General features: G+C 70.6%; 49 protein-coding genes, 3 tRNA genes, 1 pseudogene and 1 riboswitch (1 of these 54 only partly in view). Of the genes and pseudogenes, 32 read left to right on the top strand and 21 right to left on the bottom strand.

Translation table 11 applies throughout. The annotated features are described in order from the left end of the window. Window positions 1–131: the 5' end (the start) of an HAD family hydrolase gene (locus Q2K20_RS11215; protein WP_067719844.1), read on the bottom strand. Its footprint begins 547 nt before the window's first position; 131 of the gene's 678 nt are visible here — the first part of the coding sequence; its start codon is at window positions 129–131; its stop codon lies beyond the left edge, outside the window. Between the two features lie 133 nt (window positions 132–264). Between Q2K20_RS11215 and Q2K20_RS11210 the strand changes: the two genes are divergently transcribed. Beyond that, window positions 265–1,254: a TIGR03557 family F420-dependent LLM class oxidoreductase gene (locus Q2K20_RS11210; RefSeq protein WP_120286347.1), complete on the top strand. Its 990-nt coding sequence runs from the start codon at window positions 265–267 to the stop codon at window positions 1,252–1,254. A gap of 78 nt (window positions 1,255–1,332) precedes the next feature. Here the strand turns inward: Q2K20_RS11210 and Q2K20_RS11205 are convergent, their stop codons facing one another. Further along, on the bottom strand, window positions 1,333–1,962 hold the full coding sequence (locus Q2K20_RS11205; RefSeq protein WP_119192386.1) for a cysteine hydrolase family protein: 630 nt from the start codon (window positions 1,960–1,962) through the stop codon (window positions 1,333–1,335). Window positions 1,963–2,080: 118 nt separating this feature from the next. Here Q2K20_RS11205 and Q2K20_RS11200 point away from each other — a divergent pair, with 118 nt between their 5' ends. Then, window positions 2,081–3,034: a GlxA family transcriptional regulator gene (locus Q2K20_RS11200; RefSeq protein WP_269529083.1), complete on the top strand. Its 954-nt coding sequence runs from the start codon at window positions 2,081–2,083 to the stop codon at window positions 3,032–3,034. Window positions 3,035–3,154: 120 nt separating this feature from the next. Here the strand turns inward: Q2K20_RS11200 and Q2K20_RS11195 are convergent, their stop codons facing one another. The 4 genes from Q2K20_RS11195 to Q2K20_RS11180 all read right to left on the bottom strand — a co-directional run bounded on the left by Q2K20_RS11195 (window position 3,155) and on the right by Q2K20_RS11180 (window position 6,129). Next, window positions 3,155–4,225 carry an ABC transporter substrate-binding protein gene (locus tag Q2K20_RS11195; protein ID WP_269529084.1) on the bottom strand — a complete coding sequence of 357 codons (1,071 nt, stop codon included), beginning with the start codon at window positions 4,223–4,225 and terminating at the stop codon, window positions 3,155–3,157. Then, window positions 4,222–5,001 (bottom strand): ABC transporter permease, encoded by a 780-nt coding sequence (locus Q2K20_RS11190; protein ID WP_269503108.1) that lies wholly within the window; start codon window positions 4,999–5,001, stop codon window positions 4,222–4,224. The genes Q2K20_RS11195 and Q2K20_RS11190 overlap by 4 nt, the downstream gene beginning before the upstream one ends. Next, on the bottom strand, window positions 4,998–5,810 hold the full coding sequence (locus Q2K20_RS11185) for an ABC transporter ATP-binding protein (RefSeq protein ID WP_235027820.1): 813 nt from the start codon (window positions 5,808–5,810) through the stop codon (window positions 4,998–5,000). The genes Q2K20_RS11190 and Q2K20_RS11185 overlap by 4 nt, the downstream gene beginning before the upstream one ends. A gap of 9 nt (window positions 5,811–5,819) precedes the next feature. Continuing rightward, window positions 5,820–5,917, bottom strand: a riboswitch (TPP riboswitch). Between the two features lie 139 nt (window positions 5,918–6,056). Next, a tRNA-Arg gene (locus Q2K20_RS11180) sits at window positions 6,057–6,129 on the bottom strand. Between the two features lie 108 nt (window positions 6,130–6,237). On the opposite strand from Q2K20_RS11180, the gene Q2K20_RS11175 reads away from it, so the two are divergent. The 8 genes from Q2K20_RS11175 (at window position 6,238) to Q2K20_RS11140 (ending at window position 14,099) form a co-directional block, all read left to right on the top strand. Continuing rightward, on the top strand, window positions 6,238–8,268 hold the full coding sequence (locus Q2K20_RS11175; RefSeq protein WP_269529085.1) for a cytochrome c oxidase assembly protein: 2,031 nt from the start codon (window positions 6,238–6,240) through the stop codon (window positions 8,266–8,268). A gap of 169 nt (window positions 8,269–8,437) precedes the next feature. Continuing rightward, the gene (locus Q2K20_RS11170) at window positions 8,438–8,977 is read left to right on the top strand and encodes a single-stranded DNA-binding protein (protein WP_269529086.1); all 540 of its coding nucleotides are present in this window, start codon (window positions 8,438–8,440) and stop codon (window positions 8,975–8,977) included. A 125-nt stretch (window positions 8,978–9,102) separates the two neighbouring features. After that, complete coding sequence (gene ettA, locus Q2K20_RS11165; RefSeq protein ID WP_067719805.1) at window positions 9,103–10,776, top strand: energy-dependent translational throttle protein EttA; 1,674 nt, start codon at window positions 9,103–9,105, stop codon at window positions 10,774–10,776. A 6-nt stretch (window positions 10,777–10,782) separates the two neighbouring features. Beyond that, window positions 10,783–11,268 (top strand): acyl-CoA thioesterase, encoded by a 486-nt coding sequence (locus Q2K20_RS11160; protein WP_083249678.1) that lies wholly within the window; start codon window positions 10,783–10,785, stop codon window positions 11,266–11,268. Next, the gene (locus Q2K20_RS11155; RefSeq protein ID WP_159148477.1) at window positions 11,265–11,723 is read left to right on the top strand and encodes an acyl-CoA thioesterase; all 459 of its coding nucleotides are present in this window, start codon (window positions 11,265–11,267) and stop codon (window positions 11,721–11,723) included. The genes Q2K20_RS11160 and Q2K20_RS11155 overlap by 4 nt, the downstream gene beginning before the upstream one ends. Further along, window positions 11,720–12,205, top strand: a complete 486-nt coding sequence (locus Q2K20_RS11150) for an acyl-CoA thioesterase (RefSeq protein ID WP_317176800.1) — start codon at window positions 11,720–11,722, stop codon at window positions 12,203–12,205. The genes Q2K20_RS11155 and Q2K20_RS11150 overlap by 4 nt, the downstream gene beginning before the upstream one ends. Then, window positions 12,202–12,885, top strand: a complete 684-nt coding sequence (locus Q2K20_RS11145; protein ID WP_269529088.1) for a hypothetical protein — start codon at window positions 12,202–12,204, stop codon at window positions 12,883–12,885. Before Q2K20_RS11150 ends, Q2K20_RS11145 begins: the two co-directional genes overlap by 4 nt. Next, window positions 12,882–14,099, top strand: coding sequence for a site-specific DNA-methyltransferase (locus Q2K20_RS11140; protein ID WP_269529089.1), 1,218 nt, complete (start codon window positions 12,882–12,884; stop codon window positions 14,097–14,099). The genes Q2K20_RS11145 and Q2K20_RS11140 overlap by 4 nt, the downstream gene beginning before the upstream one ends. Here Q2K20_RS11140 and Q2K20_RS11135 read toward each other — a convergent pair. The 3 genes from Q2K20_RS11135 to Q2K20_RS11125 are packed head-to-tail and all read right to left on the bottom strand — an operon-like array spanning window position 14,096 to window position 16,835. Continuing rightward, window positions 14,096–14,839: an SDR family NAD(P)-dependent oxidoreductase gene (locus Q2K20_RS11135; protein WP_159148576.1), complete on the bottom strand. Its 744-nt coding sequence runs from the start codon at window positions 14,837–14,839 to the stop codon at window positions 14,096–14,098. The genes Q2K20_RS11140 and Q2K20_RS11135 overlap by 4 nt on opposite strands. Before the next feature lie 11 nt (window positions 14,840–14,850). After that, on the bottom strand, window positions 14,851–16,404 hold the full coding sequence (locus Q2K20_RS11130) for an alpha-amylase family glycosyl hydrolase (RefSeq protein WP_269529113.1): 1,554 nt from the start codon (window positions 16,402–16,404) through the stop codon (window positions 14,851–14,853). A 35-nt stretch (window positions 16,405–16,439) separates the two neighbouring features. Continuing rightward, entirely contained in the window at window positions 16,440–16,835 is a 396-nt protein-coding gene (locus tag Q2K20_RS11125) for a globin (RefSeq protein ID WP_082924117.1), read from the bottom strand. Between the two features lie 283 nt (window positions 16,836–17,118). Here Q2K20_RS11125 and Q2K20_RS11120 point away from each other — a divergent pair, with 283 nt between their 5' ends. Beyond that, window positions 17,119–17,730, top strand: coding sequence for an HNH endonuclease (locus tag Q2K20_RS11120; RefSeq protein WP_069390061.1), 612 nt, complete (start codon window positions 17,119–17,121; stop codon window positions 17,728–17,730). A gap of 33 nt (window positions 17,731–17,763) precedes the next feature. On the opposite strand, the gene pepN is transcribed toward Q2K20_RS11120, so the two are convergent. Beyond that, on the bottom strand, window positions 17,764–20,382 hold the full coding sequence (gene pepN / locus Q2K20_RS11115; protein WP_269529090.1) for an aminopeptidase N: 2,619 nt from the start codon (window positions 20,380–20,382) through the stop codon (window positions 17,764–17,766). A gap of 113 nt (window positions 20,383–20,495) precedes the next feature. Between pepN and Q2K20_RS11110 the strand changes: the two genes are divergently transcribed. The 4 genes from Q2K20_RS11110 (at window position 20,496) to Q2K20_RS11095 (ending at window position 23,678) form a co-directional block, all read left to right on the top strand. After that, window positions 20,496–21,122, top strand: coding sequence for a DsbA family protein (locus Q2K20_RS11110; RefSeq protein WP_269529091.1), 627 nt, complete (start codon window positions 20,496–20,498; stop codon window positions 21,120–21,122). Between the two features lie 44 nt (window positions 21,123–21,166). Next, window positions 21,167–21,640 carry a ribose-5-phosphate isomerase gene (locus tag Q2K20_RS11105; protein WP_269529092.1) on the top strand — a complete coding sequence of 158 codons (474 nt, stop codon included), beginning with the start codon at window positions 21,167–21,169 and terminating at the stop codon, window positions 21,638–21,640. A gap of 6 nt (window positions 21,641–21,646) precedes the next feature. Continuing rightward, window positions 21,647–22,474 carry an Fpg/Nei family DNA glycosylase gene (locus tag Q2K20_RS11100; protein ID WP_067719779.1) on the top strand — a complete coding sequence of 276 codons (828 nt, stop codon included), beginning with the start codon at window positions 21,647–21,649 and terminating at the stop codon, window positions 22,472–22,474. 151 nt (window positions 22,475–22,625) lie between these two features. Then, complete coding sequence (locus Q2K20_RS11095; RefSeq protein WP_082924104.1) at window positions 22,626–23,678, top strand: alpha/beta fold hydrolase; 1,053 nt, start codon at window positions 22,626–22,628, stop codon at window positions 23,676–23,678. On the opposite strand, the gene Q2K20_RS11090 is transcribed toward Q2K20_RS11095, so the two are convergent. Next, window positions 23,647–23,720 (bottom strand) — tRNA-Gly (locus Q2K20_RS11090). The two genes, Q2K20_RS11095 and Q2K20_RS11090, sit on opposite strands and share 32 nt — an antisense overlap. A gap of 200 nt (window positions 23,721–23,920) precedes the next feature. Here Q2K20_RS11090 and Q2K20_RS11085 point away from each other — a divergent pair. The 5 genes from Q2K20_RS11085 (at window position 23,921) to clpX (ending at window position 28,439) form a co-directional block, all read left to right on the top strand. Next, a tRNA-Pro gene (locus tag Q2K20_RS11085) sits at window positions 23,921–23,997 on the top strand. A gap of 50 nt (window positions 23,998–24,047) precedes the next feature. Next, window positions 24,048–25,460 (top strand): trigger factor, encoded by a 1,413-nt coding sequence (tig, locus tag Q2K20_RS11080; protein ID WP_159148571.1) that lies wholly within the window; start codon window positions 24,048–24,050, stop codon window positions 25,458–25,460. A 209-nt stretch (window positions 25,461–25,669) separates the two neighbouring features. Next, complete coding sequence (locus Q2K20_RS11075) at window positions 25,670–26,332, top strand: ATP-dependent Clp protease proteolytic subunit (RefSeq protein ID WP_096905796.1); 663 nt, start codon at window positions 25,670–25,672, stop codon at window positions 26,330–26,332. A gap of 68 nt (window positions 26,333–26,400) precedes the next feature. Beyond that, entirely contained in the window at window positions 26,401–27,024 is a 624-nt protein-coding gene (locus tag Q2K20_RS11070) for an ATP-dependent Clp protease proteolytic subunit (RefSeq protein ID WP_119192402.1), read from the top strand. 146 nt (window positions 27,025–27,170) lie between these two features. Further along, window positions 27,171–28,439 (top strand): ATP-dependent Clp protease ATP-binding subunit ClpX, encoded by a 1,269-nt coding sequence (gene clpX / locus Q2K20_RS11065; RefSeq protein WP_096905794.1) that lies wholly within the window; start codon window positions 27,171–27,173, stop codon window positions 28,437–28,439. A gap of 161 nt (window positions 28,440–28,600) precedes the next feature. Here the strand turns inward: clpX and Q2K20_RS11060 are convergent. The 7 genes and pseudogenes from Q2K20_RS11060 to benA all read right to left on the bottom strand — a co-directional run. Next, a pseudogene (locus Q2K20_RS11060) lies at window positions 28,601–29,626 on the bottom strand (benzoate/H(+) symporter BenE family transporter); the annotation flags it as partial. A 182-nt stretch (window positions 29,627–29,808) separates the two neighbouring features. After that, a complete protein-coding gene (locus Q2K20_RS11055; RefSeq protein WP_317176799.1) occupies window positions 29,809–32,688 on the bottom strand; it encodes a helix-turn-helix transcriptional regulator in 2,880 nt (959 codons plus the stop codon). A 4-nt stretch (window positions 32,689–32,692) separates the two neighbouring features. After that, window positions 32,693–34,138 carry an aromatic acid/H+ symport family MFS transporter gene (locus tag Q2K20_RS11050; protein ID WP_317176943.1) on the bottom strand — a complete coding sequence of 482 codons (1,446 nt, stop codon included), beginning with the start codon at window positions 34,136–34,138 and terminating at the stop codon, window positions 32,693–32,695. 144 nt (window positions 34,139–34,282) lie between these two features. Then, complete coding sequence (locus Q2K20_RS11045; RefSeq protein ID WP_159148058.1) at window positions 34,283–35,116, bottom strand: 1,6-dihydroxycyclohexa-2,4-diene-1-carboxylate dehydrogenase; 834 nt, start codon at window positions 35,114–35,116, stop codon at window positions 34,283–34,285. Continuing rightward, a complete protein-coding gene (benC, locus tag Q2K20_RS11040; RefSeq protein WP_317176798.1) occupies window positions 35,113–37,107 on the bottom strand; it encodes a benzoate 1,2-dioxygenase electron transfer component BenC in 1,995 nt (664 codons plus the stop codon). Before benC ends, Q2K20_RS11045 begins: the two co-directional genes overlap by 4 nt. A 91-nt stretch (window positions 37,108–37,198) precedes the next feature. Further along, window positions 37,199–37,708: a benzoate 1,2-dioxygenase small subunit gene (benB, locus tag Q2K20_RS11035; protein ID WP_182640344.1), complete on the bottom strand. Its 510-nt coding sequence runs from the start codon at window positions 37,706–37,708 to the stop codon at window positions 37,199–37,201. A 52-nt stretch (window positions 37,709–37,760) separates the two neighbouring features. Next, on the bottom strand, window positions 37,761–39,194 hold the full coding sequence (benA, locus tag Q2K20_RS11030; RefSeq protein ID WP_317176797.1) for a benzoate 1,2-dioxygenase large subunit: 1,434 nt from the start codon (window positions 39,192–39,194) through the stop codon (window positions 37,761–37,763). A gap of 329 nt (window positions 39,195–39,523) precedes the next feature. Here benA and catA point away from each other — a divergent pair, with 329 nt between their 5' ends. From catA to Q2K20_RS11010, 4 genes are all read left to right on the top strand, one after another. Beyond that, entirely contained in the window at window positions 39,524–40,390 is an 867-nt protein-coding gene (gene catA, locus Q2K20_RS11025) for a catechol 1,2-dioxygenase (RefSeq protein ID WP_120286326.1), read from the top strand. A gap of 103 nt (window positions 40,391–40,493) precedes the next feature. Next, entirely contained in the window at window positions 40,494–41,615 is a 1,122-nt protein-coding gene (locus tag Q2K20_RS11020; RefSeq protein ID WP_317176796.1) for a muconate/chloromuconate family cycloisomerase, read from the top strand. Between the two features lie 32 nt (window positions 41,616–41,647). Continuing rightward, entirely contained in the window at window positions 41,648–41,929 is a 282-nt protein-coding gene (catC, locus tag Q2K20_RS11015; protein WP_182634121.1) for a muconolactone Delta-isomerase, read from the top strand. A 250-nt stretch (window positions 41,930–42,179) separates the two neighbouring features. Continuing rightward, on the top strand, window positions 42,180–43,271 hold the full coding sequence (locus Q2K20_RS11010; protein WP_317176942.1) for an IS110 family transposase: 1,092 nt from the start codon (window positions 42,180–42,182) through the stop codon (window positions 43,269–43,271). Between the two features lie 103 nt (window positions 43,272–43,374). Here the strand turns inward: Q2K20_RS11010 and Q2K20_RS11005 are convergent, their stop codons facing one another. From Q2K20_RS11005 to pcaD, 3 genes are read right to left on the bottom strand one after another with little or no spacing between them, the layout of a single operon-like run. Beyond that, complete coding sequence (locus Q2K20_RS11005; protein WP_317176795.1) at window positions 43,375–44,586, bottom strand: acetyl-CoA C-acetyltransferase; 1,212 nt, start codon at window positions 44,584–44,586, stop codon at window positions 43,375–43,377. A gap of 19 nt (window positions 44,587–44,605) precedes the next feature. Further along, entirely contained in the window at window positions 44,606–45,394 is a 789-nt protein-coding gene (locus tag Q2K20_RS11000) for an IclR family transcriptional regulator (RefSeq protein ID WP_317176941.1), read from the bottom strand. A gap of 35 nt (window positions 45,395–45,429) precedes the next feature. After that, on the bottom strand, window positions 45,430–46,221 hold the full coding sequence (gene pcaD / locus Q2K20_RS10995; RefSeq protein ID WP_268099475.1) for a 3-oxoadipate enol-lactonase: 792 nt from the start codon (window positions 46,219–46,221) through the stop codon (window positions 45,430–45,432). 110 nt (window positions 46,222–46,331) lie between these two features. Between pcaD and Q2K20_RS10990 the strand changes: the two genes are divergently transcribed. The 8 genes from Q2K20_RS10990 to Q2K20_RS10955 form a co-directional block, all read left to right on the top strand. Then, window positions 46,332–47,084 (top strand): CoA transferase subunit A, encoded by a 753-nt coding sequence (locus tag Q2K20_RS10990; protein WP_268099477.1) that lies wholly within the window; start codon window positions 46,332–46,334, stop codon window positions 47,082–47,084. 3 nt (window positions 47,085–47,087) lie between these two features. Beyond that, complete coding sequence (locus tag Q2K20_RS10985; protein WP_132062044.1) at window positions 47,088–47,717, top strand: 3-oxoacid CoA-transferase subunit B; 630 nt, start codon at window positions 47,088–47,090, stop codon at window positions 47,715–47,717. A gap of 114 nt (window positions 47,718–47,831) precedes the next feature. Beyond that, window positions 47,832–48,839 (top strand): malate dehydrogenase, encoded by a 1,008-nt coding sequence (locus Q2K20_RS10980; protein ID WP_067719743.1) that lies wholly within the window; start codon window positions 47,832–47,834, stop codon window positions 48,837–48,839. 64 nt (window positions 48,840–48,903) lie between these two features. Continuing rightward, on the top strand, window positions 48,904–51,615 hold the full coding sequence (locus Q2K20_RS10975) for a valine--tRNA ligase (RefSeq protein WP_317176794.1): 2,712 nt from the start codon (window positions 48,904–48,906) through the stop codon (window positions 51,613–51,615). Then, entirely contained in the window at window positions 51,612–53,210 is a 1,599-nt protein-coding gene (gene folC / locus Q2K20_RS10970) for a bifunctional tetrahydrofolate synthase/dihydrofolate synthase (RefSeq protein ID WP_182640345.1), read from the top strand. Before Q2K20_RS10975 ends, folC begins: the two co-directional genes overlap by 4 nt. Then, window positions 53,207–53,620, top strand: a complete 414-nt coding sequence (locus tag Q2K20_RS10965; RefSeq protein ID WP_119193196.1) for a DUF4233 domain-containing protein — start codon at window positions 53,207–53,209, stop codon at window positions 53,618–53,620. The genes folC and Q2K20_RS10965 overlap by 4 nt, the downstream gene beginning before the upstream one ends. Window positions 53,621–53,667: 47 nt before the next feature. After that, on the top strand, window positions 53,668–54,078 hold the full coding sequence (ndk, locus tag Q2K20_RS10960) for a nucleoside-diphosphate kinase (protein WP_067719736.1): 411 nt from the start codon (window positions 53,668–53,670) through the stop codon (window positions 54,076–54,078). Between the two features lie 328 nt (window positions 54,079–54,406). After that, a partial coding sequence (locus tag Q2K20_RS10955) for an Rne/Rng family ribonuclease (protein WP_317176793.1) occupies window positions 54,407–57,671 on the top strand: 3,265 nt, incomplete at its 3' end.

The following is a 57,671-nucleotide window of genomic DNA, read 5'->3' as shown; positions in this document are numbered from 1 at the left end:
CGGTGGACGTCCACGAACGGCACCGGCGCACCGGCCTCGGCGAGAGCGCGGACCCAGGTCCAGACATGCACGTAGGTCGAATCCACGAGAGTGCCGTCGACGTCGAGGAGAAGAGCGCGCTGGGTAGTCATGTGTTCGACGGTGCCGCGCCCCGGGCCGGGCGGCAACCGCTTGGGGGTGTGGGGAGCCAGGCACGTGCGGCGGCGTCGATCCGACGCGGGGACCGGTGGCATCGCGGGCCGGCCGCGCGCACGATCGATAGGCATGACGCGATTCGGATACACCCTCATGACCGAACAGTCCGGCCCCAAGGAGCTCGTGCGCTACGCGGCCAAAGCCGAGCAGGCGGGATTCGACTTCGAGGTGGCCTCGGACCACTACTTCCCGTGGCTGTCCTCGCAGGGCCACGCGCCGTACGTGTGGAGCGTGCTCGGCGCGGTGGCGCACGTGACCGAGCGGGTTGACCTGTGCACGTACGTGACCTGCCCGATCCTGCGCTACCACCCGGCGGTCGTCGCGCAGAAGGCCGCCACCGTGCAGATCATGTCCGACGGCCGGTTCATGCTGGGCATCGGCGCGGGGGAGAACCTCAACGAGCACGTGGTGGGGCAGCGCTGGCCCTCGCTCGACGAGCGACACGAGATGGCGGTGGAGGCGCTGGAGATCATCCGCGAGCTGTTCGACGGCGGTCTTGTCACCTACTCCGGCGAGCACTTCCGCGTGGACTCCGCCCGCCTGTGGGACCTGCCCGACAAGCGGGTGCCGATCGGGGTGGCCGCCGGCGGCGAGAAGGCCGTGGCCCGGCTCGGACCGCTCGGCGACCACCTGATCGCCACCGAGCCCGAACCCGCCCACATCGAGGGGTGGAACGCGCTCGAGGGGCAGCGCCGGATCGGTGACGGCGCGCGGGCGATCGCCCAGATCCCGATCAGCTGGGACCCCGACTCGGAGTCCGCCGCCGTCGAGCGGGCGCACGACCAGTTCCGCTGGTTCGCCGGCGGCTGGGCCGCCAACGCCGACCTGCCCACCACCGCCGGATTCGCCGCGGCCACCAAGTTCGTGCGTCCCGAAGACGTGGCCGAGCAGCTGGCGTGCGGGCCCGACCTGGACGCGATCGTCGAGAAGGTCCGGCCCTTCTGGGAGGCCGGCTACACCGACGTCGCGCTGATCCAGATCGGGGACTCGACGTTGGACCGGTTCCTCGAGGAGGCGGCCGAGCCGCTGCTGGCGCGGCTGCGGGAGGCCGCGGGCTGATCGCGGGGCCACGCAGTGACTGTTCGGCCGGCCGGGGCGAGTACCTCGGTCGGCCGGGCCCTTCGCGACGTCCCGCGGTCAGTGCTCGGCGCGGCCCTGCATGGCGGAACTGCCCAGATCGCTGCCGGTGAGCTCGGCCCCCGACGAGACGGACTCGACCCAGGCGTCGGTCGTGGCGACCGCGGCGAGATTCGAGTTGAGCACTGCCATCAGCGTCTCGTGGACCTGCTGTGCCGGGACCGACCCGGCGGAGTTGGAGATGTGGATCGCACCGGTGGCGTCGGAGAGGACCTCCACGGCGATGCCCAGCGGTTCCGCGGTCACGGCGGTGCCGAGAATGCAGTTGTTGGTCATGTAGCCGACGAGCGTCACCCGGTCGACGCCCTGCTCCCGAAGCCAGTCGACCAGCCCGGTGCCGTCGAAGACGCTGGCATAACTCTTGGTCACGCGCTTCCACTGCGGCTGGAGGCGGCTCTCGAGGTCCGCGTGCAGGGACCACCCGGCGCTGCCGTTCGCGAACACCGGAGCGCCCTCCGGCAGGTCGTGCTGGACCACCACGACGGGCATGCCGGCCTCGCTCGCCGCGTCGACCGCACGGACGATCTGGGCGAGCGACTCGTCACGGGGTGGGTACTGGATCTCGAGCGGACCGTCGAAGTACTCCTGCTGGACGTCGACGACGATCAACGCGCGATTCTGCGAACTCATGTGGATCCTCCGGATAGGCGGTACGGCCGGGGACTCGGCCGTCACCCCGATCCTCGCGGACCGACCGCGCTACCGTGAGTGGCACAAAGGAACACTTTCGATGGAAATGGGCCAACCTGTGCGTATCGCCGTTCACGTCTTCGACGGCATCACGATGTTCCACCTCGCGGCGCCCCTCCTCGTCTTCGGCGAGGTGACCCGGCTCGGCCTCGCGGACGGGTGGCAGGTCGACACCTGGAGCACGGACGGCCGAGACGTCCACACCGCCGAGGGGATCGTGCTCGGCGACCTCGACGGGCCCGGGACGGCGGAGCAGGCCGACATACTGGTCTTCCCCTCATGGTCTCCGGAACTCCCCGACCGGGATCCGTGCCTGTTATCGATCGTGCGTCGCGCCCATTCCCGGGGCAGCCTGGTGGCGGGGTTGTGCCTCGGTGCCTATCCCGTGGTCGCGAGCGGAGTGCTGGACGGTCGTACCGTCGTCACCCATTGGGAGGGTGCGGCGGAGCTCGCCCTGCGGTACCCGGCGGTCGACGTCCGCTCGTCCGACCTGTACATCGACCACGGGGATGTGATCACCTCCGCGGGGACGGCCGCCTCGCTCGACGCGTGCGTCCACATCGTCCGATCCCGGCTCGGTGCCGCGAAAGCCGCCGTGCTGGCCCGCCGGATCGTGGTGGCGCCGCACCGCGAGGGTGACCAGGCGCAGTACGTGGAACTGCCGGTGCCCGACGGGGGAGACGACGGGGAGATCAGGGAGACGATCGACTGGGCCCTGGCCAATCTCGACCGGCCACTCTCGGTGGACGACCTCGCCGGACACGCCTGCATGAGCAGACGCAGCTTCGCCCGGAAGTTCCGCGCGACAACCGGCACGAGCCCCGGGCGATGGGTGCTGTCGCGTCGGCTCGACCACGCGCGGACGCTGCTCGAGACCACGACCCGCTCGATCGAGGACATCGCCCGCGACTGCGGGTTCGGCAGCGCGGTGACGTTCCGGCAGAACTTCGACAGGAAGTACTCGACGACACCGTCGTCCTACCGTGCCCGGTTCGGGGAGGCGCAGGAGTGAGTCCGACCAGGCCCGTCGCCCCGGACCATGCGGACGCGTCCCGACCGGGAGGGGCGACGCCTTCCCGGTGCCGGAACGCGGCCGCAGACGTCATGGCCACAATCTGCGTGACCAGAAAATCTAGCCGCCGGACAGGGGCAGGTAGTCGTTGGTCATGGCAGCGGCGCCGTCGACCTCGGTCTCCAGCAGTCCGTTGTCATGCATCCACGACGCGTAGGCCGCCCAGTCCCGGGCTGTCTGCCGCCCGAAATCCTCCTCGGGTAGAAGCGCCAGCGTGGCGTCGATCATCTTCTCCAGCATGTCGGGCTCGTAGGAGCCCTCGGTCACCGGGGTGAGGGACTCGAGGGCAATCCGGCGGTCCGCCAACGCGGCCTGCTGCCCGGCCTCGGTTCCGGTGAGGAAGTCGCCCACGCGCTCGGCATAGTCGGCGTCGCCGGCGAGCCGGTTCGGGTTCGCGATGATCACCAGTTCCGCGTAGTCGGGCACCCCGAGTTCGGTGACCGGCATGATCTCGAAATCGCCCCGGGCGCGGAGTTCCACGCCTTCGATGTTGCGGAACGCCCCGAAGATCGCGTCCACCTGGTCGGTGAGCAGCGACTGGTTGAGACTCTGCTGGACATTGGGGGTGGAAATCGAGTCAGGATCGATTCCGGCCTCACGGGCGATGAAGTCGAGGGTCGGTTCCTGGGAGGCCAGCCCCGACAACCCCACGGTCTTGCCCTCCAGATCGGCTGCGGAGGTGATGCCCGACTCCGTCCTGGCGATCAGGGAGGTCAAGGACGTCGGGATCAGTGCCGCGACCGAGATCACGTCGAGTCCCTGTTCGACGGCGATGAGCGTGTCGGGCTCGTAGGAGATGGCCAGGTCGACCCGCCCCAGGGACACCTCCCGGGCGGCGTCGGCCGTGTTGGACGGCGTCGTGAACGTCACGTCCACGCCGGCGTCGGCGTAGGTGCCGGTGTGCTGCGCGGTGTACAGGGCCACATGGTCGGGATTGGGGCTCCAGTCGAGCAGAACACTGACCGGGGCGTTGTCGGTGGCTCCCGACTCGGCGGCTCCGGGCGCGGCGGTGTCCGGGGATGTCTGACATCCGGTCAGCGCGACCGCGGCAGCGGCCGCGATCGCGAGCATGCGGGCGCCGGGTCGCGTGAGGGCCCGGCGTCGGATCCTGCTGGGTCGTGGTTCCGTCATGATGGGTTCCTTTCCCCGGTGGGAGTGTTCCACGGGCAGATCAGGCGTTCGAGGATGGTCACAGTGGCGAGCAGGATGCTGGACATGATCGTCAGCACCGCCACCTGGGCAAAGACGAAGTCGGTTTGTAGCCGGGGGATCGCCTGGAGCATGAGGTAGCCCAGGCCGTTGGTCGAGCCGGTGTACTCGGCGAAGACGGCGGCCACCGGCGCGAAGGTGACCGAGACTCGCAGCCCGGCGAAGCCGCGAGGCGCGGCGAAGGGCAGACGCACCCGCCAGAAGAGCGACCACCTGGTGGCGTGCAGGCTCCGCAGGGTGTCGATCATCCGGGCGTCGACCGAGCGGATTCCGGAGAGGAGATTGAGGGCGACCGGGAAGAAGCACAGCAGGGCCACCACGATGACCTTCGGCGCCATGCCGTAGCCGAGGGAGATCGTCAACAGTGGGCCTATCACGATGACCGGGATGGCCTGAGAGGCGACCAGCAGGGGGGTCATGGCCTGACCGATGGCGGGCACGAATGCGCTGACGATCACCACGGCCACGGCGACGAACACCCCGAGTACCACTCCGGTGATCGTCTCGGTGGCGGTCAGCAGCGTGGCGGAACCGAGCCGGTCGGGCCAGGTGGTCACGAGCGAGTCGAACACGGCGAGGGGTGCGGGAATGACGTACTCGGGCACGAGCTCGAGCGTGGTGACCGTGATCCACGCGGCGAGGACCAGCAGGAGCGTGACGCAGGCAGGGCCGGCGGACCGGACGAATCGCACGGTCATCGGTTGGTTCCGCCCTCGGCGAGGTGCGATTCCCGGGCCAGTGCCTGGAGCACTTCCCGGCGAGCTGCAGCGAAGTCCTCGTCGCCGAGGAGGACCTCTCGGGGGCGGTCGTCGCCGAACCATCCCGGCCAGGTGCGGACCACACGCGCCGGGGCGTCGGCCTCGTCTCGTGCCAACAGGACCACGCGTTCGGCGAGGAGCAGCGCCTCATCGACGTCGTGCGTGACCATGACGAGGGTGGCCGAGGTGTGGGTGATGGTGTCGCGGAGCCACTGCTGGACCTCCGCACGGGTAATCGCGTCGAGCGCCCCGAGCGGCTCGTCGGCCAGCAGCACGGGTTTGCGCGCCAGCAGAGCCCGCGCGAGAGCGGCGCGCTGGCGCATGCCCGCGCTGAGAGCTGAGGGACGGGCATCGGACCAGGCGCCCAGTCCCACGCGGTCCAGCATGCGCTGGGCCTCGGATCGGGCCACGCGCCGGCGCACTCGTTGGTTGCGGAGACTGATCGCGACGTTATCGAGCAGGGACAGCCAGGGCAACAGGCTGTCGCCCTGGGGCATCAACGCGCAGGACTCCAGGCGTCGTGCGGGCCGGCGTTCATCGAGGACGGCGGCGGTCCCGGTGGTCGGTTCGACGAGGCCGGCGATCACCGACAGCAGCGTCGACTTACCGCATCCGCTGCGTCCGACAACGGCGATGTGCTCGCCTACCGGAACGGACAGGTTGAGGTCTGCGAGAACCGGACGGAGCGCGCCCGGATAGGTGTGTCCCAATCCATCCAACGCCACTGCCGTGGTTCCTGGGCGGCTCACGAAAGCGCATGCCAGCGCATCTGACATCCCTCCGCTCGTGTGAACGAGTTCAGGTTCAGCGGGTGTGATCTCAGCCCCGTTCGGTAGGGGCACCCCGTGTCATCGATGCTGATCTTGCGGATCAGCTCGAAGTCCGAACGTACCATCGGCACATCTCGGGATCTGATGTGCGTCCATGGCTGGAGCGAGGAGCGGGCGGGCCGCCGTCAGTGGCGTGCGGACTGCCGGCCCGTGTCGGCGTGAGTGCGCCCCCGAGAGGATTCGAACCCCTGACCAGCCGGGTAGAAACCGGATGCTCTATCCACTGAGCTACGGAGGCCTGCGACGCGCGCGTGGGGCGTCGCCGGGAGAATGGTAGCCGATCCGGGGGGTGGGTCCGACAGTGGCGAATCGGCCCGGGGGCGCCGCGGTTCCTACGATGGTGGTCATGACGTCGTCGAAGACCGCCCCCGCCACCGCCGGGCGGTTCGGAACCCGCAACATCGTCGCCCTGGTACTGCTCCTGGCGGCGGTGGCGGCCGGGGTGGTGATCCCACTGTCGGCCATGTCCGCCGAGGTGGCGCTCGAGCTGGTGGGCGTGCCCGATCCGGGTCCGCTCACCACGGCCGGCCTCCCGGCCCTGCGGTCGATCGGCGAGCTCCTCGCCGCCGTCGCGGTGGGGGCTGCGCTGTTCGCGGCGTTCTTCACCCCGCCGCAGAAGGACAAGACCCTCGACGTCGACGGTTACCGCATGCAGCAGGTCTCGTCGTGGGCGAACATCGTCTGGGCGATCGCCGCGGCGCTGCTCATCCCGCTGACCCTGTCGGACGTCTCCGGACGCACCTTCCTCCAGTCGCTCCCGCCTGACCAGTGGTTGGTCGCGATCAACCAGATCGACATCGCGTCCTCGTGGCGCTGGGCGGCGATCATCGCGTTGGTCGCCGGGATCGGGCAGCGGCTCACGCTGAGCTGGCGGTGGTCGGTCATCTGGCTGGCCGTCTCCGTGCTCTCGCTGCTTCCGGTGGCGGCCACGGGCCACGCGTCCGGCAGCACCGCCCACGACCTGGCCACCAACTCGCTGATGATCCACCTGTTCGGCGCCGCGTTCTACGTCGGTGGGCTCGTCGCGCTGATCATCCACACGTGGCGCGGCGGCTCGCGCGTCGCCCTGGCCCTGCGCCGCTACTCGGTGGTGGCGACGGTCGCGATCGTCGCGCTCGGGTTCACAGGCGTGATCAACGCGCTCGTCCGCCTGCACCCGGGTGACCTTCTCACCTCCACCTACGGATTGCTGGTCGTGTCCAAGGCGTTGGCGCTGTGCCTGTTGGCTCTGTTCGGTCTGGCGATCCGCCGCCGGATCATCGCCAAGATCGAGTCGACCGGGGCCAACGCGCCGGTCGACCGGCCCACGCTGCTGCGGATCATCGTGGTGGAGGCCGTCGTCATGGCCGGCACCCTGGGGCTGTCGGTCTCGCTCGGCCGCACCCCGCCGCCGGCGCCGCTGTACGTGCCCACGAGGCAGGAGGCGCTACTGGGCTTCGAGCTGCCCGGGCCCTTCGCGTTCGGAACGGTCTTCGGCACCTGGCGCTTCGACCTGGTGCTGGGTCTGGCCGCGGTGGTCCTGCTCGGCCTGTACCTCTGGGGCCTGGTGCGGCTGCGCCGCCGTGGGGATGCCTGGCCGCTGAGCCGCACCGCGTTCTGGGTGGCGGGCTGCGTGATCCTGTTCCTCACCACCAGTTCCGGCATGGGGATGTACATGATGGCCGACTTCGCCAGCCACATGGTGGGCCACATGCTCATCTCGATGCTGGTGCCGGTCCTCCTGGCGCTCGGTGGCCCGTTCACGCTGGCCCTGCGCGCGCTCCCGGCCGCCGGTCGCGGCAACCCTCCCGGGCCCCGCGAGTGGCTGGTGGAGTTCATCAACAACCCGCTCTCGCACTTCCTCACCCACCCGATCGTGGCGTCGGTGCAGTTCGTGGCCGGTTTCTACCTCATCTACTTCGGCGGGTTCTATCAGACGTTGGCCTCGGAGCACCTGGGCCACATGTTCATGAACGTGCACTTCCTCATCAGCGGCTACCTGTTCTACTGGGTGATCATCGGCGTGGACGCCGCGCCGCGGCACTTCTCGCCGATGTACAAGCTCATGGTCCTGCTGAGTTCGCTGCCGTTCCACGCGTTCTTCGGCATCCTGCTCATGAACACCAAGACCGTGCTGGCCGAGCCCTGGTATTCGGGCATCGGCCTGCCGTGGATCCCGGATCTGCTGCAGAGCCAGCAGGTCGGCGGTGGCGTCGCGTGGGCGGCGGGGGAGATCCCGCTGGTGATCGTCATGCTGGCCCTGGCGTGGCAGTGGTACCAGAGCGACATGCGCGAGGCGCGGCGCGGCGAGCGGCAGGCCGACCGCGACGACGATGCCGAGCTCAAGGCCTACAACGAGATGCTCCGGGAGATGTCCCGCGCCGACCGCCGGCCCTGAGACCGAACACCTCGTCGTCGTCACAGGCGCCGGTTCTCCACACCCCCCGCCCCCCTCCACAGGGCGGCCACCGCGGGCGGTGGGAACGAGGGGTGACGACGACGAGGTGGGGCACGCTGCAAGTCACGAGGCCGACGCACGGTCGGCCGAACGTGACAGGAGTGACCCCATGAACGAGACCCACACGACCGTCCGCGGAACCGTGATCACCGACCCCACCACCCGGCGGGTGGGCGACGACCAGGTGTTCACCTTCCGGGTGGCCAGCAACAGCCGCTACCAGGACCGGCTCACCGGCGAATGGAAGACCGGCGGCACTCTGTACTTCTCGGCCAACTGCTGGGGACGCCTCGGGCAACGGGCGTCCGGCGCGCTGTGCAAGGGCGACGGCGTGATCCTGCACGGCCGGCTGCTCACCAACGAGTACGAACGCGACGGTCGCATCATGCGCGACCTGGAGATGCGGGTCAGCGCCGTGGGGCCAGACCTGTCCCGCATGGACGTCACCGTGCGCCGCGCCAGGACGGACGCGCCGGCCGAGGGGGCCGGCGTCGACGGGGCGGGCATCGACGGTGCGGGCGTCGACGAGGCCGGCCTCCGGGGAGCTGCCGAGGACTCCGACGCCATGGCGCTCGGGTCGCTGGACCCGGATGAGCCGGAGTCCGAGCAGAGCGAGGCGGGCGAGTTCGTGGGGGCGGCCGGCGCCTGATGCTCCCGGGGGTGGGGCCGGCGTCCGCCGCGGACGCCGGGGCCGCGGGCGGACACGTAACATGGGGGTCGTGCCCGCGGCCGACCCGCGGTGAAGTGAACTATATGCGCAGGTGAGAGGGTAGAATGGCCGAGTTTATCTACACGATGAAGAAGGTACGCAAGGCGCACGGGGACAAGGTGATCCTCGACGACGTCACGATGTCCTTCTATCCCGGTGCGAAGATCGGCGTCGTGGGCCCCAACGGCGCCGGCAAGTCCTCCATCCTCAAGATCATGGCCGGGATCGACCAGCCCTCCAACGGCGAGGCGTTCCTCGATCCCGAGGCGACCGTCGGCATCCTGCTGCAGGAGCCGGAGCTCGACCAGTCCAAGACCGTCAAGGAGAACGTCGAGGACGGCCTCGGCGAGACGATGGTGCAGCTGCGTCGGTACAACGAGGTCGCCGAGGAGATGGCGACCGACTACACCGACGAGCTCATGGAGGAGATGGGTCGGCTGCAGGAGCAGCTCGACGCCGTGGACGCCTGGGACGTGGACTCCCAGATCGAGCAGGCCATGGACGCCCTGCGCTGCCCGCCGGGCGACTCGCCGGTGACCAACCTGTCCGGTGGCGAGGCGCGTCGGGTGGCGCTGTGCAAGCTGCTGCTGAGCAAGCCCGACCTGCTGCTGCTCGACGAGCCCACCAACCACCTGGACGCCGAGTCCGTCCTGTGGTTGGAGCAGCACCTGGCCGCCTACCCCGGCGCCGTCCTGGCCGTCACACACGACCGGTACTTCCTCGACCACGTCGCGCAGTGGATCTGTGAGGTCGACCGCGGTCAGCTGCACCCCTACGAGGGCAACTACTCCACCTACCTGGAGAAGAAGGCCGAGCGCCTCGAGGTCCAGGGCAAGAAGGACCAGAAGCTGCAGAAGCGGCTCAAGGCCGAGCTCGAGTGGGTGCGCTCCGGTGCCAAGGCGCGCCAGTCCAAGTCCAAGGCCCGTCTGGCCAAGTACGAGGAGATGGCCGCGGAGGCGGAGAAGCACCGCAAGCTCGACTTCGAGGAGATCCAGATCCCCACGCCGCCGCGGCTCGGCAACGTGGTGGTGGACGTCGACAAGCTCACCAAGGGCTTCGACGACCGCGTCCTCATCAAGGACCTGTCGTTCACGCTGCCTCGCAACGGCATCGTCGGCGTGATCGGCCCCAACGGCGTCGGTAAGACGACGCTGTTCAAGACCATCGTGGGCCTGGAGGAGCCGGACTCCGGCACCGTCAAGGTGGGCGACACGGTGAAGCTGAGCTACGTCGACCAGAACCGCGCCAACATCGACCCGGAGAAGTCGGTGTGGGAGGTCGTCTCCGAGGGCAACGACTACATCGAGGTCGGCCAGAACGAGATGCCCTCGCGTGCCTACGTCAGCGCCTTCGGCTTCAAGGGCCCGGACCAGCAGAAGAAGTCCGGCGTCCTGTCCGGTGGTGAGCGCAACCGCCTCAACCTGGCGCTGACTCTCAAGGTCGGCGGCAACCTGATCCTCCTCGATGAGCCCACCAACGACCTCGACACCGAGACGCTGGGCAGCCTGGAGAACGCACTCGAGGACTTCCCGGGCTGCGCCGTGGTCATCTCGCACGACCGCTGGTTCCTCGACCGCACCTGTACCCACATCCTCGCCTGGGAGGGCAACGTGGACGAGGGGCAGTGGTACTGGTTCGAGGGCAACTTCGAGGGCTACGAGAAGAACAAGGTCGAGCGTCTCGGCCCCGACGCGGCCCGCCCGCACCGGGTCACGCACCGCAAGCTCACCAGGGACTGACCGCAGATGGCCACGCCGACCACTCAGGGCTCGGACACCCCGACCACCGGAACCTCACCCGGGGCCGCCACCGTGGCGGGTGCCGTGCACCGGGTCCGGATCCCGTTGCGCATCTCCGACTTCGTGGGCATGCACGTCAACAACGTGCGGTTCCAGGAGTTCTCGCAGGACGCCCGGCTGATCTGGTTCCGCGAGAAGTTCGGGGTACCGGGCTCCCGGGTGCCGATCGCGCTGGCACGGTGGATGGAGATCGACTTCCGTCGCACCATCGCCATGGGCGTGCCCGAGGTGTGGGTGGACGTGCAGGTGGTGCGGGTGGGCCGCACGTCGTTCACGATGCGGACCTCGATCGGCTCGGAGTCGACCGGAGCCGAGCCCTGCGCGGTGGTCGACACCGTGATGGTGGTGACCGCGGATGACGAGACCACGACACTGGAGATCACTCCCGAGGAGCGCGCGGCGCTGCTCGGGGACCGGGAGGAGGCGGGATGACCATGCGCGACGCCGTGGACGCCGGGACGTTCCGTTGCACCCTGCAGGTGCGGTGGGCGGACTTCGACCAGTACGGCCACGTCAACAACATCAAGTATCTCGAGTACGCGCAGGAGGCGCGGATCCTGTTCATCCGCAGCCGGTTCGGTCCGTTCGGCCTGGGCAACCTGCCCCAGGTCGTGCGGCGCACCGAGATCGACCACCTGCGGCCCGTCCTGCGGGACTCCACCTCGGTGGACGTGGAGATCGATGTCGAACACGTCGGCACCACGTCGTATCAGATCCGCCAGACCATCCTGGACGCGGCGGGCGAGATCTGCTGCACGTTGCGGGTGGTCATGGTCGCCTACGACTCCTCCACCTCGACCGCGGTGGAGATCCCCTCGGGGGTCCGTCACGTGCTGGAGGCGGCCACACAACCGGCGGCGATCACCGACCAGGGGCCCGCCACGTGACCGACCAGCTCGTCTACGAGACCGGCGGCCCCCTGGGCGTGTCCGGACAGCCGGGCCGCAGGGTGTTCACCACGGCGATGCCGGTCCGGTGGTCGGACCAGGACCTCTACCACCACGTCAACCACGCCCGGATGATCACGCTCATCGAGGAGGCGCGGATCCCGTGGCTCTTCTCCGAGGGCACACCCACCGCGACGCTCACCGCGGGCGCGGTGATGACCGACCTGGCGGTGAAGTACCGGGGCCAGGTCAAGCCCGCAGACGGCCCCATCCGCGTGCGCATGTGGTGCGAGAAGGTCGGCGGGGCGATGTTCGTGGCCCGGCACGAGGTCCGCGGCCGCACCACGCCGGACTCGGCGCCGCCCGCGGTGAACTGCACGGCCACCATCGCCGCGTTCGACCTGGCAACCCAGCGCCCGCGCCGGTTCACCCGCGCCGAGCGCGACTACCTGCTGGAGTTCCGGCACGAGGACCCGGCGTGACGGCACCCGGACCGGACGCAGGGATGATCCGCGTGCCCGACCCCGCCGACCGCGACGACCTGCGCACCCTCCTCCGCCGCATCCTCCGCCTCGACGAGGCCGCCGTGGTGCGGCTGACCTCCGGGGCCGGGGGCCGGATGCGCGTGTGGGCCCGCACCCCCTTCGGGGCACTGGTCGTCCGCGGACTCGGCGGCGACTGCCCCGGCGGCGACGTCGTGGCCGGCGCAGACCACCTGCTCACCGAACTCGACGTCCTGCCGCGCGGAGACACCGACGGCCGGATCGACCCCGGCATGCCACTGCTCTCGGCATGGCAGGGACTGCTGCCGCCCACTGACGGGTTCCAGCCCGTCGAGGACGTGCCGGCCCAGGTGCTGCTCGACCTCACCCGGTCGGGTCGGGAGGCCGCGCGGGAGAACGCCGGGCCCGCCGGCCTGCCGCCGTCGCTGCTCGACCAGGTGGCCCTCACCGTCCGAGCGGACACCGCCCACCCCGTCGGCGTGGACATGCGGACGGTGTTCTCCATGGTGATGTGCGGGTTCGTGCCGGAGAAGGCCGGTTCCGCCCCGGAGGGCGAGCCGGTCCGCGTGAGCGAACGCGGCGCCTGGCTCCGTCTGGACGCCCGGTACGGCACGGTGTTCCGCCGGACCGACTCCCTCACCCTCGAACCACTGCGGTGACCGCTCCCGACTTCTCCATCTCCTGGCCCGGGAGGGGCCGCGCCGCGGCCTCGGGTGCCGACGGACCGGTCCCGCGGATCGAGGCCCTCGTCACCGGCGACGCGGATCGCGCCGACGGGGCCGGGTTCGTCACCGAGGGGGCCGTGCTGGTCGGCGACGGCGCGCGCATCGCCGAGGCCCACGACGCGCTGGACGCGCACGGCCTCGCTCCCTGCGGCGGCGCGCAGGTGGTCTACCTCGACCCGCCGTACAACCGCGGGGGCAGGTTCGACGCCTACCACGACAACATGCCGCGCCACGAGTGGCTCGACTACATCGAGGCCCGGCTCGTGGTGGCCCGCGACCTGCTCTCCGAGACCGGAACCGTGTGGGTGCACCTCGACGACGCCGAGGCCCACCGGGTCCGTTGTCTGCTCGACGAGATCTTCGGCGCCGACGCGTTCATCGCGGACCTCACGGTGGAGAGCAACCCCAAGGGACGGCAGCTGGACCGCTTCTTCGCGGGTTCGCACGACCGTCTGATGGTGTACGCCCGAGACCCCGAGCACGTCCGGCTCGCGGGCGGCGTGGCCTCGGCGGTCGATCCGGCGGACTTCCCCCACCGGGGCGTCGACGGGGTCAGCTTCCGGCTCCTACCGCTGCGCAACACCAACAAGCGTTTCAACCCGCGGACCACGCCCACCATGACGTACCCGCTGTACGGCGACCCGGGCACCGGCGAGGTGTCGGTGGAACCGGGCGGGGGACTGGAAGAGATCCTCCCGGTCTTCGGCGATCTCACCCCTGCGGTGTGGCGGTGGTCGCGAGAGCGGGCGCGGGAACGCGTCGGCGACCTGGTGTGCCGGACGGTGAAGGGTCGCTCGGGACCCCGGGTCGACATCTACCAACGGGACCGGTTCGAGGCGGGTCGGATCAAGAAGCTCAAGACCATCTGGCTGTCCCAGGAGGTCGGCTCGACGGACACCGCGCGTGCCGAACTGAGGGCGGCCGGGGTCGACGGGTTCCGCACCCCCAAGCCGGAAGCGCTGATGCGGCGGGTCGTCGAACTGGCCACCGACCCCGGCGAACTGGTCGTGGACCTGTTCGCCGGGTCCGGGACCACGGCGGTCGCGGCCCGTGCACTGGGCCGGCGCTGGGTGGTGGTCGAACGCAACCCCGAGACGGTCCGCGACGTGCTGGTGCCGAGGTTGCGCGTCGGCTCCGACGACGGTTAGCGGAGCATGAGCCCGCCGCCGTCGACCATCATCGTCTGGCCGGTCATGTACGACGCGTCGTCGCTGGCCAGGAAGACCGCGACCCGGCCGATGTCGGACTCGGGATCCCCGAAACGGCGCATCGGGGTGCCGGACAGGAGCCGCTTCTCGATCCCCGGGTTCGCCTCGATGTAGGCTTCCACGCCCTCGGTGAGCGCGAGGGGGGAGATGACGTTGACGTTGATCCCGTCGCGCGCCCACTCGTTGGCGGCCACCCGGCTGATCGCGCGGATCGCCTCCTTCGCCGCGGCGTACGACGCCTGGGTGGGGCTGCCGTCGATGCCGGCGCCGGAGGCGAAGTTGATCACCGACCCGTCCCGCCTTGCCAGATGCGGGTGCGCGGCCTTCATCAGCCAGAACGTCGGGTAGAAGCCGGTGGAGAAGGACAGGTCCATCATGTCGCCGGTGGTCTCGAGCAGTGGTGCCTGTCGGGACGCGTGGGCGTTGTTGACCAGGACGTCGAGGTGCCCGAACGCCTCGACGGCGGCCGCGACGATCGATGCGGCGTTGGCCTCGACCGAGATGTCCGAGTGGAGGTAGCCCACCTGCTCACCGAGCTCGGCGGCGAGCGCGTCCCCGGCGTCGTCGTTGATGTCCACCACGAGGACGTTGGCGCCCTCCTTGACGAACGCACGGGTGATGCCGCGGCCGATCCCGCCGGCACCGCCGGTGACGATCGCGGTCTTGTCGGAAAGTCGCACGTCGAAGCCCTTCAGGAGTCCTGCAGCCACACGGCGGTGTCCGGTGGCAGATCCCTCCCGTCGAGTGGGCCGGAGGCGAGGAGGATCTCGCCGTCGGGCAGGGGCACCGTCCGAGGGGATGTATTGATCATGCACAGGATCCCGCCGCCGTCGCGCCGAAACGCCTGACACCCGTCAAGTTCACTTTCCCAGTCGATCGCTTCCGTGTCCGCCGTCGGCCAGGACTGCCTGATCCCGATCGCCGTCCGGTACAGCGACAGCACGGAGTCGGGGTCCTCCCGCTGGGCGGCGACCGTGAGGTGCGACCATCCCTCGGGCATCGGCAACCAGGTGTCGTCGGCGGTCGAGAACCCGTACGGGGGCCGGTCGCCCTCCCACGGGATCGGCACGCGGCAGTGGTCACGGCCCATCTCGGCGTGACCGGTGCGCTCCCAGGTCGGGTCGGTGAGTCGGTCGTGGGGGATCGCGTAATCGCTGGGTAGACCGAGTTCGGCACCGTTGTAGACGAACGCGATCCCCGGCAGCGCCAGCGTCACCAGGAGCATGGCGCGGGCCCGGGCCGTACCGACGGCCCCGTTGCCGTAGCGGGTCACCTCGCGGACGACGTCGTGGTTCGACAGTGCCCACGTGGGTGCCGCCCGCGAGACCCGTGCGGCCTCGAGCGTGGAGTCGATCGCCTCGCGCAGGGCGCGCGCGTCGAACGGGGCGCCGGTGAGGGCGAAGTGGAACGCGAAGTGCAGCTCGTCGGGCCGGAGGTAGCGCGCGAACCGCTCGGTCGGTCCCACCCACACCTCGCCGAAGGCGGCGGCGCCCGGGTAGTCGTCGAGGACGCGGCGGATCCGTCGGTGGATGTCGTGGACGCCGGGTCGGTCCCAGCGCGCGTCGCGGGGGTCGACGACGAGCTGGGCGATCTCCACGTCGTCGGGTAGATCCGCCAGGTCGTCGGGTTTGGCCAGCCCGTGGGCCACGTCGATCCGGAAGCCGTCGACCCCCAGGTCCAGCCAGAACCGCAGGGTCCGCTCGAGATCGTCGGCGACCTCGGGATTCGTCCAGTCCAGGTCCGGCTGCTCGGGGGCGAAGAGGTGGAGGTACCACTGGCCGGGCGTGCCGTCGGGCTCGGTGACGCGGGTCCAGGCGGGTCCGCCGAACACCGACGGCCAGTTGTTCGGCGGTTCGGAGCCGTCCTCGCCGCGGCCGTCCCGGAAGAGATAGCGCGCGCGTTCCGGGCTGCCCGGTCCGGCGGCGACCGCGGCGGCGAACCAGGGGTGCTCGATGCTGGTGTGATTGGGCACCAGGTCCATGATGAGCACCTTGCGGGCGGCGTGGAGCCGCCCGAGGAGCTCACGCAGCGTGTCGACGCTGCCGAACAGCGGATCCACGTCCCGCGGGTCGGACACGTCGTATCCGTGGTCGGCGCCGGGGGAGCGCATGATCGGGGAGAACCACACCCCGTCGACGCCCAGATGGTCCAGGTGGTCGAGGCGGTCGATCACGCCCTGCAGGTCACCGACGCCGTCGCCGTCGGAGTCGGCGAACGACCGCGGGTAGATCTGGTAGAGGACCATGTCCTCCCACCGGCGCGTCGCGTGGGAGGGAGGCCTCACCCGATCTCCGCGGAGTTGACCATCATCGCCGCGGCGCGGGTGAGGTAGTCGACGAGCGCCGCCCGGTGTTCGTCGTCCAGCGTCTCGCGGTCGATCGTGTCCACGGCGGCGAGCATGTGGGTGAGCCAGGCGTCGTGGGCGGCGCGGTCGACGACGTACGGGTTGTGCCGCATCCGCAGCCTCGGGTGCCCGCGCTGCTCGGAGTAGGTGGTGGGCCCTCCCCAGTACTGCTCGAGAAACATCCGCAGGCGGTCCTCGGCCGGTCCCAGGTCCTCCTCGGGGTACATCGGGCGCAGCACGGGGTCGCCCGCCACCCGGCGGTAGAACTCGTGGACGATCTTCCGGAACGTCTCCGCTCCACCGATCTCGTCATAAAAGGTGCTGCTGCTCATGCCTCCCATCATGCCTGCCCAGGTGTCCGTGGGGCCCCTGGGCAGGTGGTGGCGGGTGGGCGGTGGTGGCCGGACCCCCCCGGGGACGACGACGACGAGATCCCGCGACGGCGACCCGGATCCGCCCGCCCGCCGGGCCGAGCCGGCGGGGTCGGCCACCTTCTGCTACGCGTTAGCCGCACGAAGTGTTCTCCGAAGGTGCATCATCGTGGCAGGCGAGGTTCACGACGAGCCCGGACACGGCTGATGCACTGGGTTCGGGGCAGACGAGCGGAGACCGACCATGGGCACTGCAGTGCGCGAGAACACGGAGTACCGACAACGGGGTTCACGACCCCCCTCCCGGCTGGAACCGGTCCCGGACCGGCACGTCCCGCTGTCTTCCGCCCCGCGCGTCCTGCTGCTCAACGCCAGCTACGAGGCCCTGACGGCCCTGCCCGCCCGCCGCGCGGTGGTGATGTTGATCGGCGGTAAGGCCGACGTGGTCCATGACCACCCGGTCGAGCTCCTGGTCCGCTCGGTGGACACCGCGATCCGCGTGCCGTCGGTGATCCGACTGCGCGAATACGTCCGGATCCCGTACCGCTCGCAGGTCCCCATGACCCGCGCGGCGCTCATGCACCGCGACGGACACAGGTGCGGCTATTGCAGCGCCAAGGCCACCACCGTCGACCACGTCATCCCGCGCAGCCGCGGGGGAGCGCACGGGTGGGAGAACTGCGTGGCCTCCTGTGCGCCGTGCAACCACCGCAAGGCCGACAAGCTGCTCTCCGAGCTCGGCTGGGAGCTGCGGGTGCCCCTCGCCGCGCCGCGGGGCCGGACCTGGCGGTTGGTCTCCCAGTTGCGGGAGATCGGCCCGCACTGGGAGGACTACCTCTACCTCGACGCCGCCTGACCGACCGGTGTGGCCGCCCGACCGACCGGCCGGTCAGCCGGCCTCGGCCGCGTCGACGGCCCGGGCGTCCAGAGCCCGGACCATGTCGGCGGTCTGCTCGGCGATGATCCGCCGGAGGGCCGACGGGTGGGTCTCGTCCGCGATGACCTGCTCGAAACGCTCGACGGTGTCGCGATCCACCGCCCAGGACGGGAAGAGCCCCTCGGCGACGGTCTGGGCGAGATCGCCGGGTCGTGCCCTCCACAGCGCAGTGACGTCGTCCAGGTAGCGCTCGCAGAGGCCGGTGAGCAGGTGCTCCTGACCGGGCAGGTCGACACCCAGGAGCGTGGCGCGCACGATCGCGTTGGTGGGGGCGTCGGCACCGGTCTCCAGCAGCAGCTGCTCTGCCTCCTCCTTGGCTCCGACGGTGGGGCGGGCGGCACGCGCGGTGGCGGCCCGCCGGGCTCCGCCGGCGGTGTCGTCGGTGGCCAGTTCCGCCTCGATGCTGTCGGTGTCCGCGGCGCCGGCGGCGACCAGCGCGGTGAGAACGGTCCAGCGCAGGTCCGTGTCGACGACGAGACCGGGCAGTCCCGCCTCGTCGGCTCCGGCGTCGAGGAGCGTGGCGAGCACGCGCCCCTGATCGACACCGATCGGGCAGGCGCACAGGGCGGTGAGGAACGCCAGCTGGTGATCGGACCCCGCTTCGGCGTCGCGGGCCGCGGTGAGCATGGCCGCGGAGAACGTCTTCCAGCCGGTGGCGGCGGCCCAGTCCGGGTCGGCGTAGCGCGCCAGCGCGGTCTGGGCCTGGGTGAGCACCCTTTGCACCACGCCGATGTGGGACTCACGCGGCACGGCCCGGGCCACGACCTCGACGAACCGGCGGGCCGGCAGGCGCCCCTCCCGTGTCATCTCCCACAGCGCGGACCAGCACAGCGTCCGCGCCAGCGGGTCCGCGACGTCCTCGAGCGACTCCAGGACGGTGGCCAGGGACCTCTCGTCGAGCCGGACCGAGCAGTAGGTCAGGTCGTCGTCGTTGGGCAGGACCAGATCGGGCACGGGCCGCCCGGCCAGTGCGGAGACGGCCGTCCGCTCGCCCGAGATGTCCAGCTCGGCCCGTTCGGTGCGCACGATCGCACCGGACCCGTCGCGGCTGTACAGGCCCACGCCGAGCCGGTGGGTGCGCAGCTCCCCGGCGCCCGGGGACGCGGGGCCCTGGACCACGGTGAGGTCATCGATCGTGCGGGCATCGCCGCCGGTCGTGACCTCGACGGAGATCGGGTTGATGCCGGTCGTGCGCAGCCACTGGTCGGCCCACCCCGACAGGTCGCGACCCGACGACGTCTCCAGCGCCGAGAGCAGGTCGTCGAACCGGGCGTTGCCGAAGGCGTGCTCGGCGAAGTACGCGCGCAGACCGGCCAGGAACGGCTCGCGGCCCACGTAGGCCACCAGCTGCTTGAGCACCGAGGCGCCCTTGGCGTAGGTGATCCCGTCGAAATTCGTCTCCACCGTCTCCAGGTCGGTCATGTCCGCGGCGACGGGATGCGTGGAGGGCAGCTGGTCCTGGCGGTACGCCCACGACTTCTCCACGATCGCGAAGGTCGTCCAGGCGTCCGTGTACTGCGTCGCGTCGACCTGGGCCAGCACCGAGGCGAACGTGGCGAACGACTCGTTGAGCCACAGGTCGTCCCACCAGAACATGGTCACCAGGTCGCCGAACCACATGTGCGCCATCTCGTGCAGGATCGTCTCGTTGCGCCGCTCGTAGCGGTAGCCGGTGGCCCTGGAGCGGAAGACGTAGTCCTCGAGGAACGTCACGGCGCCGGCGTTCTCCATGGCCCCGGCGTTGAACTCGGGGACGAAGATCTGGTCGTACTTGCCGAACGCGTACGGCAGGCCGAACTCACGGTGGTAGAAGCCGAAGCCCTCCTTGGTCTCGGCGAACAGGCGTTCCGAGTCGAGGAACTCCGCCAGCGACGCCCGGCACAGCAAGCGTAGAGGGATGGTGCCGTGCTCGTCGGTGTAGGCGTCCTCCACCACGTGGTACGGGCCCGCGATGAGGGCGACCAGGTACGTCGACATGATCTCGGTGGGGGCGAAGCGGTGCACCACGCCACCGCCGGGGGCCGGGGACTCCTCGGCCGGGGTGTTGGCCACCACCACCCACTGCTCGGGCGCGGTCACCGTCAGGGTGTAGCGGGCCTTGAGGTCGGGCTGGTCGAAGCAGGCGAACACGCGCTTGGCGTCCGCCGTCTCGAACTGCGAGTAGAGATAGACCTCCCCGTCGGCCGGGTCGACCATCCGGTGCAGGCCCTCGCCGGTGGTGGTGTACGCCAGATCGGCGTCCACGATCAGCTCATTCGTCGCCTGCAGGTCGGGCAGGGTGATGCCGTCCTCGTCGTCGTACTGCTCGTCGTCGTACCGCTCGTCCCCGGGGGCCGGGAACAGTTCCCGGCCGTTCAGGGTCGCCGACCGGATCACGGCCGCGCGGAGGTCGATGAAGGTCTCCGCACCCGGACGCGAGCAGGAGAACCGCACCACGGTGCGCGAACGGAAGGTGTCGGTCCCGGGACTGCCGTGGCCGTCGGTGAGATCGATCTCTACGTCGTACGACTCGACGGCGAGCAGTTCCGACCGGGCGGCGGCGTCGGCGCGGGTGAGGTTGAGCGAGCGCATCGGTGAGGACCTCGGTTCGGTGGGGGTTCGGCTACCGCACCAGTCCTACCACCCGGTGGGGAGCCGAGGCGGCCGCAGTGGCGGCGGCTGCCGGAGACGGGGAGGATGGGGTCATGACATCTACTGCCCGGTCCGCCACCCGCTCCGTCGACTTCTGGTTCGACCCGCTGTGCCCGTTCGCCTGGGTCACCAGCCGCTGGATCCTCGAGGTGGAGAAGGTCCGCGACATCTCGCTGACGTGGAACGTCATGAGCCTGTCCGTGCTCAACGAGGGCCGCGACCTGCCCGAGGAGTACACGGCACTGATGCAGCGCGGCTGGGGGCCGGTACGCGTGGCCATCGCCGCGGCGAAGCTCCACGGTCCGGAGGTCCTCGGGACGCTGTACACCGAGTTGGGCACCCGCATCCACGACCAGGGCCGCGGCATCGAGGACCCCACCGTGATCACCGAGGCGCTCCAGGCTGCAGGCCTGGACGCCGACCTCGCCGCCGCCGCGGGGACCGACGAGTACGACGACGAGCTGCGCGCCTCCCACCACCGTGGCATGGACCCGGTGGGCGACGAGGTCGGGACCCCGGTCCTCCACGTCGACGGCACCGCGTTCTTCGGTCCCGTCCTCACCCGCATCCCGCGAGGCGAGGACGCCGGCAAGGTCTTCGACGGCGCCGCCATGCTCGCCGACTACCCGTACTTCTTCGAGCTCAAGCGAAGCCGTACCGAGGACCCGCAGTTCGACTGAGACCCGGGGGTGGGGTCGCGGTCGCGCGTGGCAGAATCGCCGCCATGCGCATCTACCTGGGAGCGGACCACGCCGGCTTCGAGACCAAGAACGTCATCGCCGAGCACCTGACGGCCTCCGGCCACGAGGTGGTCGACTGCGGCGCCCACACCTACGACGCCGAGGACGACTACCCAGCCTTCTGCATCGACGCGGCCCGCAGGGTCGTCGCGGACCCGGGCAGCCTCGGCATCGTGCTGGGCGGATCCGGCAACGGCGAGCAGATCGCGGCCAACAAGGTTCCCGGCGCCCGCTGCGCCCTTGCCTGGAGCGTCGAGACCGCCCGCCTGGCGCGCGAGCACAACAACGCACAGCTGATCGGAATCGGCGGTCGCATGCACTCACAGGAGGAGGCGCTCGCGATCGTCGACGCCTTCCTCGACCAGGAGTGGTCGGGGGTCGAGCGTCATCAGCGGCGCATCGACATCCTCGCCGAGTACGAGCGCACCCACGAGGCCCCGCCCGTCCCCGGCGCCTGAGTCCCCGTGCCTGAAGGGCACACCCTTCACCGGCTGGCCCGCCTGCACACCGAGTACTTCGCAGGCGGGCCCGTTCGTGTGTCCAGCCCGCAGGGGCGGTTCGCCGACCACGTCAGCGTCGACGGTCGGCACTTCGACCACGCCACGGCCGTCGGTAAGCACCTCTTCCACCACTACGAGGGCGGCCTGGCCGTCCACATCCACCTGGGCCTCTACGGATTCTTCAACACCCACCTGGTGCTCGACGGCCACGAGCCGCCCGCGCCGGTCGGCCAGGTGCGGATGCGCGTGAGCGACGCGCGCGGCGACGGCCCCGCCCACGTCATCGACCTGCGCGGGCCCACCCGGTGCGAGGTCATCGACGAGAAGGGCGTGGCCGAGGTGCACGCGCGTCTGGGTCCGGACCCCCTGGACCCGGGCGCCGACCCCGATCGGGCGTGGGCGCGGATCTCCCGCAGTTCGCGCACCATCGGCGCGCTGCTGATGGACCAGAAGGTGCTGGCCGGGGTGGGCAACGTCTACCGCGCCGAGGTGCTGTTCCGGGCCGGCCTCGACCCGTTCCGGCCGGGTGTGGAGTTGGGACGCGCTGAGTTCCACGCCCTGTGGGACGACCTCGTGGCGCTGATGGCAGTCGGTGTGGACACCGGGGGGATCGTGACGATCCGGCCCGAACACGACCACGGCGACGTCCCCAGGCGGGGCGCGGACCGGCCGCGCAACTACGTCTACCAACGTGACGGGTGGGCGTGCCGGGTGTGCGGGGACGAGATCCGCCTGCAGACCATGGAAGCCAGGACGTTGTTCTGGTGTCCGACGTGTCAGGCAGCGGAGTGATAGCCACGGGGATCCGGGTCGTCGAGATTTGTCGCTGATTTCACCGAGAAGGCCCGGCGTTGTCAGCCGGCGGGGGACGACAGCTGGCAGGGTCTGGCGTGAATTCGGTTTCTAGAGGCCGACCGGGACGCCGTCGGCCAGAGGAGGATCGGTGTCGTCGGAGACCGCCACATCCAGGCTCAAGTGGCAGCTCGCCGCAGTGGCGGGGGGTGCCATCGCGACCTCGCTGATAGTGGACAAGCTGCGGGACACGATCGTTCACCGTCAGACGGTGGGCCACTGGGACTGCCTACAGTCCAAGCGGGAGTACTCCACCTTCTACGGGCTCGTCCTCGATGCGCTCCCGGAAAAACCGGTGGTGCATGAGATCGCCACCGAGTTCGGGACCGTGCGCGCGCTCGAGTGGCGGGTCGAGGGTGGGGGGACACCCGTGCTCCTTCTCCCCGGCATGCGGTCGGGTGCCGTCATGTGGCAGGAGAACCTCGAGGAGTGGATCGGCCAGAGGAGCTTCCTGGCGGTCGACCCGCTCGGCGATGCGGGATTCTCCGCGCAGACCGTCCCGCTCCTGCGCTTCGAGCAGCAGGGCGAGTGGATCGCCCAGGTCGTCTCCACCCTTGGACTGGACAAGGTGCACGTCGTCGGACACAGCTTTGGCGGGGCCAGTGCGTGCGCCCACGCGATGGCCAGTCCCGAGCAGCTCGCCTCGTTGACCGTGATCGAACCGGTCATGGTGATCGATCGTCTTCCCGTCGGCGCCTTTCTCTGGGCGACGATGGCGCAGATGCCGTTGCCCGCCGGATGGCAGGCGATCGCTCTCGCCCGACTGGGGGGCACCACCGTCGAGGAGACACGCCGGGGCTCCGCGCTCGCCGACCTGATCGCGACGGCCTCGAAGCACTTCAGTCCGGCTCTGCCCGTGCCTCGCACTCTCACGGACGACGAATGGCGTCAGCTGCCCATGCCGGTGCGCGCTGATATCGCCGGGACGTCGTCTCTCGCGGGTGGACAGAAGGCGGTGGACCGCCTCCGCCGTCTCCGGCCGGAAGCTGACGTCACGCTCTGGCCGGATGCGACCCACTCACTGCCCATGCAGGAAAAGGAGGCGATCGGTGCCCAGCTTCTCGAATACTGGCGACGGATCGACGGTAGCGGGGCGATTCCCGCGGGATCTGTGGAGCGGGTGACGGGAATCGAACCCGCGTAGCCTGCTTGGAAGGCAGGGGCTTTACCATTAAGCTACACCCGCGTCGGCAGCCTGACCTGGCGTTTCATCCACGGTCACGCTCACGCCCGGACAACACTACCGGACCCTGGCGGCGCTCCCAACTCCCGGCCCGACAAGTCGGAATCGGCGGGCGGATGGCCCTGTCGTACACTGGGCGAGTTGGTTTGCGGCCCGGCGGATGTCCTGTGCATGATCGCGGGATGGTCGGCCGCGCGACTCACCGGGATGTGGCGCAGCTTGGTAGCGCATCCGCTTTGGGAGCGGAGGGTCGCAGGTTCGAATCCTGTCATCCCGACCAGCGGAGCCGAAAGACACGAACCCCACATGACTTCCTAGGAGAACATCACCGTGAAGAGCACTGTCGAGCAGCTCAACCCGACCCGGGTCAAGATCACCGTGGAGGTGCCGTTCGCGGAGCTCGAGCCGGATTTCGCCAAGGCCTACAAGTCGCTCGCCGGCCAGGTCAACATCCCGGGCTTCCGCCCGGGTAAGGCCCCGGCCAAGCTCCTCGAGTCGCGGATCGGTCGCCCGGCGGTCCTCGAGCAGGTCATCAACGACATGATCCCGTCGCGCTACAGCCAGGCCGTCGACGAGCACGAGCTCGTCGTGCTGGCCCAACCCGAGATCGAGGTGACCAAGCTGGAGGACAACGACGTCGTCGAGTTCACCGCCGAGGTCGACATCCGCCCGGAGATCACCCTGCCGACCTTCGAGGACCTCGAGGTCACCGTCGAGGCCCCCGAGACCGACGAGGCCGCCGTCGACGCGGAGCTGGACAACCTGCGAGCCCGCTTCGGCACCCTCAAGGGCGTCGAGCGCGGCGCCACCACGGGCGACTTCCTCTCGGTGGACCTGGCCGCGACCGTCGACGGCGAGCCCGTCGACGAAGCCTCCACCGAGGGACTGTCCTACGAGCTCGGCTCGGGCACCCTCGTCGAGGGCCTGGACGACGCGGCGGCGGGTCTCAAGGCCGGCGAGTCCAAGGAGTTCACCTCCTCGCTCGTCGCCGGTGACCACGCCGGCAAGGAGGCGGTCATCACCGTCACCGTTCAGTCCGTCAAGGAGCGCGAGCTGCCCGAGGCCGACGACGAGTTCGCGCAGATGGCCAGCGAGTTCGACACCCTCGACGAGCTCAAGGCCGATCTGACCGAGAAGGTCGCGCAGCAGGCCAAGGCCGGCCTGGCGGGCGAGATCCGCGACAAGGTCCTCGACGCGCTGATGGAGGCCACCGACGTCCCCACCCCGGAGGCGGTCGTCGAGTCCGAGGCCCACGCCCAGATGCACCAGCTCATCGACCAGTTCGGTGGCGACGCGTCCATCCTGGACCAGGCGCTGGCCGCCGAGGGCACCGACCGCGAGACCTTCGAGGCCGAGACCCGTGAGGGTGCCGCCCGCGCCATCCGCAGCCAGCTGCTGCTGGATGCCGTCGCCGAGCAGAACTCGACCGATGTCTCGCAGGAAGAGCTCACCCAGCACATCCTGTTCCAGGCCCAGCGCTACGGCATGGACCCCAACCAGTTCGTGCAGCAGATCCAGCAGGCCGGTCAGCTCGGCTCGCTGTTCTCCGACGTCCGCCGGTCCAAGGCTCTGGCCGACGTGATCGGCAAGGTCACTGTCAAGGACACCGAGGGCAACGTCGTCGACACCAGCGAGTTCTTCGGCACCGTCGAGGCCGACTCCGCCGACTCCGCCGATGACGCCGAGGCGACCGCGTCCGACGCCGACGAGACGGCAGCGGACGAGAAGGACTCCGACGCCTGATCGTCCCCTGATCGACCCCCGACAGGGCCGGGACCGCACCACGCGGCCCCGGCCCTGTCGTCGTGGCCCCCGCGGACGATGCTGGTGGCCCGACGCTGAGAGCGAACACCCGCCCCGGCGGGACGGTTCCGTCGTCGGTGTTGGTTAGTGTTTGACGTAACGGTTCCCCGGCCACCGGTCGGCCGGGCGCCGCGCTAGCGGTGAAGACGATGAGCGAAGGTAGGTTCCCCGTGGCCCAGAACGGTTCAGCGGCTCAGCCCGGTTCGACGCAGCCCGCACTCAGCTCGCCGGGGTCGCACGGACTCACCCTCGGCGACTCCGTGTACGAGCGCCTCCTGCAGGAGCGGATCATCTTCCTGGGCTCCCAGGTCGACGACGACATCTCCAACCGCCTCTGCGCGCAGATCCTGCTGCTCGCGGCGGAGGACCCCACCCGCGACATCGCGCTGTACATCAACTCGCCCGGTGGTTCCGTGACGGCCGGCATGGCGATCTACGACACGATGCAGTTCGTCGAGTGCGACGTGGCCACCTACGGCATGGGCCTGGCCGCCTCGATGGGTCAGTTTCTGCTGACCGCGGGCACCAAGGGCAAGCGCTACGCCCTGCCGCACGCGAAGATCATGATGCACCAGCCGTCGGCCGGTGTCGGTGGTTCGGCCGCCGACATCGCCATCCAGGCCGAGCAGTACGCCGCCACCAAGCGTGAGATGGCCGAGCTCATCGCCTTCCACACGGGCCAGTCGTTCGAGCAGGTCACCGAGGACTCCGACCGTGACCGCTGGTTCTCCGCGGAGGAGGCCAAGGAGTACGGGTTCGTCGACCACGTGATCTCGCGTGCGTCCCAGACGGGCGGGACCTCGCCGTCGTGATCGAGCCCTCCGCCCACGGGAGCGCTCCCGCAGCCCACCCAGCCCCGCACACCACCACGGAGTCACCGATGACCTCAATGCCGACCTCCCGATACATCCTGCCGTCCTTCGTCGAGCACTCCAGCTACGGCGTCAAGGAGTCCAACCCCTACAACAAGCTCTTCGAGGAGCGCATCATCTTCCTGGGCACCCAGGTCGACGACGCCTCGGCGAACGACATCATGGCCCAGCTGCTGGTCCTGGAGGGTCAGGACCCGGACCGCGACATCACCATGTACATCAACTCGCCGGGTGGCTCGTTCACCTCGCTCATGGCGATCTACGACACCATGCAGTACGTGCGGCCGGACATCGTGACGGTCTGCCTCGGCCAGGCCGCGTCGGCCGCCGCGGTCCTGCTCGCGGCGGGCACCAAGGGGAAGCGGGCCGCGCTGCCCAACGCCCGCGTGCTCATCCACCAGCCGGCCACCGGCGGCATCCAGGGCCAGGTCTCCGACCTCGAGATCCAGGCCGCGGAGATCGAGCGGATGCGTCGCCTCATGGAGACCACGCTGGCCCAGCACACCGGGCGCACCGCCGATCAGGTCCGCAAGGACACCGATCGCGACAAGATCCTCACGGCCGCGGAGGCCAAGGACTACGGGATCATCGACACCGTGTTCGACTACCGCAAACTGTCGACGAGCAACTGAGCCGACGGCGGCGCGCCGCTGGGGGTAGCGGTGCGCCGTCGGGTGCAATGAACTGATCACGCGGGGTCGGCTTTACGGCCGTCACCGCGTACCGTCGACTACGGGGCGTGACATCGGCGCCCCCGGAATGCGAGGACGTAGAACTCATGGCGCGTGTAGGTGAGAGCGGCGACCTGTTGAAGTGTTCCTTCTGTGGGAAGAGCCAGAAGCAGGTCAAGAAGCTGATCGCCGGTCCCGGCGTCTACATCTGCGACGAGTGCATCGAGCTGTGCAACGAGATCATCGAGTCCGAGGTCGACGATGCGCAGGAGACGGGTCCGGACACGCTGCCCAAGCCGTCCGAGATCCACGCGTTCCTGGACGAGTATGTGGTGGGGCAGGACGCCGCCAAGCGGAACCTGGCGGTGGCCGTCTACAACCACTACAAGCGCATCCGGGTGGGGGCCTCCCTCGGCCGCGGCGACGGTGTCGAGTTGGCCAAGTCCAACATCCTCATGCTGGGACCCACCGGCTGTGGCAAGACGTACCTCGCCCAGACGTTGGCCAAGATGCTCAACGTGCCCTTCGCGATCGCGGACGCCACCGCGTTGACCGAGGCCGGTTACGTGGGCGAAGACGTGGAGAACATCCTCCTCAAGCTCATCCAGGCTGCGGACTTCGACACCAAGCGTGCCGAGATGGGCATCATCTACATCGACGAGGTCGACAAGATCGCCCGCAAGGCCGAGAACCCGTCGATCACCCGGGACGTCTCCGGTGAGGGCGTCCAGCAGGCGCTGCTGAAGATCCTCGAGGGCACGCAGGCGTCGGTGCCGCCGCAGGGCGGCCGCAAGCACCCGCACCAGGAGTTCATCCAGATCGACACGTCCAACGTGTTGTTCATCGTGGCCGGTGCCTTCCAGGGCCTGGAGAAGATCGTCGGCGACCGCGTGGGTCGCAAGGGGATGGGTTTCGGGTCCGAGGTCGCCAGCAAGAAGGACCTCGACACGACCGACAACTTCAGCGAGGTCATGCCGGAGGACCTGGTGAAGTACGGGTTGATCCCCGAGTTCATCGGCCGCCTGCCCGTCGTGGCGACCGTGACGAGCCTGGACCGCGAGGCCCTGGTCAACATCCTCTCCGAGCCCAAGAACGCACTGGTGAAGCAGTACGCCCGGCTGTTCGAGATGGACGGTGTCGAGCTGGAGTTCACCGAGGACGCGCTCGAGGCCGTGGCCGACCAGGCGATCCTGCGGGGGACCGGTGCCCGTGGCCTGCGCGCCATCATGGAGGAGGTCCTCCTGCCGGTCATGTACGACATCCCCGGGCGCGATGACGTCGCCCGCGTCGTGGTCACCGGTGAGACGGTCCGCGACAACGTCCTGCCGACGATCGTCCCCTTCTCCGACGAGGAGCTGCGCGAGCGTTCCGCCTGATACCGGACCCGTGAGAAGGCCCCCGCCACTCGGCGGGGGCCTTCCGTCGTCTCCGGCCCGGGCGGGCGCCGGGTCAGGCCGCGGCCCGCCGCTCCAGCAGCCTGGACGGCCATCCCCAGCACGATGCCCCAGAACGGCGCCGAGATCCCGAGCAACGACACGTCCGCGACGGTGACGAGCAGGCACACGAGCGGTCCGAGTGCCCGGTCGGTCCGGAACGCGGTGACGAACGCCGACTGCAGCGGCGCGAGCATCGCCAACCCGCCCAGGGCCGCGATGAACGCCGCGGGCGTGCCGAGGATGAGCCCGACGAAGGCCGGGGAGAAGACGCCGACCACCAGGGCCAGGCCGCCGTTGGCGATCGCGGCGGCGTAGTGGCGGTCGCGCTCACCGGAGGAGACGAGCAGGGCGTTCGTCGGTCCGGTCAGGCACGTCGAGACCGCGCCGACCGCCGAGACCAGCAGGGACCAGACGCCGCACGCCACCGCGCATGCCGAGACCGGGGGGTGGTGGCCCTTCGCGCGCAGGACCGCGATGCCCTGACCGTTCTGCACCACGAGGACGGTGATGGCCAGTGGCACGACCAGCTCGGCGATCGCCCGGAGGGTGAACTCCGGGGCCTGCAGCATGGGGGCGGCGATCAGCCCGTCGTCGAGGACGCCGCGCGACAGCCCGCCGGACAGGACCACGGCGACGATCCCCACGACCATCGCGGCCAGAATGGGCGGTACCACCCTGGCCAGGCGGGGGACGGCGCCGACGACGAGGAACGCGATCGCCATCGGTAGGGCCACCGCGACGGAGGCCCACACGGCCTCGACCAGTCCCAGCCCGAACCGGAGGAACACCCCGGCGACCATCGCCATGATGATCGGCATGGGGATCCAGTCCATGAGCCGGCGGGCCAGGCCGGTCAGCCCGACCAGCAGGATCAGCACCCCGGTCACGACGTAGGCCCCCAGGACCTCCGACCACCGCAGGTGCCCGAGCGAGTTGCCGACGATCACGGTGCCCGGGATGGTCCAGAAGAACGCCAGCGGCGTGCGGTAGACCCAGCTCATGAGGATGGTGAGCAGTCCGTTGGCGAAGAACACGCCGAAGATCCACGAGGACAACTGTGCGGGGGACAGGTCGCCCTGCCCGCCGGCGGCGAGGATGACGGCGACGGGGCCGGTCGCAGAGAACACGAGCGCGATCAGCGCGTTGGCGAACTCGCGGGGGCCGAGGTCGGCGAGGACCCGGCGGGGCGAGGGGCGCGCCACCGGGGCGGAATCGCGTCGGCGGCCGCGCGCGGGCGGTTGGCCGGTCGCGGTCGGGTCGGCGGGGCGGTCGGCGGGGCGGACGGTGGTGTCGTCCGGGGTTCCGTTGCTCACAGGTCTCCCGTGGGGTCGGGGTCGGTACGCGCTGAATCGATACGGGGCGAGTCGGTACGGAAGGGCTCGCTGCTGCGGGAGACGTGTGCGGCCAGCTCGGTGCGACCGCTCACTCCGAGCTTCGAGTAGATGCGGGTCAGGTGGTACTGGACGGTCTTGACCGACAGGAACAACTCCTCGGCCGCCTGGGCGTTGGTCCGGCCCGCGGCGACGAGCGTCGCGACCGCACTCTCCTGAGGCGTCAGGGTGCTGTTGCCCCCCGTCCTGGCCACGTCCACACCGCCCGCGCGTCGTTCGCGATCGCACCGCTCCACGTAGGCGCGGGCGCCCAGTTGCTCGTAGATGTCGCGGGCGGTGCCCAGCGCGAGGTGCGCCTCCCGGCGTCGGCCGGCCCTGCGCAGGGTCTGCCCGTAGCCGAAGTGCATGCGCGCGGAGTAGTAGGGCATGGCCAGGCCGTCGAGGTGGTCGAGACTGCGCCGGAAGATCCGGTTGCACTCGTCGACGTCCCCGCGCACCGCGGCGATACGGGCGCGCACCGCTCCGAGCCGGGCGAGGGTGGAACGGTGGCCCCGGCGCTCGGCGCGGGCCTCGGCGGGACCGATGAGGTCCTCCGCCTCGTCGAGCCGACCCGCGAGGACGAGAGCGTGGGAGTACAGGTCGTGCCACGGCCAGTACCCGGGCTGATCGATGTCGAGCTCGCGGGACAGGGCCACCAGGGGCTCGGCGGCCAGACGCACGGACGTGTAGTCACCGGACGAGGCCGCCACCTGCATCCGCGCCATCGCCGACGGGATGACCTGGACCGGGTAGGCGTCGGCGCTGGTCGTGAGATTGCGCAGGTGGGCGGCCGCCCCGAGGTGGTCACCCCGCATGGACCGGATGACGGCGCCGGGCCAGTGCACGACCGGGGCCAGCAGGTCCAGTTCGAGATCGTCGACCCTGCGGGCGGCGGTGTCCACCACCCGCAGGGCGTCATCCCAGTCGCCGCGCAGCAGGAGCGTGCGGGCGAGCCACGCCTGGGCCCAGATGGAGATGCGTGCGGAGCCCGAGACGTCCGCCGTGGGGACGGCGGACCCCAGGTGCCGGCGGGCGGTCTCCAGGTCGTCGCGAGCCAGGGCGATCCACCCCGCCGCCATCTCGAAGCGCTGGGCCACGGCCGGCGCGAGACCGGCGAGCCGGTCATCGACGGCGGGGGACGCGTCGGGACCGCCCGCGCCCTCGATCGCGCGGCCCAGCATCTCGATGGCCCGGGCCTCCTCGAACTCGGGTTGGTCCGGGCGCCCGCTGCCGGTGACCACCCGTGTCCAGTGGCGGATGCGGGTCGGTCGCCACTCGCACAGGGAGTGGACGACGAACTTCTGGGCCAGGGCGACCGGGTCCGCGGCGGGCGAACCCGGCACGCCGCCCTCCCGGGCGGCGAGGGCGCGGTCGAGCAGGACCTGGGCCTCCCCGGCGTGACCGAGGTGCACCGCGAGGGATCCCAGCACGGCGTCCCGCCGGGGATCCGACCGCACCCGCTCCAGTCCCTGGGCCAGTGATCGGGCCTCACTGATCCGGCCCGCGTTGATGAGTGCGTCGACCCCGTCGATGTGCAGGTCGCGGGCGCGGTCGCCGTCCGGGGTGAGCGCCGCCGCGGTGAGGTAGGCGTGGCCGGCCGAGCTCCATCGACCGGCGCGGGCGTGCACGAGCGCGCGGGCGCGCAGCGTCTCGGCCAGGTCCGCATCGGGCCCGGTCGACGCGGAGGCACGGTGGTCGAGTGCGCCGTCGACGTCGTCGGCGGCCTCGGCGACGCGGCCGGCCAGCGTATGCAGGTGGAGGAGTTCGCTGGGCGGGACCCCGCGCAGGACCGCCGTCCGCAGCAGCGGGGAGCGGAACCGGACGGTCGCGGCGCCGGGGGAGAGGTCCACCTGGGCCAGGTCCGCCGTGTGGGCGGCGTCCAGGGCGGCGGACACGAGCGCGGGGCCGGGGACGGTCCCGCCCCGCGCGGAGATGAGCGCGGTCAGCGACTCGAGCGTGACGGGGGGAGACAGGACGGCGGCAGCCTCGATGACCTCCCGCTGTCCGGGCACCATCGCGGCGAGCAGGGCCGCCGTCTCCCGCTCGACGGAGGCGGGCAGCGGCGGAACGGAGAAGGGGGCGATCCACCACGAGTCGGGTGCCTGATCGGCGACCGTCGCGACGGCACCCGCCTCGCCGCCCGTGTAGTCCAGTAGGCGCCGGGCCGCCGCGGCGGACGGTTCGCGCCCGGTCCGGGTCGCGACGAGCGTCCGGATCTCGGACTGGTCCAGGGCTCCCAGCCGCACGGTCTCGCGGGCCAGTTCCGCGCACAGTTCGGCGGAGGGACCGTGCGCGGGGCTGCCGAGGGTCAGCACGAGCATGACGGAGGCCCGGCCGGCCGCCTCCACAGCCGAGGCCAGGACACGCAGGGAGTCGGGATCGGAGTACTCCGCGTCGTCGATCACCACCACCGCGCCGGGGCCGGCGGTGACGAACGCCCGGGCCAGGGCCTCGACGAGCACGACGTCACCGACCGGCCCGGCCGTCTCTGCGGCCCCCGCTGCCCCGGCGACCCCGGCCGTCTCTGCGGCCCCTGCGCGACGTGGGGGTTCGGTGTCGGGCCGGGGCAGGCGCTCGAGGACCCGGGCGGCCACGACGAGCCTCGTGTCCTTCTCCCATGGCAGCGCCCGCACGAGCACCGAGGTGACCCCGGCGAGTTCGGCGACCACGGAATCGACGAGGTGGCTCTTGCCCCCACCGTCGGCGGCGGTGACCAGCACGGTCGTCGACCGCTTGCCCGCCACCGCGCCGTGGATCGAGTGGAGACGATCCGCGGCGCGGTGGTGACCGTAGCGGGGGACGGGGTGGGCGAAGGTCATGCGGTCAGCGTAGATCCGACCCGGCGTGCTCGACCGGTTCCGCGGCGACGGGCTCCCCGGCCACCGCGGCGGCCGGCGGGTCGAAGTCCAGCGGCGTGACCTCGTCGGGGACCGCGACGGGCTCGGACTGGGCGGGCGAGCGGGGCACGGCCAGGGTCAGGGCGGCGCCGGCGAGGGCGATCCCGCCGAACACGAGGAAGGAAGTGTCCGCCTCCAGTCCGGCCGCGACGAGGAAGCCGCCGATCACGGGACCGAGGATGCCGCCGAGGCGTCCGAACCCCGCGCACCACGCCACACCCGCGGCGCGTGCGCCCGTCTCGTAGTAGTTGGAGACGAACCCGTACAGCAGGACCTGCGTGCCGATCGTGCCCATGCCGGCAGCCGCGACGAGGGCGACGACCAGGACGAACGGCGGGGACACGGTGATGGCGACCAGGGCCAGGGTGGCCAGGACGAACGAGCAGGCGACGATCACGCGCGGCCCGTGCCGGTCGGCGAGCCACGAGGCCGCGAGACCGCCCACGATCGCGCCGCCGTTGAGGACGAGCAGGAAGCCGAGGGAGCTCTTGGCGTCGATGCCGTAATTCTCCATGATCGTCGGCAGCCAGGTGTTGAGGCCGTAGGTGAGCAGCAGGCCGGCGAAGCTCATGAACCCCAGGAGCAGGGTGCCGAGGCGGTAGGCGGGGGACAGCAGGGCGGCGAAGCCGGTGCGGGCGGCCACCTTGTCGTCGTCGCGGTCATCGCGAGGCGTCGTGTCGGCGGTGCGGGGCGCGCCCGGCGCCGCGGCCATCTCGAGCGGCAGGCCCCTGCTGGCGCACACCTCGGCGGCCTGGCGGATGCGGCCGCGGGAGGCCAGCCACCGCGGGGACTCGGGGAGCGCGAACCAGGCGTAGGGGAGGACCAGCACCAGTGGGACGGCGCCGATGAGGAACAGGCCGCGCCATCCGATGCGGTCCCGCAGCACCATGGCCAGCGCGGAGGTCAGGACACCGCCGGCGGGGATCCCGCTGTAGACGACCGCGTTGAAAAGGTTGTGACGCCCGGCGGGAGCGAACTCGGCGATGATCGCACCGGCCGTGGCGACGATGGCGCCGATCCCCAGCCCGGTGAGCAGGCGAAGGACGCCGAACGTGGTGATGTCGCGGGCGAACGCGGTGGCGGCCATCCCGACGGAGAACCAGGCGATGGCGCCGAGCATGATCCGGCGTCGGCCGATGCGGTCACCGACGGCGCCGGCGGTGAGGGCGCCGATCATCACGCCGACGAGGGCGTACGAGCCGAGCGCACCGGCCTGGGCCGCGCCGAGGGCGCCGATCTGGGTGGGGTCGGCCATGAGGGTGGGCAGGACGGCGCCGTAGATGACGAGGTCGTAGCCGTCGAAGAGGATGGCGAGCGCCACCACGGCGAGGACACCGTAGACCGTGCGGCGGTGGGCGGGGGACTCCCACACCTCGGGGGCGGGGGCGGTCGTCCCGGGTGGGCTGGAGGGGACGGGGCGGCTGGAGGGCACAGGGGTGCTCGAGGACACGGAGGGGCTCCGTTCGGTGGGGGTGGGGGGAGAGGTGTGGGCGTTCAGACCGGGGTAGCAGGCGGTTCAGCCCTGGTCGCCGCCGGCGACGGGGAGGACGGATCCCGTGATGTAGGAGGCCTCGTCGGAGGCGAGGAAGCAGATCGGGGCGGCCTGCTCGTGGAGGGTGCCGTAGCGGCCCATCACGGTCGAGTCGACGGTCTGCTCGACGATCTCCGAGTACCAGGTCTTCTCCTGGTCGGTGCGGGCGTCGCCGCCACGGGAGATCCGTCGCTCGGGGGCGAGGGTGCCGCCGGGGGCGGTGGCCACCACCCGCACCCCGTGCGGCGCGGCTTCCAGCGCCAACGCCGAGGTGAGGCCGTTGACGCCGCCTTTGGACGCGGCGTAGGGGACGCGGTTGACCCCGCGTGTGGCGACGGAGGAGACGTTGACGATCGTGCCCGCGCCCGCCGAGACCATGGACGGCAGGGCCGCCCGGCACATCCACAGCGTGGGGAACAGCGAGCGGCGGACCTCTGCCTCGATCTGCTCGGCCGAGTACTCGTGGTACGGCCGGGCCCAGATGGTGCCACCGACGTTGTTGATGAGCACGTCGATCCGACCGTGGGCGTCCAGCGCGGCGCGGGCCGAGGCCTCGGCACCCTCGAACGTCTCCAGGTCGGCCTCGACGGGCACGACCCGGTGACCGTCCGGGGACACCGCGGTCAGCTCGTCGGCGACCGTGCTGATGAGGTCGGCCCGGTCCACCACGGTGACCAGCCCGCCCTCGCGGACCACCCGGTCGGCGACGGTGCGGCCGATCCCCTGGACAGCGCCGGTGATGAGCACCGACCGGCCGGCGAAGCGACCGGGGGAGACGACGGGCGGGACGGGGTCGTACTCGCCGACGGGCGCGCTCACGACGCCGCCTCCACGGCCTGCTGGTCCAGTGCGGTGCGCATGGTGGCCTTGGCGTGTTCGCTGTGCCGGCGGATGAGGTATCGGGCGGCGTCGCGGTCGCCCGTCTCGAAGGCCGCGACGATCTCCAGGTGCTCGGGGACGATGTCCTCGGACACCCAGCGGGCGTCGGGCAGGACGCTGTTCATCACCTGGGTCACCTCCAGCATGCGGTAGGCCTGCAGCAGCGAGTCGTTGCCGGTGCAGCGGAACAGGAATTCGTGGAACTGGGCGTTCGCGGCGGTGAACCGTTCGGGGTCGAGGAAACGATCGCGCTCGATGTACTGGTTGGCAGACTCGGCGAGCATCCGGAACTCGGCGAGCCGGGCGTCGGCGAGACGTCCCATGGTCAGCTCGATCACGCCGAGCTCGAGCGCCATGCGGGCGTCGAACTGGGCGTCGGAGTGGCGGATCGCGGGGTGCACCTCGCCACTGACGACGCCGGGGGCCGAGGTGACGGTCTCGGAGCGGTTCCCGCCGGCCAGGGACACCGTGGTAGTGGTGCCGGCGGTGGGCGCGGGTGACCTGGGCGCGAGCGTGACCTGCGGCGGGACGTAGCCGGCCGGGCGTGCGGCGATGGGCGCGGGGGATTCGGTCGCGCGGTCGGCGGGCGCGGCGTGCCCGCCCGGGGTCGGCGGGGTGAAACCGACCGGGCGCGCGGCGATGTTCGCCACCGGCTCGGCGGTCCGGGTGCCGGGCGCGGTGTGACCGCCGGGGGCGGGCGGGGTGTAGCCGACCGGTCGGGCCTCGATTGCCGGAACGGGGTCCCCGGGGCCGCGCGAGATGATCCGGGCCGGCCTGTGTGGTGCGGCCGGAGCCGTGGTGGCCGCGGCGGGTGCCGCGGGCTCCGTCTCCGGGGTGGAGGGGGAGGTGTCGACGACGAGGGCGGCCTCCTCCGTCGGCTCCGCCGATTCCGCGGCGGGCTCGGCGGACCGGTCGGGCACCGCGGTCGCGGGAGTGAACTTCTCGTAGTAGAAGTGCGTCACCTGGAGGCCCTCGTCGTCGAGGAATCCACGCACCGCCTCGACCATCGGGGGAGGCCCACACAGGTAGATGTCGGTCGTCCCGTCATGCAGGTGCTCCGGGCGGATCAGCCCCGTGACGTACCCGCTGTTCGGGTGGGTCGTGGCCGGGTCGGCGACGACCAGATCCCAGGTCATGCCCGGGATCCGGGTGGTGAACTCGTCCAGCAGGTCCGTGTAGACCACGTCGGTGTCGAACGAGGCGCCGTAGATGAGGTGGACCGGCCGGTCGGCGGTGCGGGCGGCGGCGAGGGTCTCCAGGATCGACAGCACGGGCGCCAGGCCGGTGCCGCCCGCCAGGAGTAGCAGGGGGCGGCTGGACTCGCGGAGGAAGAAGCTGCCCATCGGACCGGTCAGCTCGAGGCGGTCGCCCACGGCGCAGCGCTGGGCCAGGTACTCCGACATCGCCCCGCCGGAGGCGTACTTGATGAGGAACGACAGGTGCCGCGAGTCCGCTCCGGTGGAGAACGAGTACGACCGCGTCTGGTCGGTACCCGGAACCGAGATGTTGACGTACTGGCCAGGCAGGAACGCCAGGGCGTCGCGGTCGTCCAACTCGACCGACAGTGCGAACGCGCCCTCGGCCAGGCGCTCGACGGCCGTGACCGTCGCCGGGTGCGCCGCGGCGGCCGTCTTGGCCACGTCGGAGGTGGTGGGGATCTGCACGACCAGGTCGGATCGCGGGACCATCTGGCAGGGCAGGCAGTATCCGGCCGCGGCCTCGTCCTCGGTGAGGGCGTCGTCGATGTAGTCGCCGCCGTCGAAGTCGCCGGACTCGCACAGGGACTTGCACGTCCCGCACGCTCCGTCGCGGCAGTCGAGGGGGATGTTGATCCGGGCCTTGTACGAGGCGTCGGCGACGGTCTCCATCGGACCGCAGTTGACGAAGCGCGTCACGCCGTCCTCGAAGGCCAGGGCCACTGAATAGCTCATGGGGTCTCACTCCAGGTCGCTGGCGATGTCGGCCGCGCACGCGACCGGGTGGGTGCCGGCGCCCTGGGCGGGCGCCGGCGTGGGTGTGGGATCACACCATGTAGACGTCCACGATGTGGTGGATGTAGTCGTTCTTCAGGACCACCTTCTTGTAGGTGATCAGCGGGGACTCACCGGTGACGTCGAGGGTGTAGAAGGACGTGCCGAAGTACTGGTCGGTGGTGTTGTACCGGAAGTACGACGACAGCCAGTTGAAGCGGATGTCGACCTCTCCGGGTCGGCGGTCGAGCACCTCGATGTTGCTGATGAGGTGGTTCGTCCGCGGTTCCGGCAGTGACGTCGAGGAGGAGCGCTCGGTCCGGATGCGGAACACCCGGTCCTCGATACCGGCCCGGTTCGGGTAGAAGATCAACGAGATCTCCGAGTACGGGTCGGTCGTGAGCTCACCGTCGTCGTCCCAGGCGGGCATCCAGTACATCGCGTCCTCGCGGTAGCACTCGATCCACTGCTCGAACTGGCGGTCGTCGAGCAGTCGTGCCTCGCGGAACAGGAAAGTGGAGATCTCGTCGACGGAGATCGACGCCACGGCGGGTGCGGTCATGGTCAGGCCTTTCGTGGGGCGGGGGTGGGGCGTGCGGTCGACTCGGGCCGGGTCAGGCGTCTGCCGGGACGGTCGTGCGCTGCCGGGCCCGACGCTCGTCGTCCTCGCGGGCGCTGGCCTCGGCGGCATCACGGGCGGCGGTCTCGGCCTCGAGCGCGCGCTGCATGGTCTCGAGCCAGTAGGCGTGCTGGATCGGGTACAGCCCCTCGTCCTCGGTCTTGGCCCCGGAGGACAACACGTTCTCCATGCCCAGGCCGCGGGCGGTCTCGTCCGGGCCGGTGATCTGGTGGGTGCTGCCGCGGGTCATGTCGTTCCACGGCGCGACGTCGGCCAGGTAGGTCTTCTGGCAGGACCGGAACTCCTCCAGGTCGTCCGGGGTCGCCATCCCGGTGGCGTTGAAGAAGTCCTCGTACTGGCGGATCCGGGCCGCGCGGTTCTCGGCGCTCTCACCCTTGGGGGCGATGCAGTAGATCGTCACCTCGGTCTTGTCCACCGAGACGGGCTTGAAGTGGCGGATCTGACTCGAGAACTGGTCCATCAGGTACACGTTCGGGTACAGGCACAGGTTGCGGGAGGCTCCCACCATGAACTCGGCCTTCTTGGTGCCGATCTGGTCGGCGAGCTCCTGGCGGCGGTCCCACAGCGGCCGGTCCTCGGGGTTGCCCCACCACATCCACAGGAGCAGGTGGCCGTGCTCGAACGACCAGTAGCCGCCGCCCTGCTTGCCCCAGGTGCCGGCGTCCATCGCCTTGGTCTCGTTCTTGGACTCACCCGACGAGCGGCGCGCGGTGGTCGCCGCGTAGTTCCAATGGGTGGCCGACACGTGGTAACCGTCGGCCCCGTTCTCGGCCTGGAGCTTCCAGTTGCCGTCGAAGGTGTAGGTGGACGAGCCGCGCAGGACCTCCAGTCCCTCGGGGGACTGGTCGACCAGCATGTCGATGATGGTGCGGCTGTCTCCCAGGTGCTCCTCCAGCGGGACCACGTCCGGGTTGAGGCTGCCGAACAGGAACCCGCGGTAGCTCTCGAAGCGTGCCACGCGACGCAGGTCGTGCGAGCCGTCGGTGTTGAACTGCTCGGGGTACCCGGCGTCCCGCGGGTCCTTGACCTTCAGCAGCTCCCCGGAGTTGGAGAACGTCCAGCCGTGGAACGGGCAGGTCAGGGTGGTGCGGTTGTCGGTCTTGCGCCGGCAGAGCATCGCGCCGCGGTGGGAGCAGGCGTTGATGAGGCAGTTGAGCTGCCCGTCCTTGCCGCGGGTGATCACGACGGGCTGGCGGCCGATGTCGGTGGTGAAGTAGTCGCCGACCTCCGGGACCTGGCTCTCGTGCGCCAGATAGACCCAGTTGCCCTCGAAGATGTGCTTCATCTCGAGTTCGAAGATCTCCTCGTCGGTGAAGATGCGACGGTTGGCGCGGATGATGCCGTCCGCGGGCCGGTCCTCGAGTGCGGTCTCGAGGGTGGCCTGGACGTGGTCGAGTCGATCTGACATCGAGGGCTCCTAGCGTGGGTCGGTTCCGGCCGCGACGATGCGGCCTGCTGCCGGTGTTCCTCCACGGTGCCCTACTGTGGGTTCGATCACACTAGGGCACCTCCTAGTCATACCTAGGTGTGTCGCGTTCGCAATGCGAACACCCTGGAGGCCCCAGGCACGAGACCTGCACCATTGCCTGAAAAGCGTTCGCTCCGCGCACGAAATGCACTCTACATGTGTAGTGGGCGGTGATTGACGACACATCGAATCCGGCGCACAGTAGGGACATCGACCGGGCCCCACCGGTCCGATCCGACACCCACCCCGACCCCACCAGAGGGAGCGTCATGACCAGCACCGCAGTGCCCACCGCCGCCGGCTCCGGCTCCGCCGCGACGGACAAGTTCAAGGGCAGCCGCTTCACGTCCGACACGAGCACCGAGCGTGCGGCCGCCATCTACAAGGACGTGCTCACCAAGCTGTCCGAGGTGATCTTCGAGCACGAGGTCACCTACGACGAGTACCGCGTCCTCAAGCAGTGGCTCATCGAGGTCGGCGAGGGTGGCGAATGGCCGCTCTGGCTGGACGTCTTCCTGGAGCACTTCATCGAGGACTCCAACAGCCGCATCTTCAACGGGACCAAGGGTTCCATCGAGGGCCCCTACTACGTGCCGAACGCCCCGGAGCTCGGAGCCAAGGGCGTCATGCCGATGCGCGAGGACGAGAAGGGCACGCAGTTCGTGTTCAAGGGCCAGGTCCGCGACCTGGACGGCACGGGCATCGAGGGCGCGTCCGTCGAGCTGTGGCACGCCGACGCCGACGGCTACTACTCGCAGTTCGACGACGGCATGGGTATCCCGGAGTGGAACCTGCGCGGCACCTTCACCACGGACGCCGAGGGCAACTTCCACATCACCACGGTCCAGCCGGCCCCGTACCAGATCCCGCACGACGGACCGACCGGTGAGTTCATCGCCAGTTACGGTGGCCACCCGTGGCGTCCGGCGCACCTGCACCTGAAGGTCACCGCCCCGGGCAAGCGCCTCATCACCACCCAGCTGTACTTCCAGGGTGGAAAGTGGGTCGAGGACGACGTGGCCGGTGCCGTCAAGCCCGAGCTGATCCTGGACCCGAAGCCCAACGCCGACGGGATCGACGAGGTCACCTACGACTTCGTCCTGGACCCCGTCTCCGAGAAGCGTTTCGTGGCCTGACCGGCGACGACCTCGTCTGCAATCCCCGCCCGCCCCGGCCGCCACGAGCGGCCGGGGCGTCGGCGGTCGATCCGGCCGGACCACCAACACGAAGGGCTCGAAGATGTCTGACCTGACCATCCGTTCCGTGGAGACACGGATCCTCGACGTGCCGCTCATCAGGCCGCACAAGTTCGCCACCACCACCGCCACCGCCCAGTCGATCCTCCTCGTGGCGGTGACCACCGAGTCCGGGGTCGTGGGCTACGGCGAAGGCGTCACACCGGGCGGCCCCTGGTGGGGAGGCGAGTCCGCCGAGACCATGCAGGTGCTGGTGGAGAAGTACCTGGCCCCCGTGGCCGTCGGTAGGCGGGTCGACGAGATCCCCGCCGTTCTCGAGGCGATGGAGGGTGTGGTGGCCCGCGGCCGTTTCGCCAAGGCCTCCCTCGAGATCGCCATGTTCGACGCGTGGGCCCGGTCGCTGGACGTTCCCGTGCGCTCGCTGCTCGGCGGAGCGGTCCGCGACTCGATCGAGTGCACGTGGGCCCTGGGCGCGATGCCGCTCGAGGAGATGGTCGAGGAGATCGACGAACTCCTCGCCGCGGACCGTCACCGCACGTTCAAGCTGAAGATGGGCGCCCTGGACCCGGCCGAGGACGTCGCCCGCATCGCGGCACTGGCCGAGCGCCTCGAGGGCCGGGCGGGCCTTCGGGTGGACATCAACGCCCGCTGGGACCGGTTCACCGCGAACGTCCACCTCCCGGCGCTCGTCGAGGCCGGCATCGAGCTGATCGAGCAGCCGACCCCCACCGAGCAGATCGAGGTGCTGGCCGAGCTCAACCGCTCGCTGCCGGTGCAGTTCATGGCCGACGAGTCGGTCCAGTCCCCGCACGACGCCCTCGAGGTGGCACGGCGGGACGCGGCCGGGGTGGTCGCGGTGAAGACCACCAAGCTCGGTGGACTGACCCGGGGCAAGGAGGTCGTGGCGATCGCCCGCGCGGCCGGGATCGCCTGCCACGCCGCCACATCGCTCGAGGGGCCGATCGGGACCGTCGCCTCACTGCATCTCGCGTGCGCCGAGCCCGGCTTCAACTACGGCTCGGAGCTCTTCGGGCCGCTGCTGCTCGCCGAGACCTACGTCACCACCCCGATCTGCTACGAGGCCGGCCGGGTCCACCTGCCGTCCGGGCCCGGGCTGGGCGTCGAACTCGACCACGACGCCGTCGACAAGTTCACCCGCCGCTGACCGCGGCACCACACGAGAAGGAGCGCCCGACGATGGCACTGTTCCACGTCCGCATGGACGTCACCATCCCCAATGACCTGGACCCCGAGGTCCGCGCCGACACCCTGGCCCGTGAGAAGGCCTACAGCCAGGAGCTGCAGCGCTCCGGCACGTGGCGGGAGCTGTGGCGCATCGTGGGCCGGTACTCGAACATCAGCATCTTCGATGTCGAGTCCGGCGACGAACTGCACGAGATCCTCCAGGGGCTGCCGCTGTTCCCGTACATGGACATCGAGGTCATGGCCCTGACGCGGCACCCGTCGCGAATCGAGTGATCGCGCCGGGCTGACAGTGATGATGTGTGTAGTGGTTCTTCGGGCGGGTCTGACTCACGGGCTGACCGTCGCGGTGGCTGACTAGAAGCGGATTTGTCGGCCCGCTCGGGGGATCGCTACGCACGCGACCGGACGGGCGTTTGTGACCTCATAGGAGCTTGGTTCAGAAGCCCCGCCACTGTCTTGTCCGCCCGCCTGGCCGGCGCGTGCTGCCCCACCGGGATCAACGAGAAAGGCAGCAGTGACCATGATGTCCGATCAGCACGTGCATGTCATCGCCGGAGTGGATACGCATGGCCAGACCCATCACGCGGCGGTGATCGACTCCCTCGGGCGGCATCTGGCCGACCGAGAGTTCCCGGCCACGGGTTCCGGGTACCGGCAGCTACTTTCATGGCTCGGCGGCCACGGCACCGTGCAGGCCGTTGGGGTCGAGGGCACCGGAGCCTACGGCGCCGAGCTGTCTCGGGTGCTGGCCCGGGCCGGACTACCGGTGGTCGAAGTCGACCGACCCGGCCGCAAGACCCGGCGGATGAAGGGCAAGTCCGACCCGATAGACGCCTATGCCGCTGCTACCGCGGTCGCCTCCGGGCGTGCCACTGGCGTGCCGAAGACCCGCGACGGGATCGTGGAGGCCGTCCGGGCCTTGCGTGTGCCTCGGCGCTCCGCGGTCAAGGCCCGCACCCAAGCGATCAACCAGGCCAGGCAGCTGGTGATCACCGCTCCGGAGGAATTGCGAGCCCAGGTGCGTGGCCTGCCCGCCCGCGAGCTGGCCGCAGTCGGCGCCCGGTTCCGTCCCAGCGACCTCGCTAGTCCCCTCGGCGCGACCAAGGCGGCACTACGCATTCTGAGCCGCCGGATCCTGGCACTGAGTGAGGAGATCGCCGACCTCGACGTCGAGCTAAAAGCCCTGACCGCGCAGACGGCTCCGACCCTGATGAACCGCATGGGCGTGGGACCTGACGTCGCCGGGCAGCTTCTGGCCACCGCGGGCGACAACCCAGACAGGCTGCGCTCCGAAGCGGCGTTCGCGCACCTGTGCGGCGTGGCCCCGATCCCTGCCTCTTCAGGACGACGAGACCGACACCGACTCAACCGCGGTGGCGACCGGGCCGCGAACCACGCCCTGCATACCATCGCACTGAGCCGCATGCGATGGGACGAACGCACCCGCTCATACGTTGACCGACGAACCGCGCAAGGCCTGTCCAAGAAAGACATCATGCGCTGCCTCAAACGCCACATCGCGCGCGAGATCTACCATGCCCTGATCAACGCCCTACAGGCTCGCGACCCCGCCACCAAAGCACCGACCACCGCCGACCTCGCCAAAGCCGCTTGACATCCATAGGAGCATCCGCCCGGGAACTCCCGTCCCGCGAAAGACGACGAGGCCGCCCGCCCCGAAAGGGGCGGGCGGCCTCGTCGCGCGGGAGGTGTGTCGGTCAGACGCGCTCGAACACCGCCGCGAGGCCCTGGCCGCCTCCGATGCACATGGTCTCCAGGCCCCAGTGCGCGTCGCGGCGCACCATCTCGCGCGACAGGGTGGCGAGCATGCGCGCACCGGTGGCGCCGACGGGGTGGCCCAGGGAGATGCCGGAGCCGTGCGGGTTGAGGTGCTCGGAGGTGGGGTCGATGTCCCACTCGCGCATCACGGACAGGGCCTGCGCGGCGAACGCCTCGTTGAGCTCGATGACATCCATGTCGGCGAGCGTGAGGCCGAGTCGGTCGAGCGCCTTGGCGGTGGCGGGGACCGGCCCGATGCCCATCGTCTCCGGTGCCACACCCGCGACGGCCCACGAGGCGAGGCGGACCAGGGGGGTCAGTCCGAGGGCGGCGGCCCTGTCCGCAGTGGTGACGACGCACATCGCGGCACCGTCGTTCTGGCCGGAGGCGTTCCCGGCGGTCACGGTGGCCTCCGGGTCGGTGCGGCCCATGATGGGCCGCAGGCGCGCCAGCGCCTCGACGGAACTGTCGGCACGGGGATGCTCGTCGGTGTCGACGACGAGGTCGTCACCCTTGCGCTGCGGAACGGTCACCGGGACGATCTCCTCGGCGAACGCCCCGGACTCCTGCGCCGCTACGGCCCGCTGGTGGGACTGCACGGCCAACCGATCCTGCTCGTCCCGGCTGATGTCGTACTCACGACGGAGGTTCTCGGCGGTCTCGATCATCCCGCCGTCGATGATGTGCGAGCGTCCGCCGACGGTGGTGCGGGCCCGGCCGAGACGGTCGACCAGTGAGATCCCGTCGCCGCGGATGCCCCAGCGGGGGCTCGGGGAGGCGTAGAACTCCACCTGGCTCATCGACTCGACGCCGCCGGCGACCACGAGGTCCATGCCGCCGGAGGCGACCTGGAGTGCGCCGGTGATGATCGCCTGAAGTCCGGAGCCGCAACGCCGGTCGAGCTGCAGGCCCGGCACGTCGATCCCCAGGGGGGAGTCGAGTGCGGCGATGCGGCCGATGGCGGGTCCCTCGCCGTTGGGGGAGCCCTGTCCCAGCACCACGTCGTCGACGTCGGCTCCGGTCAGGCCAGTGCGCTCGACGAGGGCGGTGAGCAGGCCGGTGGCCAGGGTGTTCGCGTCCAGGTCGCGGAACACCCCGCCGAAGCGTCCCACGGGGGTGCGCAGGGGTTTGCAGATGACGACGTCACGCATGGGGTTCCTTCGTTCGGGGTCAGCGGTTGACGATGGCGAGGTCGGCCGACAGTGCGCGGGCGGTGGCCAGCAGTTCGGGGATGACCTCGCCTGTGAGCTGGTCGGGGGAGTAGCGGGCGGCGTGGGTGGAGACGTTGAGGGCGGCGCTGACCGCGCCGTGGCGGTCGTGGACCGGGGCGGCCACCGAGCGCAGGCCGGGCTCGAGTTCCTGGTCGACGACGCACCACCCGCGCTCTGCCACCCGCGACAGCTCCGCGCGGAGCGCGGCCTCGTCGGCGAGGCCGTGGGGGGTGAGCGCCCGCAGGTCCGTCGCGTCGAGGTAGGCGTCGAGTTCCTCGGCGGGGAGCGAGGCGAGCAGGACCCGCCCCATCGACGTGGCGTAGGCGGGGAACCGGGTTCCGATGGTGATGCCGATGGTCATGATGCGACGCACCTGGACGCGCCCCACGTAGACGATGTCGGGGCCGTCGAGCACCGCCACGGACGAGGATTCGCCGAGTCGCGAGCTGAGCTTCTCCAGGTGCGGTTGGGCGAGATCGGTCAGCGGGAGCGCCGACAGGTAGCTGTACCCGAGGTCGAGGACCCGGGGGGTGAGCCAGAAGACCGAGTCGGCCGTGTCCACGTAGCCCAGTTCGACGAGGGTGTGGAGGAAGCGGCGGGCGGTCGCCCGGGTCAGTCCGGTGTTGCGCGCGACGTCACTGAGGGTCTGGCGTGGCTGGCGGGCGTCGAATGCCCGGATGACCGCCAGGCCGCGTGCGAGCGACTGGACGAAGTCGGGGGAGGCCGGGCGGTCGCCGCCGTCGTCCACGGACCCGGGCGGGGTCGACACCACGTCGGGGCGGGTCACGCCGCGCCCGTGTTCCGTGCGGCGTCGAGGTGTCGGCGGAGCACGTCGGTGATCCGGTCCGGGATCTCGACGGTGGGCACGTGGGCCGCCGGGGAGACGACGACGAAGTCCGCTCCGGGCACCCCGTCGGCGATCTCGCGCAGTACCTCCGGGGGAGTGGAGGGGTCCTCGTCCCCCGCGAGCACGAGGGTGGGGCAGGAGATCCGACCCAGCTCGGCGCGGTTGTCCCAGCCGGCCAGCGCGTCGCAGCAGGAGGCGTATCCCTCGGCCGGGGTGCCCAGGACCATCTCGCGGAGCCCGGCGACCAGCTCGGGTTCGGCCTCGGCTCGCGCGGCGGTGATCCACCGTGCGACGACGGCGTCGGCGACCGCGGCCGTCCCGCCCTCGCGGACCGCGGCGGCGCGATCGGCCCAGCCGGACGGTTCACCGAACTTCGCGGCGGTGCACAGGAGGGCGGTGGAGAGCACGCGGGTGGGCTCGTGGACGGCGAGCCACTGGGCCACCGCGCCACCGAGCGACAACCCGGCCACGTGGAACCGGTCGACGTCGAGCGAGTCGAGCAGGGCCAGAACGTCGGCGGCCAGGTCGGCGATCGTGCACGGCCCGGGGACGACCTCGGACGTGCCGTGGCCTCGGTGGTCCACCGCGACCACGGTGTGGTCGCGGGACAGGTCCCGGACCTGCGCGTCCCACATCGAACGGTCGGACCCGAGTGATCCGAGGAGGACGAGGACGGGGGTGTCGGCGGACCGGGGTCCACTGACCTCGTGGGACAGGGTGGCGGGCATGGTGTCGGTCCTCTCGTGCGTCTGGTTTCCGGTTCGGGACCACGATACGCGGAGATCGTGCGAAGGGCGAACAGTTGTACAAGATGCGAACACGGGCTATGGTGTGTGACATGACCAACAAGATCTTCTCGTCGGCCGCGGACGCGGTCGCGGACATCCCCGACGGTGCCTCCCTGGCCGTGGGCGGGTTCGGTCTGGTCGGCATCCCCGCCGTCCTCATCGACGCGCTCCTCGAGCAGGGCGCCACCGACCTGAGCACGGTGAGCAACAACTGCGGCACCGACGGTTTCGGCCTGGGCAAGCTTCTGGAATCGCACCGGATCACCCGGACCACGGCCTCGTATGTCGGCGCCAACAAGGAGTTCGCCCGCCAGTACCTCTCCGGCGAGCTCGAGGTGGAGCTCACGCCGCAGGGCACGCTCGCCGAGCGCATGCGGGCCGGAGGCGCCGGCATCCCCGCCTTCTACACCCCGGCCGGCGTCGGCACGATGGTCGCCGACGGGGGCCTGCCGCTGCGTTACGACGGCGAGGGGGGCGTCGCCAAGGCGTCCGAGCCCAAGGAGGTCCGGGTCTTCGAAGGCGAACAGTACGTCCTCGAGCGCGGGATCGTCACCGACTTCGCCCTGGTCCACGCCCACAGGGCCGACACCATGGGCAACCTGCAGTTCCGTGGGACGGCCCGCAACTTCAACCCGGACGTGGCCATGGCCGGTCGGATCACGATCGTGCAGGCCGAGGAGGTCGTCGAGCCGGGCGGGATCGACCCGGCCAACGTCCACATCCCCGGCATCTTCGTCCAACGGATCGTCGAGGTCGGCCGCCAGGAGACCGGCGTCGAGATCCGCACCACCAGGGAGGCCTGAGCCATGAGCTGGACCCACGAGCAGATGGCGGCCCGCATCGCCGCGGATTTCACCGACGGCCAATACGTCAACCTCGGTATCGGTATGCCCACCCTCATCCCCGGTTGTCTTCCCGAGGGTGTGCAGGTGACCCTCCATTCGGAGAACGGCATCCTCGGCGTCGGGCCGTACCCGACGGACGACGAGCTCGACCCCGAGATGATCAACGCCGGCAAGGAGACCATCACCGCCGAGGAGGGGGCGGCGTTCTTCTCGTCGTCGGAGTCCTTCGCCATGATCCGCGGCGGTCACGTCGACGTCGCCGTCCTCGGCGCTATGCAGGTCTCGCAGTCCGGCGACCTGTCCAACTGGATGGTCCCCGGCGCCATGGTCAAGGGCATGGGCGGTGCGATGGACCTCGTCCACGGCGCCGACCGCGTGATCGTGATGATGGACCACGTCACCCGCAAGGGCGACCTCAAGCTCATGCAGGAGAACACGCTCCCGTACACGGGCAAGGGCTGCGTCCAGCGGGTCGTCACCGACCTGTGCGTCCTCGACATCGCGCCGGAGGGCTTCCGGCTCGTCGAACTGGCGCCGGACGTGACGATCGACGAGGTTCGCCGGAAGACGGGCGCCGAGATCCACGCCTGAGTCGACGCTCGGGTGGACGTCAGGTGTACACCGCCCGCGGAGGCCGGAGGCGGGGTCGGATTCTCACTACTGTGGGAACCGACCCCGTCGTCGTCTCCGGAAGGTCCGCCCCACATGAGCACCTCCACCCCGGTCACCGCCACCCCGGCCACCGTGACCGTCACCGGCGCCGCCGGAAAGATCGCCTACTCGTTGCTGTTCCGTCTCGCCTCCGGGCTGGTGTTCGGGCCCGGGACCCCGGTCCGCCTGCGTCTGCTCGACATCCCGTCGGCCGTGGTCGCGGCGGAGGGCGTCGCGATGGAGATCGAGGACTGCGCGCTCCCGCTGGTCGAGTCGATCGAGATCACCGACGACGTGGACACCGCGTTCGACGGCGCCAACGCGGCATTCCTGGTGGGCGCCAGGCCGCGCGGCAAGGGGATGGAGCGCGCCGACCTGCTCACCGCCAACGGGGCGATCTTCCGGGAACAGGGCCGCGCCATCAACGCCCACGCCGCTGACGACGTGCGGGTGGTGGTGGTGGGCAACCCCGCCAACACCAACGCCTACATCGCCCACCGACACGCGCCCGACGTCCCCGCCGGTCGCTTCACCGCCCTGATGCGGCTCGACCACAACCGCGCGCTCAGCCAGCTCGCCACCCGGCTGGGAGCGCCGGTCGCCGACCTGGACGGGGTGGTGGTCTGGGGCAACCACTCGGCCACCCAGTTCCCCGACGTGTCGTACCTGACGCGACGGGGCGAGCCGGTCACGTCCGGGCTCGACGAGGAGTGGTTGGCCGACACGTTCATCCCGCGGGTCGCGAACCGGGGAGCCGAGATCATCTCGGTGCGCGGATCGTCGTCGGCCGCCTCGGCCGCCGGCGCGGCGGTCGACCAGATGCGCGACTGGGTGCACGGCACCAGTGGGGAGAGCTGGACCACGGTCGCACTGCCGTCGGAGGGGCAGTACGGCACCGTGCCGGGTGTGGTGACGGGGTTGCCCTGCCGCAGCCGCGGCGCGGAGTGGGAGGTCGTCGAAGGACTGGCGATCGGGGACTTCCAACGAGCCCGCATCGACGCGTCGGTGGCGGAACTGGTCTCGGAGCGTGACGCCGTTCACGGACTGGGACTGGCCGACTGACCTCGGGTGCACCGGGGCTGACGGCGTGTGCCGGGCCCCGGCGTCCACGGCCTAGGATGGTCGGGTGACGACTCCAGCTTCTGCCTCCCCGAACACCGACCGCGCGGACGCCCTGCCCGCCTCCTGGAACCCAGGTGAGGTGGAAGGCGGGCTGTACCAGCGCTGGGTGGAGGCCGGCTACTTCGAGGCCGACCCGTCCAGCGACAAGCCCGCCTACTCGGTGGTGTTGCCGCCGCCCAACGTCACGGGCAGCCTGCACATGGGCCACGCGCTCGACCACACCCTCATGGACGTGCTCACGCGGCGCAAGCGCATGCAGGGCTTCGAGGTCCTGTGGCTGCCCGGCATGGACCATGCCGGGATCGCCACGCAGACCCTCGTGGACCGCAAGCTCCGCGACGAGGGGATCGACCGCCACGAGATCGGCCGCGAGGCGTTCATCGAGAAGGTCTGGGAATGGAAGCGCGAGTCCGGTGGGACCATCGGGGAGCAGATGCGTCGCCTCGGCGACGGTGTCGACTGGTCGCGTGAGCGGTTCACCCTCGACGACGGACTGTCGCGCGCGGTGCAGACCATCTTCAAGGAGCTCTACGACAGCGGTCTGATCTACCGCGCCGAGCGACTGGTCAACTGGTCGCCCACCCTGCAGACCGCGATCTCGGACATCGAGGTCAAGTACGCGGACGTCGAGGGCGAGCTGGTGAGCTTCCGCTACGGCTCGATGGACGATTCCGAGCCGCACCTGGTCGTGGCCACGACCCGGCTCGAGACGATGCTCGGTGACACCGCGATCGCCGTCCATCCCTCCGACGAGCGCTACGCGCACCTGGTGGGCACCGAGATCCCGCACCCGTTCCGGGACGGGTGGACCATGCGCGTGGTCGCGGACGACTACGTCGATCCCGAGTTCGGGACCGGCGCGGTGAAGGTCACGCCCGCGCACGACCCCAACGACTTCGCGATCGGCCAGCGCCACGGCCTCGAGATGCCCACGATCATGGACGCCACCGGCCACATCACCGGGACCGGGACACGCTACGACGGCATGGACCGTTTCGACGCCCGCAAGGCCGTCCGGGAGGACCTCGCCGAGCAGGGGCGCATCGTCAAGGAGGTGCGTCCGTACCTGCACTCGGTGGGCCACTCCGAACGGTCCGGCGAGCCGATCGAGCCGCGGCTGTCGCTCCAGTGGTGGGTGCGGGTCGAGGAACTGGCGAAGATGGCCGGGGACGCCGTGCGCGACGGTGACACGGTGATCCACCCGACCAGCCAGGAACCGCGCTGGTTCGACTGGGTCGACGACATGCACGACTGGTGTATCTCCCGCCAGTTGTGGTGGGGTCACCGCATCCCGATCTGGTACGGCCCCGACGGCGACGTGGTCTGCGTGGGACCCGGCGAGGAGCCGCCCGCCGGATACACCCAGGACACCGACGTGCTCGACACGTGGTTCTCCTCCGGACTGTGGCCGTTCTCCACCATGGGCTGGCCCGAGCGCACCGCCGACCTCGAGCGGTTCTACCCCACGTCCGTCCTGGTCACCGGGTACGACATCCTCTTCTTCTGGGTGGCACGGATGATGATGTTCGGCACCTTCGTGGGCCGGACCCTCACCGGCGACAAGGCCGCTCCGGGGAAGGTTCCGTTCACCGACGTCTTCCTCCACGGGCTGGTGCGCGACGAGCACGGCCAGAAGATGTCCAAGTCCAAGGGCAACGGGATCGACCCGCTCGACTGGGTGGACCGCTTCGGTGCCGATGCCCTGCGCTTCACCCTGGCCCGCGGGGCCAACCCGGGCGGCGACCTGTCGGTCGGCGACGACGCCGCCCAGGCGTCCCGCAACTTCGCCACCAAGCTGTTCAACGCCACCCGCTTCGCGCTGATGAACGGGGCGAAGGTGGGCGAACTGCCCGCCGCGTCCGCGCTCACCGACGCCGACCGGTGGATCCTGCACCGCCTCGGGGAGGTGCGGGTGGGCGTCGACGACGCGCTGGACCGCTACGAGTTCTCCAAGGCATGCGAGGCCCTGTACCACTTCGCCTGGGACGAGGTGTGCGACTGGTACCTCGAGCTCGCGAAGGTCCAGTTCGGTTCGGACGACGACGCGCGCGCCTCCGAGCGAGCCGAGAACACGAGACTCGTCCTCGGACACGTGTTGGACGTCCTCATGCGGATGCTGCACCCGGTAATACCGTTCGTCACGGAGACGCTGTGGACGGCACTGACCGAACGGGAGTCCGTGGTGGTCGCGGACTGGCCCACCGACGTGGCGCCGGCCGATGACGCCACGGGGCCGGTCCGCCGCGTGGCCGACGCCCAGACCCTCGTCACCGAGATCCGGCGGTTCCGCTCCGACCAGGGCCTCAAGCCCGGTCAGCGGGTGCCGGCACGGATCTCCGGCGTCGACGCCGCCGACCTGCCGGCGGACCTGCTCGCCCAGGTGTGCGCACTCGCCCGGCTGACCCCGGCCGCCGAGGACTTCACCGCGACGGCCTCGCTCGAGGTCCGGCTCGGGTTGTCGACGGTGGACGTGGAGATCGACACCTCCGGGACGATCGACCTCGCCGCCGAGCGACGCCGGTTGGAGAAGGATCTCGCCGCCGCACGCAAGGAACTCGAGACCACCGGTGCCAAACTCGGCAACGAGGCGTTCCTGGGCAAGGCGCCCGACCACGTCGTCGACAAGATCCGCGGCCGCCGCGACCTCGCCGAGGCCGAGGTCTCCCGGATCACCGCCCGGCTCGAGTCGATGCCGGCAGGAAGTGACCCCGCGTGAGCGATCGACAGTGGCTCCCACCGCACGACCCGAGCGAGGGGTGGGACACCCCGACCGAGGAGGACGTCGCCGAGATGCTCGGCGAGGACGGCCTCGTCTCGGGCGTCCCGCTCGGTGGTCCGATCCCGGGTGACGAGGACGGCGACGGCGACGATCACCTGCCGCCGCGCCCGGTCCCCGAGGTCGGCAGCCCCGAATGGCAGGCCGACGCGGCCGACCTGGCCGCGGTCGAGGAGGAACTGACGACCCGCTGGCCGGAGTCCCGCCTCGAGCCGAGCCTGGACCGGATCGCCGAGCTGATGTCCGTGCTCGGCGATCCGCAGCACGCGTACCCCGTGGTCCACGTGGCGGGCACCAACGGCAAGACATCGGTCACGCGGATGGTCGACGCGCTGCTGCGGGCCCTGCACCAGCGCACCGGACGCAACTCCAGCCCCCACCTGCAGAGCGTCACCGAGCGCATCGCGCTCGACGGGGAGCCGGTCACCGCCCGCACCTTCGTGGACACCTACCGCGAACTCCAGCCCTATCTCGAGCTCGTCGACCAGCGGTCCGAGGAGGCCGGCGGCCCACGGATGAGCTACTTCGAGGTGCTGACCGCGATGGCGTTCGCCGCGTTCGCCGACGCACCGGTCGAGGTGGCGGTCGTGGAGACGGGGATGGGCGGGACGTGGGACGCCACGAACGTGGTCCGGCCCGCCGTCGCCGTGATCACCCCCGTCGGCCTGGACCACACCGACTACCTGGGCGAGGACCTCGCGACGATCGCGGGGGAGAAGGCCGGGATCATCCAGCCGGGCCCGGAGGACGATCTGCTGCCGCGGGACCCGATCGCCGTGATCGGGCGCCAGGAGCCCGAGGCCATGGACGTCCTGTTGCGTCGCGCCGTGGAGGTGGGCGCGGTCGTCGCCCGCCTCGGTTCGGAGTTCGACGTGGTCGAACGGCGGGTCGCCGTCGGAGGCCAGCAGCTCACCCTGCGAGGCCTCGGGGGCGAGTACCCCGAGGTGTTCCTCCCGCTGTTCGGGGAGCACCAGGCCGAGAACGCCGCGACCGCGCTCGCGGCCGTCGAGGCGTTCTTCGGCGCGGGCCCGGACAGGGCCCTGGACCCGGAACTCATCCGTGCAGGCTTCGCGGCGGTCGACAATCCCGGGCGCCTCGAGCGGCTCAGCTCCAGCCCCACCGTCCTGGTGGACGCCGCCCACAACGGGCACGGAGGACGCGCACTCGCCGAGGCGGTCACCTCGGAGTTCGACTTCAAGCGGCTGGTCGCCGTGGTCGCGATGCTCGACGGCAAGGACGCCGACGCGTTTCTCGCCGCACTCGAGCCGGTGGTGGAGGAGGTCGTCGTCACCCGGGCCGCCTCACCGCGCGCGATGGACCCGGGCGACCTCGCTCGCATCGCCGAGGAGCGGTTCACCGCCCAGCGCGTCCACGTCGTGGACACCCTGCCCGACGCGGTCAGCGCGGCCCTCGACCTGGTCGGGGTCCCGGATCCGACCGCGGACGACGACGTCTCGGGCGTCGGCGTGCTCATCACGGGTTCCGTGGTGACCGCCGGGGCCGCCCGCAGCCTGTTCGGAAAGGACGCACAGTGACCGACCCGACCCCCGGCCCCCGGGGCACCGCGCACGAGCCCTCGGTGGACCCGTGGAAGGGGCTGCGGGGCATCATGGCCGGCACCCTCGTGCTCGAGGCGATCGTGATCGGTCTGGTGCTGACGGTCATCGCCCGGCTCGACGGCGGCGCCCACTTCCAGCCGTGGAAGGTGTGGTTCGTCAGCCTCCTCGCGGTCGCGATGCTCGTGGCCAGTGGACTCCAGCGCAAGCCCTGGGCGATCCCGCTGAACCTCACGCTCGCGGGTCTGGCCGTCGCCGGCTGGGCCGTGCACTGGTCGATGGGGGTCTGCGGCCTGATGTTCGCCGCGGTCTGGGCGTACATCCTGTACCTGCGCCGGGACCTGACCCGCCGGATGGCCGGTGGCTATCTGCCCAGCCAGCACGACTGACGGCTCCGGACGGTCGGCGTGGACACCGGGCTTGTAGGATCGCCCTCGTGACCGAGAGAACTTTCTTCCTCATCAAGCCCGACGGTGTCGAGCGCGCGCTGACCGGGACCATCCTGGCCCGTATCGAGGCCAAGGGCCTCAAGATCGTCGCCATGGACATGCGTCAGGTGTCCAGGGAGACGGCGGCCGAGCACTACGCCGAGCACTCCGAGCGTCCGTTCTACGGGGACCTTCTCGAGTTCATCACCTCCGGTCCGGTTGTCGCCGGCGTGCTCGAGGGACCCCGGGCGATCGCCGCGTGGCGTCAGCTCGCCGGGGGCACCGACCCGGTGGAGAAGGCCGCGCCCGGCTCCATCCGTGGCGACTTCGGTCTCGAGACCCAGTTCAACCTCGTCCACGGCTCGGACTCCGAGGAGTCCGCCGCCAGTGAGATCGCGCTCTGGTTCCCCGGTCTGTAGATCCCCCGTCCTCCCGCAGAGATCGAGCTGCGCGCGCCCGTCGGCCCTGAGGCCCGGCGGGCGCGTTTGCGTTCGGTGGTGCCGGGCGACGACGTTTCGGCGGCGGGTGTGGGAGAATGGTCGAAGCCCATCCTGGCGAGTGGACCACCAGTCCGCCCCGGAACGGGCGCCCGCCACCCGTGGCCCGGTTCGTCCCGGTGCCGCGGACCACAAGACGTCGCCCCACCCCGGTGGGGCCCAGACAAGAAGACGCCCGACCCCGTGCGGCGGCGTGGGTCACCGGTATCCGGTGACGTGATCGCGCCCGGAGTCCGGCCGGAGGAGACACGTGTCGGATCCGAACCTGACAATCGACGACATCAACGCGCTTCCCGAGAGGATGCGCGCGCACGCGGCCGCCAGGGCCGTGGGCATGAGCAGCAGGGAATTCCTGACCGCCATGGCCGGGATCGGCGTGGAGATCAAGAGCGCCCAGTCCGGGGTGACCCGGCAGGTGCTGCTCGACTGGTTCACCAGCCGCGGGCAGGACACGGGGACGGCGTCCGGTGCCGCGCCGGCAGGGGACACCGGTACCCAGGCGCCGGTGGCCGAGGCGTCCGCGACCGACGCCCCCGCCCGGAAGGCCCCCGCGAAGAAGGCCGCCGCCAAGAGGGCGGCCAAGGCGCCCGCCGGGAAGACCGCCGAGAAGACCCCCACCGCAGAGGTGCCCGCCGACCCGGCGTCGGCTGAGGCGACCGCCGCTGGGACAACGCCGGCCGAGACGCCGGCCGAGGCGCCTGCCGCAGAGTCGGCGACGGGCGGGACGGCGGCGACGGAGACCGCTCCCGCGAAGAAGGCGTCCGGCAGGAAGAGCCCGGCGCGCAAGACCACAGCCGAGAAGACCGCCGAGAAGGCCACGGACGCCGAGAAGGCCGCCTCCAGGTCCGCGGAGAAGTCCGGCACGAGGACCGGGACGAAGTCCGTGCAGGGCTCCGCGGACGAGTCCGCAGGGACCGGGGGAGGCGGGACGAGCGGTCGGAACCGCCCGGCGCTGCCCGAGATCGCGATCGTCACCGGCGAGGTGGGGTCGGAGGAGTCGGGCAACCGTCGGCGTCGGTCCACTGCGACCCCGTCGTTCTCTCCGCTGTTCCTCTCGCCCGACGAGGCTCCCGCGCAGACGCAGGCGGACACCCGCTCGGGCGACGAGCCCCGCGGCCGCCGGGGCCAGGGCCAGACCCAGGGCCGGGCTCGCACCGAGACCGCTCCCGACGCCGCCCCCACCCCTCCCGCCGAGGACACGCAGGTCGAGCAGGACGGGCAGGAGCAGGGATCCGACGACGGCCGCGCCACGGACCAGTCCGACTCCGGTGACGGCGGGACCCGTCGTCGCCGTCGGGGCCGTCGCGGACGTGGGCGCGGGCGCGGCGAGGCCGGCGACGACCAGAACGGTGAGAACACCGGGACCGAGTCGTCGGACGACGGAGACCAGCGCGGCGACGACCAGCGCGACAGCGACCCGCGCGGCGACGACCAGCGCGGCAGCGACCCGCGCGACAGCGACCCGGACGAGACCTCCGGCAGCGATGACGGGAGCTCCGACGCTCGTTCCGATTCCGCCGGCGAGACCGACGACCGGTCCGCCGACGACTCCGACGGGCAGTCCGGTCCGGGTGACGCCGACGGTGATGATTCGGACGACTCGGGGAACGGTCCGTCGGGTTCGAGGCGCCGTCGCCGTCGTCGTCGTCGCAGTGGGGGCTCCGGCTCCGACGACACCCAGACGTCCAACGATGACCCGCCCCAGACCGAGGTCCACGAACGCGAGGCCCGCCGTCGCTCCGGACGCGGGGGACAGGGCTCGGGTACGTCGTCCGACGAGGTCCAGGGCATCACCGGCTCCACGCGGCTCGAGGCCAAGCGCCAGCGTCGCCGCGACGGCCGCGAGGCCGGTCGTCGTCGCCAGCCGATCCTCTCCGAGTCCGAGTTCCTCGCCCGCCGCGAGGCCGTGGACCGAGTCATGGTGGTCCGTGAGAAGCAGCGCGGCGACGGCAAGGGCGTCATGACCCAGGTCGGCGTGCTCGAGGACAAGGTCCTCGTGGAGCACTTCGTCACCACCGAATCGGCGCGTTCGATGGTCGGTAACGTCTACCTCGGCCGTGTGCAGAACGTGCTGCCCAGCATGGAGGCGGCGTTCGTCGACATCGGGCGCGGCCGCAACGGCGTCCTGTACGCCGGCGAGGTCAACTGGGAGGCCGCCGGGCTCGGCGGCAAGGCCCGGCGGATCGAGCAGGCACTCAAGTCCGGCGACATGGTGCTGGTGCAGGTCACCAAGGACCCGATCGGGCAGAAGGGTGCCCGCCTGTCCACGCAGATCTCGCTGGCCGGGCGCTTCCTCGTGTACGTACCGGACGGCAACTCCACCGGCATCTCGCGCAAGTTGCCCGACACCGAGCGTCGCCGCCTCAAGGCGATCCTCAAGGAGGTCGTGCCGGAGGGCTCCGGCGTGATCATCCGCACCGCCGCCGAGGGCGTCAGCGCGGAGGAGATCGGCCGCGACGTCGAGCGCCTGGCCGCCCAGTGGACCGAGATCTCGGAGGCTGCCGCCAAGCGCACCGATTCCGGGGCCGGCACGCCCGTGTCCCTGTACGAGGAGCCGGACCTGCTGGTCAAGGTCGTCCGCGACCTGTTCAACGAGGACTTCTCCAAGCTCGTCATCCAGGGCGAGACCTCCTGGGACACGGTGCACGACTACGTCTCGCGGGTCGCGCCCGAGATGACGGAGCGCGTGGAGCGGTACGACAACCCGGATGTGGACGTGTTCGCCACCTATCGTGTGGACGAGCAGCTGGCCAAGGCGCTCGACCGCAAGGTGTGGCTGCCCTCCGGCGGCTCGCTGGTGATCGACCGCACCGAGGCGATGACCGTCATCGACGTCAACACCGGCAAGTACACCGGCTCCGGCGGCAACCTCGAGGAGACCGTCACCAAGAACAACCTCGAGGCCGCCGAGGAGATCGTCCGCCAGCTGCGCCTGCGCGACGTCGGCGGGATGGTGATCATCGACTTCATCGACATGGTGCTCGAGTCCAACCGCGACCTCGTGCTGCGGCGCCTCACCGAGGCGCTGGGGCGCGATCGCACCCGCCACCAGGTCTCCGAGGTCACGTCACTGGGGCTGGTGCAGCTCACCCGCAAGAAGCTCGGTACCGGGCTGGTCGAGGCGTTCTCCACCCCGTGCGAGCACTGCCAGGGCCGCGGGCTGATCGTGCACGCGGACCCCCTGCACACCGAGTCGCACAACGCCGACGAGCCCGGTGGCCGCCGCGGCCGTCGCAAGGGTGGCAACGGCAAGGGCTCGGGGGAGTCCGAGGCGCCCGCGCCCAAGCAGGCCGCGCGCAAGGACGGCCCCGCGCCGGCCGCGCACCCGGCCGCGCTTGCGATCTCACGGCAGCACACCGAGGCAGACGCCGACAGCGGCGCCGAGCCGAACGCCCAGGGTGACACCCGCACCGACGGGGGCCGTGACACCGACCAGGGCCGTGACGCGGCGCCCGAGACCCGGGCAGCCGGGAGAGCGGACGCCGGCGCCCGGGGGGCCACCGCCCCCGAGGTCG

This window comes from Dietzia sp. IN118 (assembly GCF_032905965.1).
In the GTDB taxonomy this organism is placed as follows: Bacteria; Actinomycetota; Actinomycetes; order Mycobacteriales; family Mycobacteriaceae; genus Dietzia; species Dietzia kunjamensis.
This window is presented reverse-complemented; position numbering and strand designations above follow the sequence as displayed.

Bases quoted from the DNA above. Each gene is read 5' to 3' on its own strand.
- Q2K20_RS11210 (WP_120286347.1), top strand. From the start codon at position 265: ATGACGCGATTCGGATACACCCTCATGACCGAACAGTCCGGCCCCAAG.
- Q2K20_RS11205 (WP_119192386.1), bottom strand. From the start codon at position 1,962: ATGAGTTCGCAGAATCGCGCGTTGATCGTCGTCGACGTCCAGCAGGAG.
- Q2K20_RS11195 (WP_269529084.1), bottom strand. From the start codon at position 4,225: ATGACGGAACCACGACCCAGCAGGATCCGACGCCGGGCCCTCACGCGA.
- Q2K20_RS11190 (WP_269503108.1), bottom strand. From the start codon at position 5,001: ATGACCGTGCGATTCGTCCGGTCCGCCGGCCCTGCCTGCGTCACGCTC.
- Q2K20_RS11175 (WP_269529085.1), top strand. From the start codon at position 6,238: ATGACGTCGTCGAAGACCGCCCCCGCCACCGCCGGGCGGTTCGGAACC.
- Q2K20_RS11170 (WP_269529086.1), top strand. From the start codon at position 8,438: ATGAACGAGACCCACACGACCGTCCGCGGAACCGTGATCACCGACCCC.
- ettA (WP_067719805.1), top strand. From the start codon at position 9,103: ATGGCCGAGTTTATCTACACGATGAAGAAGGTACGCAAGGCGCACGGG.
- Q2K20_RS11160 (WP_083249678.1), top strand. From the start codon at position 10,783: ATGGCCACGCCGACCACTCAGGGCTCGGACACCCCGACCACCGGAACC.
- Q2K20_RS11155 (WP_159148477.1), top strand. From the start codon at position 11,265: ATGACCATGCGCGACGCCGTGGACGCCGGGACGTTCCGTTGCACCCTG.
- Q2K20_RS11130 (WP_269529113.1), bottom strand. From the start codon at position 16,404: ATGGTCCTCTACCAGATCTACCCGCGGTCGTTCGCCGACTCCGACGGC.
- Q2K20_RS11125 (WP_082924117.1), bottom strand. From the start codon at position 16,835: ATGAGCAGCAGCACCTTTTATGACGAGATCGGTGGAGCGGAGACGTTC.
- Q2K20_RS11120 (WP_069390061.1), top strand. From the start codon at position 17,119: ATGGGCACTGCAGTGCGCGAGAACACGGAGTACCGACAACGGGGTTCA.
- pepN (WP_269529090.1), bottom strand. From the start codon at position 20,382: ATGCGCTCGCTCAACCTCACCCGCGCCGACGCCGCCGCCCGGTCGGAA.
- Q2K20_RS11110 (WP_269529091.1), top strand. From the start codon at position 20,496: ATGACATCTACTGCCCGGTCCGCCACCCGCTCCGTCGACTTCTGGTTC.
- Q2K20_RS11105 (WP_269529092.1), top strand. From the start codon at position 21,167: ATGCGCATCTACCTGGGAGCGGACCACGCCGGCTTCGAGACCAAGAAC.
- Q2K20_RS11075 (WP_096905796.1), top strand. From the start codon at position 25,670: ATGAGCGAAGGTAGGTTCCCCGTGGCCCAGAACGGTTCAGCGGCTCAG.
- Q2K20_RS11070 (WP_119192402.1), top strand. From the start codon at position 26,401: ATGACCTCAATGCCGACCTCCCGATACATCCTGCCGTCCTTCGTCGAG.
- clpX (WP_096905794.1), top strand. From the start codon at position 27,171: ATGGCGCGTGTAGGTGAGAGCGGCGACCTGTTGAAGTGTTCCTTCTGT.
- Q2K20_RS11055 (WP_317176799.1), bottom strand. From the start codon at position 32,688: ATGACCTTCGCCCACCCCGTCCCCCGCTACGGTCACCACCGCGCCGCG.
- benC (WP_317176798.1), bottom strand. From the start codon at position 37,107: ATGAGCTATTCAGTGGCCCTGGCCTTCGAGGACGGCGTGACGCGCTTC.
- benB (WP_182640344.1), bottom strand. From the start codon at position 37,708: ATGACCGCACCCGCCGTGGCGTCGATCTCCGTCGACGAGATCTCCACT.
- benA (WP_317176797.1), bottom strand. From the start codon at position 39,194: ATGTCAGATCGACTCGACCACGTCCAGGCCACCCTCGAGACCGCACTC.
- catA (WP_120286326.1), top strand. From the start codon at position 39,524: ATGACCAGCACCGCAGTGCCCACCGCCGCCGGCTCCGGCTCCGCCGCG.
- Q2K20_RS11020 (WP_317176796.1), top strand. From the start codon at position 40,494: ATGTCTGACCTGACCATCCGTTCCGTGGAGACACGGATCCTCGACGTG.
- catC (WP_182634121.1), top strand. From the start codon at position 41,648: ATGGCACTGTTCCACGTCCGCATGGACGTCACCATCCCCAATGACCTG.
- Q2K20_RS11010 (WP_317176942.1), top strand. From the start codon at position 42,180: ATGTCCGATCAGCACGTGCATGTCATCGCCGGAGTGGATACGCATGGC.
- Q2K20_RS11005 (WP_317176795.1), bottom strand. From the start codon at position 44,586: ATGCGTGACGTCGTCATCTGCAAACCCCTGCGCACCCCCGTGGGACGC.
- pcaD (WP_268099475.1), bottom strand. From the start codon at position 46,221: ATGCCCGCCACCCTGTCCCACGAGGTCAGTGGACCCCGGTCCGCCGAC.
- Q2K20_RS10990 (WP_268099477.1), top strand. From the start codon at position 46,332: ATGACCAACAAGATCTTCTCGTCGGCCGCGGACGCGGTCGCGGACATC.
- Q2K20_RS10985 (WP_132062044.1), top strand. From the start codon at position 47,088: ATGAGCTGGACCCACGAGCAGATGGCGGCCCGCATCGCCGCGGATTTC.
- Q2K20_RS10980 (WP_067719743.1), top strand. From the start codon at position 47,832: ATGAGCACCTCCACCCCGGTCACCGCCACCCCGGCCACCGTGACCGTC.